General features: G+C 60.9%; 60 protein-coding genes and 2 tRNA genes (2 of these 62 only partly in view). 21 read left to right on the top strand and 41 right to left on the bottom strand.

Features of this window, described 5'->3' with window-relative positions; all coding sequences use genetic code 11:
* Both PST29_RS06555 and PST29_RS06550 read left to right on the top strand, forming a co-directional pair.
* Positions 1–144: the 3' end of a succinylglutamate desuccinylase/aspartoacylase family protein gene (locus PST29_RS06555; RefSeq protein ID WP_060837833.1), read on the top strand. It extends 975 nt beyond the left edge of the window; only the last 144 of its 1,119 coding nucleotides appear in the window; the start codon falls outside the window, past its left edge; its stop codon occupies positions 142–144.
* 13 nt (positions 145–157) lie between these two features.
* The gene (locus tag PST29_RS06550; RefSeq protein ID WP_060842652.1) at positions 158–922 is read left to right on the top strand and encodes an ABC transporter ATP-binding protein; all 765 of its coding nucleotides are present in this window, start codon (positions 158–160) and stop codon (positions 920–922) included.
* A 69-nt stretch (positions 923–991) separates the two neighbouring features.
* Here the strand turns inward: PST29_RS06550 and PST29_RS06545 are convergent, their stop codons facing one another.
* Both PST29_RS06545 and dcd read right to left on the bottom strand, forming a co-directional pair.
* Positions 992–1,204, bottom strand: a complete 213-nt coding sequence (locus PST29_RS06545) for a hypothetical protein (RefSeq protein WP_060837831.1) — start codon at positions 1,202–1,204, stop codon at positions 992–994.
* 105 nt (positions 1,205–1,309) lie between these two features.
* A complete protein-coding gene (gene dcd / locus PST29_RS06540) occupies positions 1,310–1,876 on the bottom strand; it encodes a dCTP deaminase (protein WP_016965530.1) in 567 nt (188 codons plus the stop codon).
* Positions 1,877–2,228: 352 nt separating this feature from the next.
* Here dcd and PST29_RS06535 point away from each other — a divergent pair, with 352 nt between their 5' ends.
* Positions 2,229–2,438 carry a cold-shock protein gene (locus tag PST29_RS06535; protein ID WP_002554837.1) on the top strand — a complete coding sequence of 70 codons (210 nt, stop codon included), beginning with the start codon at positions 2,229–2,231 and terminating at the stop codon, positions 2,436–2,438.
* Positions 2,439–2,544: 106 nt separating this feature from the next.
* Here the strand turns inward: PST29_RS06535 and PST29_RS06530 are convergent, their stop codons facing one another.
* Positions 2,545–3,552 carry a DUF481 domain-containing protein gene (locus PST29_RS06530; RefSeq protein WP_060842651.1) on the bottom strand — a complete coding sequence of 336 codons (1,008 nt, stop codon included), beginning with the start codon at positions 3,550–3,552 and terminating at the stop codon, positions 2,545–2,547.
* Between the two features lie 159 nt (positions 3,553–3,711).
* Between PST29_RS06530 and PST29_RS06525 the strand changes: the two genes are divergently transcribed.
* The 4 genes from PST29_RS06525 to PST29_RS06510 all read left to right on the top strand — a co-directional run bounded on the left by PST29_RS06525 (position 3,712) and on the right by PST29_RS06510 (position 8,489).
* The gene (locus PST29_RS06525) at positions 3,712–4,065 is read left to right on the top strand and encodes an MGMT family protein (protein ID WP_060837829.1); all 354 of its coding nucleotides are present in this window, start codon (positions 3,712–3,714) and stop codon (positions 4,063–4,065) included.
* Positions 4,066–4,107: 42 nt separating this feature from the next.
* Positions 4,108–5,673, top strand: coding sequence for an AmpG family muropeptide MFS transporter (locus PST29_RS06520; protein ID WP_060842650.1), 1,566 nt, complete (start codon positions 4,108–4,110; stop codon positions 5,671–5,673).
* A gap of 129 nt (positions 5,674–5,802) precedes the next feature.
* A complete protein-coding gene (locus PST29_RS06515; RefSeq protein ID WP_060837827.1) occupies positions 5,803–7,518 on the top strand; it encodes a proline--tRNA ligase in 1,716 nt (571 codons plus the stop codon).
* Between the two features lie 17 nt (positions 7,519–7,535).
* Positions 7,536–8,489 carry a hypothetical protein gene (locus PST29_RS06510; protein WP_060837826.1) on the top strand — a complete coding sequence of 318 codons (954 nt, stop codon included), beginning with the start codon at positions 7,536–7,538 and terminating at the stop codon, positions 8,487–8,489.
* Between the two features lie 80 nt (positions 8,490–8,569).
* On the opposite strand, the gene dinB is transcribed toward PST29_RS06510, so the two are convergent.
* Positions 8,570–9,637, bottom strand: coding sequence for a DNA polymerase IV (gene dinB, locus PST29_RS06505; protein WP_060842649.1), 1,068 nt, complete (start codon positions 9,635–9,637; stop codon positions 8,570–8,572).
* 294 nt (positions 9,638–9,931) lie between these two features.
* On the opposite strand from dinB, the gene PST29_RS06500 reads away from it, so the two are divergent.
* The 5 genes from PST29_RS06500 to PST29_RS06480 all read left to right on the top strand — a co-directional run bounded on the left by PST29_RS06500 (position 9,932) and on the right by PST29_RS06480 (position 15,222).
* Positions 9,932–10,008 (top strand) — tRNA-Met (locus PST29_RS06500).
* A gap of 201 nt (positions 10,009–10,209) precedes the next feature.
* A tRNA-Met gene (locus PST29_RS06495) sits at positions 10,210–10,286 on the top strand.
* 277 nt (positions 10,287–10,563) lie between these two features.
* Positions 10,564–13,215 carry a bifunctional lysylphosphatidylglycerol flippase/synthetase MprF gene (mprF, locus tag PST29_RS06490; protein ID WP_060842648.1) on the top strand — a complete coding sequence of 884 codons (2,652 nt, stop codon included), beginning with the start codon at positions 10,564–10,566 and terminating at the stop codon, positions 13,213–13,215.
* Positions 13,215–14,513, top strand: a complete 1,299-nt coding sequence (locus PST29_RS06485; protein ID WP_060842647.1) for a virulence factor family protein — start codon at positions 13,215–13,217, stop codon at positions 14,511–14,513. Before mprF ends, PST29_RS06485 begins: the two co-directional genes overlap by 1 nt.
* 433 nt (positions 14,514–14,946) lie before the next feature.
* A complete protein-coding gene (locus PST29_RS06480) occupies positions 14,947–15,222 on the top strand; it encodes a DUF3077 domain-containing protein (RefSeq protein ID WP_060842646.1) in 276 nt (91 codons plus the stop codon).
* Between the two features lie 151 nt (positions 15,223–15,373).
* Here the strand turns inward: PST29_RS06480 and PST29_RS06475 are convergent, their stop codons facing one another.
* Entirely contained in the window at positions 15,374–17,215 is a 1,842-nt protein-coding gene (locus PST29_RS06475; protein ID WP_375136254.1) for a potassium transporter Kup, read from the bottom strand.
* Between the two features lie 380 nt (positions 17,216–17,595).
* Between PST29_RS06475 and rimO the strand changes: the two genes are divergently transcribed.
* From rimO to tsaA, 5 genes are all read left to right on the top strand, one after another.
* A complete protein-coding gene (gene rimO, locus PST29_RS06470; protein ID WP_060842645.1) occupies positions 17,596–18,933 on the top strand; it encodes a 30S ribosomal protein S12 methylthiotransferase RimO in 1,338 nt (445 codons plus the stop codon).
* A gap of 97 nt (positions 18,934–19,030) precedes the next feature.
* Entirely contained in the window at positions 19,031–19,504 is a 474-nt protein-coding gene (locus tag PST29_RS06465; protein WP_060842644.1) for a GNAT family N-acetyltransferase, read from the top strand.
* A gap of 82 nt (positions 19,505–19,586) precedes the next feature.
* Entirely contained in the window at positions 19,587–20,297 is a 711-nt protein-coding gene (locus PST29_RS06460; protein ID WP_060842643.1) for an rRNA pseudouridine synthase, read from the top strand.
* A 66-nt stretch (positions 20,298–20,363) separates the two neighbouring features.
* The gene (locus PST29_RS06455) at positions 20,364–20,825 is read left to right on the top strand and encodes a DUF1456 family protein (protein WP_016966060.1); all 462 of its coding nucleotides are present in this window, start codon (positions 20,364–20,366) and stop codon (positions 20,823–20,825) included.
* A 76-nt stretch (positions 20,826–20,901) separates the two neighbouring features.
* A complete protein-coding gene (tsaA, locus tag PST29_RS06450; RefSeq protein ID WP_060842642.1) occupies positions 20,902–21,597 on the top strand; it encodes a tRNA (N6-threonylcarbamoyladenosine(37)-N6)-methyltransferase TrmO in 696 nt (231 codons plus the stop codon).
* A 122-nt stretch (positions 21,598–21,719) separates the two neighbouring features.
* On the opposite strand, the gene fpr is transcribed toward tsaA, so the two are convergent.
* Positions 21,720–22,499 carry a ferredoxin-NADP reductase gene (gene fpr, locus PST29_RS06445; RefSeq protein WP_016966062.1) on the bottom strand — a complete coding sequence of 260 codons (780 nt, stop codon included), beginning with the start codon at positions 22,497–22,499 and terminating at the stop codon, positions 21,720–21,722.
* A 119-nt stretch (positions 22,500–22,618) separates the two neighbouring features.
* Here fpr and PST29_RS06440 point away from each other — a divergent pair, with 119 nt between their 5' ends.
* Entirely contained in the window at positions 22,619–23,545 is a 927-nt protein-coding gene (locus PST29_RS06440; protein WP_060842641.1) for a LysR family transcriptional regulator, read from the top strand.
* On the opposite strand, the gene PST29_RS06435 is transcribed toward PST29_RS06440, so the two are convergent.
* Positions 23,542–23,910, bottom strand: coding sequence for a diacylglycerol kinase (locus PST29_RS06435; protein ID WP_173655929.1), 369 nt, complete (start codon positions 23,908–23,910; stop codon positions 23,542–23,544). The genes PST29_RS06440 and PST29_RS06435 overlap by 4 nt on opposite strands.
* A gap of 69 nt (positions 23,911–23,979) precedes the next feature.
* A complete protein-coding gene (gene erdR, locus PST29_RS06430) occupies positions 23,980–24,630 on the bottom strand; it encodes a response regulator transcription factor ErdR (protein WP_060837817.1) in 651 nt (216 codons plus the stop codon).
* Between the two features lie 238 nt (positions 24,631–24,868).
* On the opposite strand from erdR, the gene PST29_RS06425 reads away from it, so the two are divergent.
* Positions 24,869–25,777 (top strand): DMT family transporter, encoded by a 909-nt coding sequence (locus PST29_RS06425; protein ID WP_060842640.1) that lies wholly within the window; start codon positions 24,869–24,871, stop codon positions 25,775–25,777.
* Here the strand turns inward: PST29_RS06425 and PST29_RS06420 are convergent.
* The gene (locus PST29_RS06420; protein ID WP_060837815.1) at positions 25,761–26,471 is read right to left on the bottom strand and encodes a tRNA-uridine aminocarboxypropyltransferase; all 711 of its coding nucleotides are present in this window, start codon (positions 26,469–26,471) and stop codon (positions 25,761–25,763) included. The genes PST29_RS06425 and PST29_RS06420 overlap by 17 nt on opposite strands.
* A 191-nt stretch (positions 26,472–26,662) precedes the next feature.
* Between PST29_RS06420 and PST29_RS06415 the strand changes: the two genes are divergently transcribed.
* Positions 26,663–27,088, top strand: a complete 426-nt coding sequence (locus PST29_RS06415) for a quorum-sensing-regulated virulence factor family protein (protein ID WP_060837814.1) — start codon at positions 26,663–26,665, stop codon at positions 27,086–27,088.
* On the opposite strand, the gene PST29_RS06410 is transcribed toward PST29_RS06415, so the two are convergent.
* Positions 27,089–27,283, bottom strand: coding sequence for a hypothetical protein (locus PST29_RS06410; protein ID WP_060837813.1), 195 nt, complete (start codon positions 27,281–27,283; stop codon positions 27,089–27,091). It lies immediately after the preceding gene.
* 440 nt (positions 27,284–27,723) lie between these two features.
* Between PST29_RS06410 and PST29_RS06405 the strand changes: the two genes are divergently transcribed.
* The gene (locus tag PST29_RS06405) at positions 27,724–28,842 is read left to right on the top strand and encodes a TIGR00730 family Rossman fold protein (protein ID WP_060837812.1); all 1,119 of its coding nucleotides are present in this window, start codon (positions 27,724–27,726) and stop codon (positions 28,840–28,842) included.
* 39 nt (positions 28,843–28,881) lie between these two features.
* Here PST29_RS06405 and recX read toward each other — a convergent pair whose 3' ends face one another.
* The 31 genes from recX to PST29_RS06270 all read right to left on the bottom strand — a co-directional run.
* Positions 28,882–29,349, bottom strand: coding sequence for a recombination regulator RecX (gene recX / locus PST29_RS06400; RefSeq protein WP_060837811.1), 468 nt, complete (start codon positions 29,347–29,349; stop codon positions 28,882–28,884).
* Positions 29,350–29,357: 8 nt separating this feature from the next.
* Positions 29,358–30,410, bottom strand: a complete 1,053-nt coding sequence (recA, locus tag PST29_RS06395) for a recombinase RecA (protein ID WP_011059579.1) — start codon at positions 30,408–30,410, stop codon at positions 29,358–29,360.
* 83 nt (positions 30,411–30,493) lie between these two features.
* Positions 30,494–30,994 carry a CinA family protein gene (locus PST29_RS06390; RefSeq protein WP_060842639.1) on the bottom strand — a complete coding sequence of 167 codons (501 nt, stop codon included), beginning with the start codon at positions 30,992–30,994 and terminating at the stop codon, positions 30,494–30,496.
* 166 nt (positions 30,995–31,160) lie between these two features.
* Positions 31,161–31,493: a hypothetical protein gene (locus PST29_RS06385; RefSeq protein ID WP_020372545.1), complete on the bottom strand. Its 333-nt coding sequence runs from the start codon at positions 31,491–31,493 to the stop codon at positions 31,161–31,163.
* A gap of 177 nt (positions 31,494–31,670) precedes the next feature.
* A complete protein-coding gene (locus tag PST29_RS06375; RefSeq protein WP_060837808.1) occupies positions 31,671–32,513 on the bottom strand; it encodes a putidacin L1 family lectin-like bacteriocin in 843 nt (280 codons plus the stop codon).
* An 8-nt stretch (positions 32,514–32,521) separates the two neighbouring features.
* Complete coding sequence (locus PST29_RS30760; protein WP_082729320.1) at positions 32,522–32,707, bottom strand: Com family DNA-binding transcriptional regulator; 186 nt, start codon at positions 32,705–32,707, stop codon at positions 32,522–32,524.
* Between the two features lie 70 nt (positions 32,708–32,777).
* Complete coding sequence (locus PST29_RS06370; RefSeq protein ID WP_060842638.1) at positions 32,778–33,284, bottom strand: hypothetical protein; 507 nt, start codon at positions 33,282–33,284, stop codon at positions 32,778–32,780.
* A gap of 156 nt (positions 33,285–33,440) precedes the next feature.
* Positions 33,441–34,004 (bottom strand): glycoside hydrolase family 19 protein, encoded by a 564-nt coding sequence (locus PST29_RS06365; RefSeq protein WP_016966077.1) that lies wholly within the window; start codon positions 34,002–34,004, stop codon positions 33,441–33,443.
* A 50-nt stretch (positions 34,005–34,054) separates the two neighbouring features.
* Positions 34,055–34,483 (bottom strand): phage tail assembly chaperone, encoded by a 429-nt coding sequence (locus tag PST29_RS30755; protein ID WP_082729184.1) that lies wholly within the window; start codon positions 34,481–34,483, stop codon positions 34,055–34,057.
* A 12-nt stretch (positions 34,484–34,495) separates the two neighbouring features.
* Positions 34,496–35,725 carry a phage tail protein gene (locus PST29_RS06360; protein WP_232513206.1) on the bottom strand — a complete coding sequence of 410 codons (1,230 nt, stop codon included), beginning with the start codon at positions 35,723–35,725 and terminating at the stop codon, positions 34,496–34,498.
* 98 nt (positions 35,726–35,823) lie between these two features.
* Positions 35,824–36,186: a tail fiber assembly protein gene (locus PST29_RS30750; RefSeq protein ID WP_082729183.1), complete on the bottom strand. Its 363-nt coding sequence runs from the start codon at positions 36,184–36,186 to the stop codon at positions 35,824–35,826.
* Complete coding sequence (locus PST29_RS06355; protein ID WP_060842637.1) at positions 36,183–37,970, bottom strand: phage tail protein; 1,788 nt, start codon at positions 37,968–37,970, stop codon at positions 36,183–36,185. Before PST29_RS06355 ends, PST29_RS30750 begins: the two co-directional genes overlap by 4 nt.
* Before the next feature lie 15 nt (positions 37,971–37,985).
* Positions 37,986–38,585: a YmfQ family protein gene (locus PST29_RS06350; protein WP_060842636.1), complete on the bottom strand. Its 600-nt coding sequence runs from the start codon at positions 38,583–38,585 to the stop codon at positions 37,986–37,988.
* Entirely contained in the window at positions 38,573–39,613 is a 1,041-nt protein-coding gene (locus PST29_RS06345; RefSeq protein ID WP_060842635.1) for a baseplate J/gp47 family protein, read from the bottom strand. The genes PST29_RS06350 and PST29_RS06345 overlap by 13 nt, the downstream gene beginning before the upstream one ends.
* On the bottom strand, positions 39,603–40,001 hold the full coding sequence (locus tag PST29_RS06340) for a phage GP46 family protein (RefSeq protein ID WP_060837801.1): 399 nt from the start codon (positions 39,999–40,001) through the stop codon (positions 39,603–39,605). Before PST29_RS06340 ends, PST29_RS06345 begins: the two co-directional genes overlap by 11 nt.
* Positions 40,002–40,003: 2 nt before the next feature.
* Positions 40,004–40,510, bottom strand: coding sequence for a phage baseplate assembly protein V (locus PST29_RS06335; protein ID WP_060837800.1), 507 nt, complete (start codon positions 40,508–40,510; stop codon positions 40,004–40,006).
* Positions 40,511–40,618: 108 nt separating this feature from the next.
* Entirely contained in the window at positions 40,619–41,659 is a 1,041-nt protein-coding gene (locus tag PST29_RS06330) for a phage baseplate assembly protein (protein ID WP_060842634.1), read from the bottom strand.
* A 3-nt stretch (positions 41,660–41,662) separates the two neighbouring features.
* Positions 41,663–42,907 carry a DNA circularization protein gene (locus tag PST29_RS06325; protein ID WP_060842633.1) on the bottom strand — a complete coding sequence of 415 codons (1,245 nt, stop codon included), beginning with the start codon at positions 42,905–42,907 and terminating at the stop codon, positions 41,663–41,665.
* On the bottom strand, positions 42,897–44,618 hold the full coding sequence (locus PST29_RS06320; protein ID WP_060842632.1) for a phage tail protein: 1,722 nt from the start codon (positions 44,616–44,618) through the stop codon (positions 42,897–42,899). The genes PST29_RS06325 and PST29_RS06320 overlap by 11 nt, the downstream gene beginning before the upstream one ends.
* Before the next feature lie 130 nt (positions 44,619–44,748).
* Positions 44,749–45,045 (bottom strand): phage tail assembly protein, encoded by a 297-nt coding sequence (locus PST29_RS06315; RefSeq protein ID WP_060842631.1) that lies wholly within the window; start codon positions 45,043–45,045, stop codon positions 44,749–44,751.
* Entirely contained in the window at positions 45,042–45,389 is a 348-nt protein-coding gene (locus tag PST29_RS06310) for a phage tail tube protein (RefSeq protein ID WP_016965085.1), read from the bottom strand. The genes PST29_RS06315 and PST29_RS06310 overlap by 4 nt, the downstream gene beginning before the upstream one ends.
* A 66-nt stretch (positions 45,390–45,455) precedes the next feature.
* Positions 45,456–46,952, bottom strand: coding sequence for a phage tail sheath subtilisin-like domain-containing protein (locus PST29_RS06305; RefSeq protein ID WP_060842630.1), 1,497 nt, complete (start codon positions 46,950–46,952; stop codon positions 45,456–45,458).
* On the bottom strand, positions 46,952–47,134 hold the full coding sequence (locus PST29_RS06300) for a DUF2635 domain-containing protein (protein WP_047302105.1): 183 nt from the start codon (positions 47,132–47,134) through the stop codon (positions 46,952–46,954). The genes PST29_RS06305 and PST29_RS06300 overlap by 1 nt, the downstream gene beginning before the upstream one ends.
* A complete protein-coding gene (locus PST29_RS06295) occupies positions 47,131–47,715 on the bottom strand; it encodes a phage tail terminator protein (protein ID WP_060842629.1) in 585 nt (194 codons plus the stop codon). The genes PST29_RS06300 and PST29_RS06295 overlap by 4 nt, the downstream gene beginning before the upstream one ends.
* A gap of 419 nt (positions 47,716–48,134) precedes the next feature.
* Positions 48,135–48,854 (bottom strand): hypothetical protein, encoded by a 720-nt coding sequence (locus PST29_RS31570; RefSeq protein ID WP_148659598.1) that lies wholly within the window; start codon positions 48,852–48,854, stop codon positions 48,135–48,137.
* Complete coding sequence (locus PST29_RS31565) at positions 48,851–49,132, bottom strand: hypothetical protein (RefSeq protein WP_148659597.1); 282 nt, start codon at positions 49,130–49,132, stop codon at positions 48,851–48,853. The genes PST29_RS31570 and PST29_RS31565 overlap by 4 nt, the downstream gene beginning before the upstream one ends.
* A gap of 8 nt (positions 49,133–49,140) precedes the next feature.
* The gene (locus tag PST29_RS06290) at positions 49,141–52,233 is read right to left on the bottom strand and encodes a host specificity protein J (RefSeq protein WP_060842628.1); all 3,093 of its coding nucleotides are present in this window, start codon (positions 52,231–52,233) and stop codon (positions 49,141–49,143) included.
* A 60-nt stretch (positions 52,234–52,293) separates the two neighbouring features.
* Complete coding sequence (locus PST29_RS06285; RefSeq protein WP_060842627.1) at positions 52,294–52,902, bottom strand: tail assembly protein; 609 nt, start codon at positions 52,900–52,902, stop codon at positions 52,294–52,296.
* 66 nt (positions 52,903–52,968) lie between these two features.
* On the bottom strand, positions 52,969–53,601 hold the full coding sequence (locus PST29_RS06280) for a tail assembly protein (RefSeq protein WP_060842626.1): 633 nt from the start codon (positions 53,599–53,601) through the stop codon (positions 52,969–52,971).
* A 55-nt stretch (positions 53,602–53,656) separates the two neighbouring features.
* The gene (locus PST29_RS06275) at positions 53,657–54,433 is read right to left on the bottom strand and encodes a C40 family peptidase (protein WP_060842625.1); all 777 of its coding nucleotides are present in this window, start codon (positions 54,431–54,433) and stop codon (positions 53,657–53,659) included.
* A gap of 2 nt (positions 54,434–54,435) precedes the next feature.
* Positions 54,436–54,705: the end of a phage minor tail protein L gene (locus tag PST29_RS06270; RefSeq protein ID WP_019093175.1), read on the bottom strand. The gene runs 414 nt beyond the window's last position; only the last 270 of its 684 coding nucleotides appear in the window; the start codon falls outside the window, past its right edge — the gene reads right to left on this strand; it ends in the stop codon at positions 54,436–54,438.

Here is a 54,705-nt window from a genome sequence, read left to right as displayed (position 1 = left end):
CACGACCGGGTCACCCCTATCCATTGCAACAACGCCGGGCTCCTGTATGCCCGCTCGCTGCGGCGCATGGCCACCGCCGGCATGGTGATCGCCCATGTCGCCGGCCGCGAAGCCTATCGCAGCGGCTATCTACTTTCGCCTTGAGGATGCAAGCCCCATGTACAAATTGACCGTTGAAGGCCTGCATAAATGCTATGGCGACAATGAAGTGCTCAAAGGTGTGTCTCTCAAGGCCAAGACCGGCGACGTGATCAGCCTAATCGGCGCCAGTGGCTCGGGCAAAAGCACCTTTCTACGTTGCATCAACTTTCTCGAAACCCCGGACGACGGCGCCATGAGCCTGGATGGCCAGCAGATCCGCATGGTCAGCGATCGTCACGGCATGCACGTGGCCGATCCTGCCGAGTTGCAGCGGATCCGCACGCGCCTGGCGATGGTGTTCCAGCATTTCAACCTGTGGAGCCACATGACCGTGCTGGAAAACATCACCATGGCTCCGCGCCGGGTGCTGGGGGTCAGCACCAAGGACGCCGAAGAGCGGGCCCGGCGCTACCTGGACAAGGTCGGTCTGCCGGCCCGCGTCGCCGGCCAGTACCCGGCGTTCCTGTCCGGCGGCCAGCAGCAGCGGGTGGCCATCGCCCGGGCATTGGCCATGGAGCCGGAAGTCATGCTGTTCGACGAACCGACCTCGGCCCTGGACCCGGAACTGGTGGGCGAGGTGCTCAAGGTGATCCAGGGCCTGGCCGAAGAAGGCCGGACCATGATCATGGTCACCCACGAAATGAGCTTTGCACGCAAGGTGTCGAGCCAGGTGCTGTTTCTGCACAAGGGCCTGGTGGAAGAGGAAGGCGCCCCGGAGGACGTGCTGGGCAATCCGAAAAGCGAGCGCCTGCAGCAGTTCCTCAGTGGCAATCTGAAGTAGCGACCCGCTACGACGCTCCCGTCCGCACCGGTTTGCCGCGGGCGGGGCGTCAAGCGGCGACGGGCCGGCTCAGGCCACGGGTGCGGGTGGCGGCTCGTCGGGCAAGGTGGGCTCGCCTGGTTCCTGGGGGTCAAGGGGTTGCGGGGTATCCGGGTCAGGCTGACCGGGAATGCCACCCGCCATCTCGGCGGACGGATGGGCCAGCAGGGTCCAGGCCAAGAGCCCGACCTGATTGGGTTCCAGCTGGGCCAAGGTGGCGCTGATTCGCGGATCTATCTTCATGGGGCACTCCTGAGCTGGGCCCGGCATGCCTTGCGCATACCGGAAATACACCCAATAGAGTGTGGGTCCGCTCAGGAATTCCCGCTGTCTGTCAGACGGACGTACTCAGGTGCGCGGCAGGGTGACGCCACGTTGGCCCTGGTATTTGCCGCCCCGGTCCTTGTAGGACACTTCGCACTCTTCATCGGACTCCAGGAACAGCATCTGCGCCACGCCTTCGTTGGCGTAGATCTTCGCCGGCAAGGTGGTGGTGTTGGAGAACTCCAGGGTCACGTGGCCTTCCCACTCCGGTTCCAGCGGGGTCACGTTGACGATGATGCCGCAACGGGCATAGGTGCTCTTGCCCAGGCAGATGGTCAGCACGTTGCGCGGAATGCGGAAGTACTCGACGGTACGCGCCAGGGCAAAGGAGTTCGGCGGGATGATGCAGACGTCGCTCTTGATGTCGACGAAGCTCTTTTCATCGAAGTTCTTCGGATCGACGGTGGCCGAATTGATGTTGGTGAACACCTTGAATTCATCGGCGCAGCGCACGTCGTAGCCGTAGCTCGACACCCCGAAGGAGATCAGCCGATCCGGGCCTTCGCCACGCATCTGGCGCTCTACGAAGGGCTCGATCATGCCGTGCTCTTGCGCCATGCGGCGAATCCACTTGTCCGATTTGATGCTCATGGCGGGTGTCCTGAAATAGCGAGGTGAAAAAAAACGGTCAGGCATCTTACCGGGGCGCGGGGTCGGGTTCAAAGTCCGGGGCGTTTTTCTCGCCCGACACCACGATTTTCAAGGGCTCGGCGACGAACGACGGGCCGTCAGTCACGAAAACCGAGAAACCTTGGCCCTAGCCATTGGCACGTTCAGGAAAAAGGGTTAAGGTGGCGCCACTGTGCTGCTTGTGTCACTGAGAATCTCTACACGATGTTGAATTTCGATCCAACCATCTCCAAGAATTTTTCCTGCTCTTTGCACTCAGTCTCGGCCAGGGCTTTTCCTGAGTCGCAGTTAACTTTGTCCAAGGAGATACACCATGTCTAATCGCCAAACCGGTACCGTTAAGTGGTTCAACGATGAAAAAGGCTTCGGCTTCATCACTCCACAATCCGGTGACGACCTGTTCGTACACTTCAAAGCTATCCAATCCGACGGCTTCAAAAGCCTGAAAGAAGGCCAACAGGTTTCTTTCATCGCTACCCGCGGTCAGAAAGGCATGCAAGCTGAAGAAGTTCAAGTTATCTAACTTGTACTGATCCAGTAAAAAAGCCCCGCCCTCAACAGCGGGGCTTTTTTGTGCCCGGTGCTTTTGTCGGCGCCTTTTACTGAAAAGGCGCCCGGGCCGCTCCGGTTTACCAGGCCACGCCAAAGCCCACGGTGTAGCGGGTCTTGTCCAGATCGCTGTCTTTGGTGCCGCGAATCAGGTCCTTTTCCGCCTTCAGGTTCAGCGACGCCCAGTCGGTGACCTTGTAGCGCAACCCCATCTCGGCATCCAGCGCATAGTCGGCCACCCCGGAAAGCGGTCGCCCGACTTCGCCATTGGTGAAGAACTCCACCCGTTTACCGATCAGATAGCGGTTGTAGTCCCACTTCATTGCCAGGGAATAGAAGTTGTCCCTGCCGCCTTCGGCGTACTCGTAATCTGTACGGTTGAGCAGCGACCCCAGGGAGAACGCCCCCAATTCATCGTCCCAGAACTGGTAGCCAGGGCCGGTACCCACGACCCGCTGCCGCTCCAGCTCCTCGACCTTGTCACGCTTGTAGGTCAGGCGCCCTTCCCAGAACCATTTTTCAGTGATGAAACGGTCCAGGGCATATTCGGCACTCCAGTTGTCCGTGGTCACCACATGATCCTGGAACTCACGGTTGTACTCACCCTGCGCATTGTGGCGCCAAGCCCCATGGCGCGCCGACGTCTTGAAGTCGATGTCGTAGTCATCGGTATCCTTCTCCGCACGCTTGTAGTCCATGGCGACATCGACATTGCCCTTCCAGACCATGTCCTCCACCAGCGGCCTGGGCTTCATGATCTGCTGGATACTCGCCAGCTCCACCGTCTTGGGCGCTTCACCGTTGGCAAGAATGACCTTGCCCTCCTCCGCCGCCTGCAACGACTTGGTCTTCTCCCCGATGTAGGCATCCTGCTTGACCAACAGCTCCTGGTCGCTTTCCAGGGTCTTGACCTGTTTCCAGTCGATGGAAATAGCGCCGCCATAGTCGGTCTGGAGCAACAGCTTGCCGCCGTCGAAAACCTTGATTTTGCCGCTCAGGCGATCACCGTTCTTCAACCAGACGGTATCGGCCAGGACAGGCGTGGAGGCGCTGAGCACCGCGAAACACAACAACGTTCTAGGCAACATAGGTAATACAGGGCTCGATCTTGCGAAAAAAAACGGCATTATTCCTGCTGAACACGCCTTAGTCAGGACTGACCCGGGTATTGAGAGTGAGTTCAATATGCATCCACCCCTCATCCCCTGAACCGACCAACGCCTCTTCATTGATCTGGAACCGCGAATGTGACCGAACACGGCGACGCCCCACAGGACCCGGCGCAAATCCGACGCACGGCGCTGTACCTGACCCTGGCCCAGGTTCCCGCAGGCAAGGTGGTGAGCTACGGCCAACTGGCAGAAATGGCCGGCCTGGGCCGCGCCGCGCGCTGGGTTGGCCGCACCCTCAGCCAGTTGCCGGCCGACACCCGCCTGCCGTGGCACCGGGTACTGGCCGCCGGCGGCCGCATCAGCCTGCCGGCCGGCAGCCCGTCAGGTGATGAGCAGCGCGCCAGACTGCGCGGCGAAGGCATCACTATCCGGAATAATCGCGTGGATATTCAGCGCCATGGCTGGCGCCCGGTAGAGCACAGCGGTTAGAGTGCGCGCTTTGTTTCCGCAATCTGAGGCAGACTTCAGCCCATGCCCCGTAAAACCTGGCGCGCCGCACTTGCCGCCTATGCCAGCCCCTCGACGCTCGTGCTGTTGCTGCTTGGTTTCGCTGCCGGCATGCCTTACATGCTGGTGTTCTCGACTCTCTCGGTGTGGTTGCGCGAGGCCGGTGTGGCCCGCGAAACCATCGGTTACGCCAGCCTGATCGGTTTGGCCTATGCCTTTAAATGGGTATGGTCCCCGCTGCTTGACCAATGGCGCCTGCCAATACTGGGCAAGCTAGGCCGACGCCGCTCCTGGCTGGTACTGGCCCAGACCCTGGTGATTCTCGGCCTGATCGGCATGGGCTTCTGTGACCCGCAAAAACATCTGTCCTGGCTGATCGCCATTGCCGTGATCGTGGCCTTTGCCTCGGCGACCCAGGACATCGCCATCGACGCCTACCGCCTGGAAATCGCCGACGACAGCCGCCAGGCCGCCCTGGCCGCCAGCTACATGTCCGGCTATCGGGTAGCGGTGCTGCTGGCGACCGCCGGCGCCCTGTTCTTTGCCGAAGGCTTCGGCTCCACCGGCTTCAGCTACAAGCATTCAGCCTGGACCGGCACCTACGTGCTGTTCGGCGTGCTGATGATTCCCGCGCTGATCACCACCCTGCTGATGCGTGAGCCCGCCGTGCCACTGCGCACCCAACTCTCCGCGGGACGCTACAGCTTCGCTCACCAGCTGATCTCGGTATTCGTCCTGATCGTGCTGCTGGTTTCGGTGCCCGCCACCTTCACCCAGCTCTACAACACCGACTTCGCCAGCGTGATCTTCGATGGCATGAGCCTTTTGGACCTGCTGCTGGAAGACCGGGCGTTCCTGCGGGCCATCCTCTATGTCACCCTCACCGCCCTGTGCCTGTCGGCCATGGGCCGCCGGGGCCTGGCGCCGGTGCTGACGCCGGTCAACGACTTCATCCTGCGCTATCGCTGGCAAGCCTTCCTGCTGCTGGGGCTCATCGCCACCTATCGCATGTCGGACACGGTCATGGGCGTCATGGCCAACGTGTTCTATATCGACCAGGGCTTCACCAAGGACCAGATCGCCGGGGTCAGCAAGATCTTCGGCCTGATCATGACCCTGCTCGGGGCCGGCATGGGCGGCCTGCTGATCGTGCGCTTCGGCATCCTGCCGATCCTGTTCATCGGTGGCGCCGCGTCCGCCGCGACCAACCTGCTGTTCCTCATGCTCGCCGACATGGGCCCGAACCTGGAAATGCTGGTTGTCACCATTTCCCTGGACAACTTCAGTTCGGGCATGGCCACTTCGGCCTTCGTCGCCTACCTGTCGAGCCTGACCAACCTCAAGTTCTCCGCCACCCAGTACGCCCTGCTCAGCTCGATCATGCTGTTGCTGCCGCGCCTGATCGGCGGCTATTCCGGGGTCATGGTGGAGAAGTTCGGCTACCACGACTTCTTCCTCATCACCGCGATACTCGGGGTCCCGACGCTGATCCTGATCGCCCTGCACTGGTTCCAGGAGAGCCGCCGCGCCGGGCCCAAACCCGAGCCGGAGCACCCCGCCAATGGCACCGCCGTGAGCGAAGAATCCTAGAAAATCCCGGGAGTTACGGGCCGTTCCCCGTCGCTCCCCGCCCTTCCAAGCGCAATCCTGTACGCCAGCGGAACTCGCCCGTACAATGCTCCGTCACTTCCAGTCTTCAGCAACCGACAACGGCCTACCATGCGTACCAGTCAATATTTGCTCGCCACACAGAAAGAAACGCCTTCCGACGCGGTCGTGATCAGCCATCAGCTGATGCTGCGCGCCGGCATGATCCGTAAACTGGCTTCCGGCCTGTACACCTGGCTGCCGATGGGCTTGCGGGTGATGCGCAAGGTTGAAGCCATCGTTCGCGAAGAAATGAACGCCGCGGGCGCGCTTGAAGTGTTGATGCCGAGCACTCAGCCGGCTGAGCTGTGGCAGGAATCCGGTCGCTGGGAAGAATACGGCCCTGAGCTGCTGCGCTTCAAAGACCGGCACGGTCGCGATTTCTGCGCCGGTCCGACCCACGAAGAAGTGATCACCGATCTGGCGCGCAACGAGCTGAGCAGCTACAAGCAGCTGCCGCTGAACCTGTACCAGATCCAGACCAAATTCCGCGATGAGATCCGCCCGCGCTTCGGCCTGATGCGCGGTCGCGAGTTCATCATGAAGGACGCCTACTCCTTCCACGCCGACCAGGCGTCCTTGCAGGTCACCTACGACCGCATGCACCAGGCTTATTGCAACGTCTTCACCCGCCTGGGCCTGAAGTTCCGTCCGGTTGAAGCGGACAACGGCTCCATCGGCGGCGCCGGCTCCCACGAATTCCACGTACTGGCCGAGTCCGGCGAAGACGATATCGTCTTCAGCAACGGTTCCGACTACGCCGCGAACATCGAGAAGGCCGAAGCCGTGCCGCGCGAAACCTCGCGCCCGGCGCCGACCGAAGAGATGCGCCTGGTGGACACCCCTGACGCGAAAACCATCGCCCAGCTGGTGGAAGGCTACAACCTGCCGATCGAGAAGACCGTCAAGACCCTGGTGGTGCATGCCGAAGAAGCCGGCAAGCTGATCGCCCTGATCATCCGTGGCGACCACGAACTGAACGAAATCAAGGCCGCCAACCAGCCTGGCGTTGCCAGCCCGCTGGTCATGGCTTCCGAAGCCGAACTGCGTGCCGCCATCGGTGCCGGCGCCGGCTCCCTGGGCCCGGTGAACCTGCCACTGCCCATCATCATCGACCGTTCGGTGGAGCTGATGAGCGACTTCGGCGTCGGCGCCAACATCGACGACAAGCACTACTTCGGCGTCAACTGGGAGCGTGACCTGCCCGTTCCGACCGTGGCCGACCTGCGTAACGTGGTCGCTGGCGACCCGAGCCCGGACGGCAAGGGCACCCTGGAAATCAAGCGCGGCATCGAAGTCGGGCACATCTTCCAGCTGGGCAACAAGTACAGCAAGGCGATGAAGTGCGAAGTGCTGGGCGAGAACGGCAAGCCGGTGACCCTGGAAATGGGCTGCTACGGCATTGGCGTGTCCCGCGTGGTGGCCGCCGCCATCGAACAGAACAACGACGAAAACGGCATCATCTGGAGCGACACCCTGGCGCCGTTCCAGATCGCCCTGGTACCGCTGCGCTACGAAACCGAGCAAGTTCGCGAAGCCACCGACAAACTCTACGCAGAACTGACTGCCGCCGGTTTCGAAGTGCTGCTGGACGATCGCGACAAGAAAACCAGCCCGGGCATCAAGTTCGCGGACATGGAGCTGATCGGCATTCCTCACCGCATCGTGGTCAGCGATCGCGGCCTCGCCGAAGGCAACCTGGAATACAAGAGCCGTACCGAAGCCGAGGCGCAAGCGCTGCCCGTGGCCGACGTTCTGTCCTTCCTCCAAGCCCGTATCCGTCGCTGAAACCAGATAGAGAAGTCATGTTCAAGCGAAACACCTTAAGCCTCGGGGGCGCCGCCTTGTGCGGCGCCCTGCTGGTCAGCGGCTGCGCCAATCAGATGTCGCAACGCAGCGAACACGAGGAACGGATCGAGCGCAAATTGCTCGATCACAGCCTGCAGATCGATGTCGGTGAGCCTAAGGTGCTTGAGCTGCCGCAACGCCGGGTACGTATCCACGAGCAAAAGACCTTCGAAGTCACCGAGTTCGAGGTCACCCGCCGCTACGATCGCTATACGCCCTACCAACCCTGGCGGGAGATCTACGAGATCCCACTGGGTGCGGTAGCGCTGGTGGCCGGCGTCGGTGCCAACGTGGTCAATGTGTTCGCCCTGGGCAACCTGCCGGACAGCGTCACCAAGGACTGGGTCAGCTATGGCGTGTCGGGGCTCAACCCGTTCATGAACATGCCGTCCCACGGTCGGGCCCAGCAGAACCTGGCAGCCATCGATGAAGTCCAGCGTGACAAGCGCCTGGAGTATTCGAGCCTGCCCTGGAGCGAGCGCCCGGTGCAGGTCAAGGCCGGCAAGCAGACCTACGACATGAGCACCGATCGCAATGGCGTGCTGCGCTTGAACCTGCTGGACGCGCCGTTCTCCGAACAGGACCTGAACCACATCGGCAAGTTGCAGATCAGTGTCGAAGACGCCCAGGACGAAGTGCATTCCGACTCGTCCCTGAGCCTGAGCAGCAGCCTGCGCGGCAAGCTGGTGGAAGCTCACGCCCTGATCTACGACGACCTGGAAGATGACGAAGTGAGCCAATGGGTGCACCGAGTCAAGCGCCTGTCGGAACTGGGCCTGGAAGAAGAAGCCAGCGAACTGGAGCAGAGCCTGATCGAGCTGACCCGCAACGATCCGGAACTGCAGAGCGAGTTTCTCAAGTCCCTGACCAAGAACGCCGGCCGCCTGGTCGCCGACCCCGGCAGCAACTGACATCCCCTGTAGGAGCCGGCTTACCGGCGAAAAGCGCTACCGCGGCTGAATAACAGCCCGGTTCGCTGGCAAGCCAGCGCCTACACTCCGCCCTGGAACAGCTCCAGCTGTTCATGAGCGCCGCGCAGATCCTGCAAACGCACACCAATGCCCAACAGGCGCACCGGCTTGCCGCCCCGCTTGAAGGCCTGGGTCAGCAGTTGCCGATAACTCTCCAGGTCCCGCCCCGCCCCCGCCTGTTCCAGGGTGGTCTGGGTAAAGTCATGGAACTTCACTTTGACGAACGGCTTGCCCGGTCGGTAGCTGGCGTCGATACGGGTCATGCGCCCGGCCAGCGTCTCCATCAGCTCCGGCAACTTCTGCAAGCAACTGTCCAGATCCGGCAGATCCACGTCATAGGTGTTTTCCACGCTGATGGACTGGCGCCGACTGTCATTCTGCACCGGCCGCTCGTCGATCCCCCTGGCCAGGCTCCACAGGCGCTCACCGAAACTGCCGAACTCGCGCACCAGCGCCAGCTTGCTCCAGTCGCGCAACTGCAGGCAGTCGACAATCCCCAGGCGACCCAGTTTGTCCGCCGTGACCTTGCCCACCCCATGCAACTTGCTCACTGGCAATTCGGAGACAAAATCCTCCACCTGATCCGGAGTGATGACGAACAGGCCGTTGGGCTTTTTCCAGTCGCTGGAGATCTTGGCCAGAAACTTGTTGGGCGCGACCCCGGCCGAGACGGTGATATGCAACTGATTGGACACCCGCCGCCGAATGTCCTGGGCGATGCGCGTTGCGCTGCCGGCGAAGTTCGGGCTGTCGGAAACATCCAGGTAGGCCTCGTCCAGGGACAAGGGTTCGATCAGATCGGTGTAATCCCGAAAGATCGCATGAATCTCTTTCGACGCCTCGCGGTAGGCATCCATGCGCGGTCGGACGATCACCAGGTCCGGACACAGGGTCAACGCGTGCCGCGACGACATGGCCGAACGCACACCATAGGCCCGCGCCTCATAGTTGCAGGTCGCAATCACCCCCCGCCGATCCGCGGAGCCGCCCACTGCCAGCGGCTTGCTGGCCAGCTGCGGGTCATCGCGCATTTCGATGGCGGCATAGAAGCAATCACAGTCAATGTGGATGATTTTGCGCTGCATCATATAAAGGCAGGGATCATTGAAAGCTGAAGTCGGAATCAAAGCGGGCGATCAGTATCTACCGGCCCCTGTATATAGCACCAGTACCTTGCATCTCGGATCAATCGGCAAAGCGCCATGAGACATTTATTCTCTCAATGAGCGCCAAGCCTTCCATAGAGCTGCAAGCCACGTTCTACCTGGGCCCAAGCCTCGCCAAACGCTCCTGCGAGCACGCTAAGCGATTGAACAGGAAGCCTTTTTTAAAAATTAATGATTGACAGGCGCCCGCGACGCTGTAGAATCCGCCCACACAGACGCGGGATGGAGCAGTCTGGTAGCTCGTCGGGCTCATAACCCGAAGGTCGTCGGTTCAAATCCGGCTCCCGCAACCAAACATCAAAAAAGGCTACTCGAAAGAGTGGCCTTTTTTGTGCGCGTCTGTTTTTCCCTGCCCGTACTCACCAGCAGCGCGGCAAAACTCTTTAGCTGCCGCTGACTTAAGCGGCAGAGTCGGCCATTCGACGTTTATTTGACCTGTCGGACCATTAATGGTTGACACTCTGTCGTTCGCCTGTAGAATGCCGCCACACAGACGCGGGATGGAGCAGTCTGGTAGCTCGTCGGGCTCATAACCCGAAGGTCGTCGGTTCAAATCCGGCTCCCGCAACCAAACATCAAAAAAGGCTACTCGAAAGAGTGGCCTTTTTTGTATCTGTTGAAAAAGTTCTTTCGCAACAATGACCTGAGAAAGTATTGCGAACCGTTAGCGGTGCTTCGACCCTTCAAGACGCGAGCTATGCTCTGTCTCGAGCAACCACCCGGCGGCAAGCGCCCAGGGTCGCCGGGCCACGGTGAGACGCGTTAATATCTGAAACTATTTTTTCTACAGGGATTGGTAACTTGGCTGGATACCCCCATCCTGTCGCGCACAATCCAAGAGGTGATTGATGCGCGCCAACACGTCTGACTCACAAGACAGCGATACCACCGCTACCGCCACTCAACCTGTGACAGCCACTCGCTTGCGCTGGCTGGACCTGTTGAGCAAATACCGCCAGCCCCTGGGCTTGGCCGTAACCCTGTTGCTGTTCGCCATTGCCCTGGTCGCTTGCCGGCATTTGCTCAGCGAGCTGGACTTCTACGCGCTGCACGACTCGATCCTTGAAGTGCCCAAGCCGGCCCTGCTCGGCGCCCTGGGCGCGACCATCGTCGGCTTTATCATTCTGCTGGGCTACGAGTGGTCCGCCAGTCGCTATGCCGGAGTCAACCTGCCCGGTCGCACCCTGGCCCTGGGCGGCTTCACCGCCTTCGCCATCGGCAACGCCATCGGCCTGTCGCTGCTGTCCGGCGGCTCGGTGCGTTATCGCCTGTATGCACGCCACGGGCTGGGGGCCTCAGACGTCGCCCACATGACCCTGTTCGCCAGCCTCTCCCTGGGCTGCGCCTTGCCACCGCTGGCGGCCCTGGCCACCCTGAGCAACCTGCCGGCCGCTTCGGCGGCCCTGCGCCTGCCAGAGAGCCTGTTGGCCGGCATCGCCCTGGCCATCCTGCTGCTGGGCGCAGTACTGGCCGTCGGCATCTATCGCCGGCGCCTGCCGGAGCAACCCCTGCGCGACAACCTGCTGGTCCGGGTCGGACGCCGCACCCTGCGCCTGCCAGGTCGCCGCCTGACCTTCCTGCAACTGATCATCACCGCCCTGGACGTCGCCGCAGCCGCCACCGTGCTCTACCTGCTGCTGCCCGAAGCACCGCCCTTCGGCGCCTTCCTGCTGGTCTACCTGCTGGCCCTGGCAGCCGGCGTACTGAGCCATGTGCCCGGCGGCGTCGGGGTGTTCGAAGCCATCCTGCTGGCAGCCTTCGCCGACAAGCTCGGCGCCGCGCCCCTGGCCGCCGCACTGCTGCTGTACCGCCTGATCTACGTGGTGCTGCCGATGCTGGCGGCCTGTGTCCTGCTGCTGATCAACGAAGCCCAGCGCCTGTTCCAGACCCGGCAATCGCTGCGGGTGGCTTCCGGCCTGGCGGCACCGATCCTGGCGGTGCTGGTGTTTCTCTCCGGCGTGGTGCTGCTGTTCTCCGGCGCCACCCCGGAAATCGACACCCGCCTGCAACACATCGGTTTTCTCATTCCCCATCGCCTGGTGGACGCCTCGCACTTCGGCGCCAGCCTGATCGGCGTGCTCTGCCTGCTACTGGCCCAGGGCCTGCGCCGGCGCCTGTCGGCGGCCTGGATGCTCACCACCATTCTGCTGCTGGTGGGCGCCCTGCTCTCGCTGCTCAAAGGCTTCGACTGGGAAGAAGCCTGCCTGATGACCCTCACGGCCAGCCTGCTGGCGGTGTTCCGGCGCTCGTTCTACCGCCCCAGCCGCCTGACCGAACTGCCCTTCTCGCCGCTGTACCTGGTGGCCAGCGTCTGTGTGCTCGGTGCCTCCATCTGGCTGCTGCTGTTCGCCTATCAGGACGTGCCCTACAGCCATCAGCTGTGGTGGCAGTTCACCCTCGACGCCGATGCTCCCCGGGGCCTGCGCTCGCTGCTGGGCGCCGCGGTGCTGTTGCTGGTGGTGTCCCTGACCTGGCTGCTGCGCACCGCGCGTCCGGTGATCCACCTGCCCACCAGCGAAGAGCTGGACAAGGCGGCGCAGATCCTCATGGCCTCCTCCCAACCCGATGGCGGCCTGGCCCTGACCGGTGACAAGGCGCTGCTGTTCCACCCCAACGACGACGCCTTCCTCATGTACGCCCGCCGTGGCCGCAGCCTGGTGGCGCTGTACGACCCCGTCGGCCCGACCCAGCAACGCGCGGAAATGATCTGGCAGTTCCGCGACCTGTGCGACGTGCACCATGCACGCCCGGTGTTCTACCAAGTACGGGCGGAAAACCTGCCCTACTACATGGACATCGGCCTGACCGCGATCAAGCTCGGCGAAGAAGCCCGGGTCGATCTCAAGCGCTTTGATCTCGAAGCCAAGGGCAAGGAGATGAAGGACCTGCGCTACACCTGGAACCGCGGCACCCGCGACGGCCTGTCGCTGGAGATCCACGAACCCGGGCAAGCGCCAATGGATGAGCTGAAGGTCATCTCCGATGCCTGGCTGACCGGCAAGAACGTCCGCGAGAAAGGCTTCTCCCTGGGCCGCTTCAGCGACGACTACCTCAAGCACTTCCGTATCGCGATCATCCGTTTTGAAGGGCGCCCGGTGGCCTTCGCCAACCTGCTCGAGACCTACAGCCACGACCTGGCCAGCCTCGACCTGATGCGGGCGCACCCGGACGCGCCGAAGCTGACCATGGAGTTCATGATGGTCGGCCTGATCCAGCACTATAAAAATCATGGATACGCCCGCTTCAGCCTGGGCATGGTGCCGCTGTCCGGCCTGCAACCCCGGCGTGGCGCGCCGCTGACCCAACGCCTGGGCTCGATGGTGTTCCGCCGTGGCGAGCAGCTGTACAACTTCCAGGGCCTGCGCCGCTTCAAAGACAAATTCCAGCCTGACTGGGAACCTCGTTACATGGCCGTGCCGGCAGGTCTGGACCCGCTGGTCGCATTGGCCGACACTGCCGCCCTGATTGCAGGCGGCTTGACTGGATTGGTGAAACGCTAATGATTCGACGCTCTTGGCGGTACCTGCTGGCAACCCTGGTGGTGCTGGCTCTGATTGCAGGTGGCGGCTACTGGTGGTGGAACCGCCCAGCTCCCGAACCCACCCTGGAACAACTGACCCAGGCCGACGGTTCGACCCTGACCCGAGTGACCCCAGGCACCAAGGCCAAGGCCCGGGTGGTGGTGGCGGTGCTGCCTGACGCCACCCTGGCCGACAAGCAACTGCTGGCCCTGAGCCGCAGCGGTGCGGCGCAGATCGTCCAGGTGATCCTGCCCAAGGACGACTGCAAGCTGCAGGAACAAGCCCTGCAAGACGCCCTGCCCCAGCTCAACGGCCCGGCCACCCTGGTCAGCGGCATCGGCCCGGGCGCCGCCCTGGCCTGGCGCTGGATCGCCTCCCAGAACGACGACAAGGCCCAGGCCGTGTCGGTAGGCTTCACCATCAACCCGGCGCCCGGCTGCACCGATCCACTGCCCAAGACCCTGGCCCACGGCCACTGGCTGGTGGCCTGGAACGACAATCCGGACGACGAAAGTGCCGGGTTCGTGCGTGACACCCCCAACGCCACCACCAGCATCAGCGACTACGACATCCACCTGCCCCAGGTGCTGAACAACGAGCTGCGCAAGCTGCTGGTGGGTTCGGAGAACGGCGGCCTGAGCATCCCCGTGGTGGAAGTCCCGGCCGGCCAGGCCAAGGACACCGTGACCCTGTTTCTCTCCGGCGACGGCGGCTGGCGCGACCTGGACCGCGACGTGGCCGGCGAGATGGCCAAGATCGGCTACCCGGTGGTGGGCATCGACACCCTGCGCTACTACTGGCAGCACAAGACCCCGGAACAGAGCGCCATCGACCTCACCGAGCTGATGCAGCACTACCGGCAGAAGTGGGGCACCAAGCGTTTCGTGCTGACCGGCTACTCCTTCGGCGCCGACGTGCTGCCGGCGATCTACAACCGCCTGCCGGAAGCCGAGCAACAGCGCATTGACGCGATTATCCTGCTGGCCTTCGCCCGCACCGGCAGCTTCGAGATCGAAGTCGAAGGCTGGCTGGGCAACGCCGGCAAGGAAGCCGCCACCGGCCCGGAAATGGCCAAGCTGCCAGCGGCCAAGGTGGTGTGCATCTATGGCGTGGAAGAAGTCGATGAAAGCGGTTGCACCGACAAGACTGCCGTCGGTGAAGCCATGAAGCTGCCAGGGGGCCATCACTTCGATGAGAACTACCCGGCACTGGCCAAGCGCCTGGTGGATGCCATCGAGAAGCGCCAGGTCAAGGATCAGGCCACCGCTCAAGAGTGAGCTGAGCCTCGCCCCATAAAAGCCCCCGCAGCTTCTGGTTGCGGGGGCTTTTTTACATCAGCGGCCTCAGCTACCCCGCTGAAGACTGCTTAATTGCGGATGACTCCCGCGCAGCTTGTAGGCAAACTCCGATAGTTGTGTAAGGGGTGTGTTTTGCGCACTTTGCCGCCTTGTTGGCCTGCGCTTCGACGGGCTAGGCTCCGGGTGTCGCTGATCCTTCGGCGGCCGGGCTTGGAAACCCGAAGAGTTAAGCGCAACAGCACCCCATCACCACTGCAGCGGCTTACCGCTGCAGTCTTGTGTTATGGCGGCTGTGCGTGGGACGCCTTTGGGCGTGCCGGTTCTTAACTCCCGGTTTTCCAACCCGCGCATAGCTGCCACCCATTCGCTTGGAAACGAACGTGGCAACTTCTTTGAGTTAAGGAGTATGACCATGAGCCAAACAAGTCCACCTGCACCCCGTGAACTGAAAACAGTCGGCCTCACCCCTTTCATCTACCGTTCCGACCTGCCGCTGTTCCAGGTCAGCCCCGGCCTCCCCATCGGCGACGCCCTGGCCCAAGCCTCCGACCTGCTGTCCCTGGCCAAGGCCTTTGCCGAGGACGCCGCCTACAGCCAGGACAGCGATCGTCACGCCTGGGCCGCGCACTACCTGACCGCCATGGGCAAGGCGGTGGTGGACGATGTGGTGCAGGCGCTCGCCGCTTAACACGCGAGGGGCGATCTCGCGAACGCGTTCTGTTATCGGCATTGATGCTGGCTGTCGGGCCGTTATCGCGAGCAAGCTCGCTCCTACAGGGTCGTGGAAACGAAAAAGCCCCCGCTGCCGCAAGGCAACGGGGGCTTTTATGGGCTCGGGTTTATATCTCGACCTGGGTGCCCAGTTCGATCACCCGGTTCACCGGCAGCTTGAAGAAGCGCAGGTTGCCGTTGGCGTTCTTCAACATGAAGGCGAACAGCGCTTCGCGCCAGCGGGCCATGCCTTCGAGCTTGGAGGCGATCACCGTCTCGCGGCTGAGGAAGTAGGTGGTGCGCATCGGGCTGAAGTCCAGTTCATCCAGGTGGCACAGCTTCAGGGCTTCCGGCACGTCCGGCTCGTCGGTGAACCCAAAATGCAGGATCACCCGGAAGAAGCCTTCGCCGTAGGCATCCACCTCGAAACGCCGCTGGGCGGGCACCCGGGGAATGTCCTCATAGACCACGGTCAACAGCACCACTTGCTCATGCAACACCTGGTTGTGCAGCAGGTTGTGCAACAGTGCGTGGGGCACGGCGTCCGGCCGCGCAGTGAGGAACACCGCGGTGCCCTGGACCCGATGCGGCGGCTGCACGCGGATGCTGCCGATGAAGATCGGCAGCGGCAGGCCGCCTTCGTCCAGGCGATCCACCAGCAGTTCCTTGCCGCGCTTCCAGGTGGTCATGAGGACGAACAGCACGATCCCCGCCAGCACCGGGAAGGCACCGCCCTGGACGATCTTCGGTACGTTGGCGGCGAAGAACAGCCCGTCCACCAGCAAGAAACCCACCAGGATCGGCACGGTCAGCACCGGTGGCCATTTCCACAGCAGCAGCATCACCGCGGACACCAGGATGCTGGTGATCAGCATGGTCCCGGTCACCGCCACGCCGTAGGCCGAGGCCAGGGCACCGGAGGACTCGAAGCCCAGTACCAGCAGGATCACGCCCACCATCAGCGACCAGTTCACCGCGCCGATGTAGATCTGCCCTTGCTCGGCACTGGAGGTGTGCTGGATGTACATGCGCGGGATGTAGCCCAGTTGGATCGCCTGACGGGTCAGGGAGAAGGCGCCGGAAATCACCGCCTGGGAGGCGATCACCGTGGCCAGGGTCGCCAGCACCACCAGCGGGATCAGGGCCCAGCCCGGCGCCAGCAGGTAGAACGGGTTGCGCGCGGCGTCGGGGTTTTCCAGCAGCAACGCGCCCTGGCCGAAGTAGTTCAGCACCAGGGCCGGCAGCACCAGGGCGAACCAGGCACGGGCAATCGGCTTGCGGCCGAAGTGGCCCATGTCGGCGTACAGGGCCTCGGCGCCGGTCAGCGCCAGCACCACGGCGCCAAGAATGGCCACGCCCATGCCGGGATGGACGATGAAGAAGCGCACGCCCCACACCGGGTTGAGCGCCTGCAGCACTTCCGGGTGCTGGAGAATGCCGTTGACCCCCAAACCTCCCAGCACCAGGAACCAGGCCACCATCACCGGGCCGAACAGCTTGCCGATGCGATCGGTGCCGTGTTTCTGGATCAGAAACAGCCCCACCAGCACCACCAAGGCCATGGGCACCACCCAGTGCTCCAGGCCGCTGAACGCCAGCTCCAGCCCTTCCACCGCCGACAATACCGAGATCGCCGGGGTGATCATGCTGTCGCCATAGAACAAGGCAGCGCCGATCAAGCCGAGGATCACCAGCACCGAACGCAGACGTGGGTAGGAGCCGGCCGCCCGCCGGGCCAGTGCCGTCAGGGCCATGATGCCGCCCTCGCCCTGGTTGTCGGCCCGCAGGATGAACAGCACGTATTTGATCGAAACGACCCAGACCAACGACCAGAAAATCAGCGCCAGGATGCCAAACACCCCATCGTGGTTGACCTGGACGCCATAACTGCCGGAAAACACCTCTTTGAGGGTATAGAGCGGGCTGGTGCCGATATCGCCATACACCACCCCGACCGCTGCCACCAGCATCCCCAGAGGCTTAGCCCCGGAGTGCTCGCCACTCACCGCCTGACCACTTGCCTGACCCATCAATGACTCCTACTACCAAGACCGGGGCTTCTTATATAGAAAGCGCAAGGTTATACAAGGGCTATTCTCTAAACTTGTGCAGTTTCCCATGTAACTTGCAGGTTTTTATTACCACTGGGTACTTAACTAAAGCCGCATGAAAACCACCGGGCATAACGCGAAGAAGCATAGTCCAGCGCTCGTCGTATTTCCCCTGCATAAAGCTGGTCAAGCGCCTCGACCATCGCTAGAATTGCGCACTTTTTGATCAGAGGCGCAGCCAGCGCCCAACTGTCGCACTTGCCCCCCAAGTGGCTCGACACCCAATACCGAGGTTAGACATGTCCACCCCCTCCGCGCCGGCCAACCCGAAAGTCGGCTTCGTATCCCTGGGTTGCCCAAAAGCTCTGGTCGACTCCGAGCGCATCCTCACTCAACTGCGCATGGAAGGCTATGACGTGGTGTCCACCTACCAGGACGCCGATGTCGTGGTGGTCAACACCTGCGGTTTCATCGACTCGGCCAAGGCCGAATCCCTGGAAGTGATCGGCGAAGCCATCAAGGAAAACGGCAAGGTCATCGTCACCGGCTGCATGGGCGTCGAAGAAGGCAATATCCGTGACGTGCACCCAAGCGTGCTGGCCGTGACCGGCCCGCAACAGTACGAGCAGGTGGTCAACGCCGTGCACGAAGTGGTGCCGCCGAAACAGGACCACAACCCGCTGATCGACCTGGTGCCGCCGCAAGGCATCAAGCTGACGCCACGGCACTACGCCTACCTGAAGATTTCCGAAGGCTGCAACCACAGCTGCAGCTTCTGCATCATTCCGTCGATGCGCGGCAAGCTGGTCAGCCGCCCGGTGGGCGATGTGCTCGACGAGGCTCAGCGCCTGGTCAAGTCCGGGGTCAAGGAACTGCTGGTGATCTCCCAGGACACCAGCGCCTACGGCGTCGACGTCAAGTACCGCACCGGCTTCTGGAACGGCGCGCCGGTGAAGACCCGCATGACCGAGCTCTGCGAGGCCCTGAGCACCCTGGGTGTGTGGGTGCGCCTGCACTACGTGTACCCGTACCCGCACGTTGACGAGCTGATTCCGCTGATGGCCGCCGGCAAGATCCTGCCGTACCTGGACATCCCGTTCCAGCACGCCAGCCCGAAAGTGCTCAAGGCCATGAAGCGTCCGGCCTTCGAAGACAAGACCCTGGCGCGGATCAAGGCCTGGCGCGAGATCTGCCCGGATCTGATCATCCGCTCGACCTTCATCGTCGGCTTCCCCGGCGAAACCGAAGAAGACTTCCAGTACCTGCTCAACTGGCTGACCGAAGCCCAGCTGGACCGCGTCGGCTGCTTCCAGTACTCGCCGGTGGAAGGCGCTCCGGCCAACGACCTGGACCTGGAAGTGGTCCCGGACGAGGTCAAGCAGGACCGCTGGGAACGCTTCATGGCGCACCAGCAGGAAATCAGCTCGGCACGCCTGCAACAGCGCATCGGCAAGGAGATCGAAGTGCTGATCGACGAAGTTGATGAGAATGGCGCGGTGGGCCGCTGCTTCTTCGATGCACCGGAGATCGACGGCAACGTGTTCATCGATGGCGCCGGCGATCTGAAGCCGGGTGACAAGGTCTGGTGCCGGGTCACCGACGCCGACGAATACGACCTCTGGGCCGAAACCCTGTAAGGCGTAAAAAAACTGCCAAGCCCCGCTCTCACCACGAGATGCGGGGCTTTTTTCGGTCTATCGTTAGCCCTTGCCAATCACCTCAGGGACAAGCGGCATGCGCCACCACTCGGTCATCCACACACCGAAAGTCAGCGACTACCCGGAACTGGTCCGCGTCTGGGAAGCCTCGGTTCGCGCCACCCACGACTTTCTCCCAGACAGCTACATAGCGCTGCTGCGCAACCTGGTGCTGACCCGCTACCTGGATGCGGTGATGCTGATCTGTACCCGCGACCCACGCCAGCGCATCACCGGTTTCGCTGGCGTGGCAGCGGGCAAGATCGAGATGCTGTTCATCGACCCGGCCCATCGCCGCCAGGGCCTAGGCCGGCAACTGCTGCACTACGCGGTGGAGCACTTGAACGCCTATCAGCTGGACGTCAACGAGCAGAATCCCCAGGCCTTGGGTTTCTACTTCAAGCAGGGTTTCGAAGTGGTCGGCCGCTCGGAACAGGACGGCCTGGGCCAGCCCTACCCACTGCTGCACATGCGCCTGAAGCAGCCACAGCTGCAAGCCCTGCGCGGCTAAAAGCCACAGCCGGCAAATGGACCCGCGATTAACCAGCGCCAGGCAGGTACAATAGCTGCCCTCTTTTGTTACGGCCCCTGACATGACTGACCCGATTCGTCTCTCCAAACGCCTCATCGAACTGGTCGGCTGCTCCCGCCGGGAGGCTGAGCTGTTCATCGAGGGCGGCTGGGTCACCGTAGACGGCGAAGTCATCGACGAGCCGCAGTTCAAGGTCGGCGCGCAAACCGTCGTGCTCGACCCCGAAGCCAAGGCCACCGCACCGGAGCCGGTGACCATCCTGCTCAACGTGCCCGCCGGCCAGGGCCTGGACAGCGCCATGCAGTCCATCAGCGCCGACAGCCTGTCGCAGGAGCACCGCTACGGCAAACGTCCGCTGCGTGGGCATTTCCTGCGCCTGAGCGCCAGTGACGACCTGCAACCCAATGCCAGCGGCCTGCTGGTGTTCACCCAGGACTGGAAGGTGCTGCGCAAGCTGACCGCGGACGCGGCCAAGATCGAGCAGGAATACGTGGTCGAGGTCGAAGGCGAGATGATCGATCACGGCCTCAACCGCCTGAACCACGGCCTGACCTACAAGGGCCGCGAGCTGCCGCCGGTCAAGGCCAGCTGGCAGAACGAAAACCGCCTGCGCTTCGCCATGAAGAATCCGCAGCCGGGTGTGATCGCGCAGTTTTGCCAAGCCGTCGGCCTCAAGGTCGTCGCCATTCGCCGCATCCGTGTCGGCGGCGTGTCCATCGGCAAGGTGCCGCTGGGCCAGTGGCGCTACCTGTCGGCCAAAGAGAAGTTCTAAAGCCGCCCCCATTCAGACGCCGTGCCCTGGCGCGGCGCTCCACGCGCATTGATCAGGACTGTAACCATGATTCATAACGATGTACTGCGCAGCGTGCGCTACATGCTCGACATCAGCGACAAGAAGGTCGTGGACATCATCAAGCTGACCGGCTTCAAGGTCAGCCTCAACGACATCGTCAGCTACCTGAAGAAGGATGAGGAAGAAGGCTTCGTGCACTGCCCTGACGAAGTCATGGCGCACTTCCTCGACGGCCTGGTGATCTTCAAGCGCGGCAAGGACGAAAGCCGTCCGCCGCTGCCGATCGAGCTGCCGGTGACCAACAACATCATCCTGAAGAAGCTGCGGGTGGCCTTCGAGCTCAAGGAAGAAGACATGCACGCCGTGCTCAAGGCCGCCGACTTCCCGGTGTCCAAGCCGGAGCTGAGCGCGCTGTTTCGCAAGTTTGGCCACACCAACTACCGCCCCTGCGGTGACCAGCTGCTGCGCAACTTCCTCAAGGGCCTGACCCTGCGTGTTAGAGCGTAAGACAGCTGCAAGCTTCAAGCTGCAAGTTCAAGGCTTGTAGCTGGCGGCTTGTAGCGCAAGGCTTGAGGCTTGCCAAATGACCTACAGCGTTTCCCCCATCGGCTTCGTGCGCTCCTGCTTCAAGGAGAAGTTCGCCATCCCGCGCCAGCCGCAACTGGCACCCGCCGCCCGTGGGGTACTGGAATTGGTGGCGCCCTTCGATCAGGGCGACGCGGTGCAAGGGCTGGAGCAGGTCAGCCACGTCTGGCTGCTGTTCCTGTTTCACCAGGCCCTGGAGGACAAGCCACGGCTCAAGGTCCGCCCGCCGCGCCTAGGGGGCAACAAGTCCATGGGGGTCTTCGCTACCCGCGCCACCCACAGACCCAACGGCATCGGCCAATCGGTGGTCAAGCTGGACAAGGTCGAGGCCAACCGCCTGTGGATCTCCGGCATCGACCTGCTGGACGGCACGCCGATCCTCGATATCAAGCCCTACGTGCCTTACGCCGACATCATTTCCACGGCGAGCAATGACATCGCCAGCGCCGCGCCGCAGATTATTCCGGTGCAGTGGCAGGATAATGCCCTGCAACAGGCTCAGATCCACGCTCAGCGCCTTCAGGAGCCCCTGGTGGAGTTGATCGAGCAGTGCCTGGCCCAGGATCCGCGCCCGGCCTATCAGGTGCCCACTGCCGAGCGGGAATACGGCGCGCAGTTCTGGGACCTGGATGTGCGCTGGCATTACCCCGAGCCGGGGCTGATCCGGGTGCTGGAAGTGGTCCCGGCGGGCTGAACCCCGGAAACGAAAAAGCCCGCGTTGCCTTGACAGGCAACGCGGGCTTTTTTGCGTTCGGGAGATCGTGCCCAATCAGCACGAATGCGCTGCTTGGGCGATCTTCGCGAGCAAGCTCGCTCCTACTTTTCGACGAAGGCGCGTTCGATCAGGTAGTCACCCGGTTCGCGCATGCGCGGCGAAACGGTCAGGCCGAAGCTGTTGAGCACTTCGCTGGTTTCTTCCAGCATGCTCGGGCTGCCGCACAGCATGGCGCGGTCGTCCTGCGGGTTGATCGGTGGCAGACCGATGTCGCGGAACAGCTTGCCGCTGCGCATCAGGTCGGTGAGACGGCCTTCGTTCTCGAACGGCTCGCGGGTCACGGTGGGGTAGTAGATCAACTTTTCACGCAGCGCTTCGCCGAAGAACTCGTTCTGCGGCAGGTGCTCGGTGATGAACTCGCGGTAGGCGACTTCGTTGACGTAGCGTACGCCGTGGCACAGGATCACTTTTTCGAAACGCTCATAGGTTTCCGGATCCTGGATCACGCTCATGAACGGCGCCAGACCGGTGCCGGTGCTGAGCAGGTACAGGTGCTTGCCCGGCTTCAAGTCATCCAGTACCAGGGTACCGGTTGGCTTCTTGCTGATGATGATCTCGTCGCCTTCCTTAAGATGCTGCAGCTGGGAAGTCAGCGGACCGTCCGGAACCTTGATGCTGAAGAATTCGAGATGCTCTTCCCAGTTCGGGCTGGCAATGGAGTAAGCACGCATAAGCGGACGGCCATTGGGCTGTTGCAGGCCGATCATCACGAACTGACCGTTCTCGAAGCGCAGACCCGGGTCGCGGGTGCACTTGAAGCTGAACAGAGTGTCATTCCAGTGATGAACACTGAGGACACGCTCGTGGTTCATGTTGCTCATGTACGGGGGCTCCTAGAAATTGCCTGCGCTGACCATGAGCGCAATTGCACAGCATTCTAATGGCGGCGACAATATCTGTTAACTGGATTATTAAGATAAGGGTTATCGGTTATATCGATATGCGATTTACTCTCCGTCAACTGCAAGTCTTCGTCGCCGTCGCCCAGCAAGAGAGCGTTTCTCGCGCTGCCGGGCTCCTGGCCCTGTCGCAATCCGCGGCGAGCACCTCGATCACCGAACTCGAGCGCCAATCCAGCTGCCAGCTGTTCGACCGTGCCGGCAAGCGCTTGAGTCTCAATGCCCTGGGCAAACAGTTGTTGCCCCAGGCGGTGGCCCTGCTCGATCAGGCCAAGGAAATCGAGGACCTGCTCAACGGCAAGTCCGGCTTCGGCTCGCTGTCGGTGGGTGCGACCCTGACCATCGGCAACTACCTGGCGACCCTGCTGATCGGCAGCTTCATGCAGGTACACCCGGAAAGCCAGGTGAAGCTCCATGTGCAGAACACTGCGCATATCGTGCAACAGGTGGCTCACTACGAAATTGATCTGGGTCTAATCGAAGGCGACTGCAGCCACCCGGATATCGAGGTGCAGACCTGGGTCGAGGATGAGCTGGTGGTGTTCTGCGCGCCCCAGCATCCGCTGGCCAAACGCGGCCACGCCAGCATGGAGGAGTTGACCCACGAAGCCTGGATTCTTCGCGAACAGGGTTCCGGCACGCGCCTGACCTTCGACCAGGCCATGCGTCATCATCGCAGCGCACTGAACATTCGCCTGGAGCTGGAACATACCGAAGCCATCAAGCGCGCAGTGGAGTCGGGATTGGGTATTGGCTGCATCTCCCGCCTGGCGCTGCGGGACGCCTTTCGCCGGGGCAGCCTGGTGCCGGTGGAAACGCCGGGGCTGGATTTGGCCCGGCAGTTCTATTTCATCTGGCACAAACAGAAGTACCAGACCTCGGCGATGCGCGAATTTCTCGAACTGTGCCGTTCGTTCACCGCCGGGGTGCAGCGCAGCGACGAGATCGTCCTGCCGAGCATTCCTTAGATCAGGATCACCGCCCAGACGATAGTGATCATGCTCAGGGCAACAAACTGCGCGGCACTGCCCATGTCCTTGGCGTTTTTCGACAACGGGTGGCGATCCAGGGAAATGCGATCGATGGCCGCCTCCACCGCCGAGTTGAGCAGCTCGACGATCAGCGCCAGCAGGCACACGGCAATCAGCAGCGCGCGCTCGACCCGGCTGACATGGAGCAAAAAGCTCAAGGGAATCAGGATCACATTGAGCAGCACCAGTTGACGAAAGGCTGCCTCGCCGGTGAAGGCGGCGCGCAAGCCATCGAACGAATAGCCGGCGGCGTTAAGGATGCGTTTAAGACCGGTTTGACCTTTGAAAGGCGACATAGGCAGGGCAACTGAAGAAAAAGAAGTGGGGAAGCTAGTTCAACCAAAGTCAAAAAAGCGTGAACCAGCAGCCGGTTAATGGCTGGAAATTGACTCAAGTTGTTGCAGAAGCAAGGCCGCCTGGGTGCGTGTGCGAACCCCAAGCTTGCGGAAGATCGCCGTCACGTGGGCCTTGATCGTCGCTTCCGACACACTCAGTTCATACGCGATCTGCTTGTTCAGCAAACCTTCACAGACCATGGTCAAGACCCGGAACTGCTGGGGCGTCAGGCTGGCCAGGCCTTCGCTGGCGGCCTTGGCTTCCGCCGAAACACTGACTTCTTCAAACGCCTGGGGCGGCCACCAGACATCACCGTCCAGCACACTGCGCACCGCTTGTTGAATGACTTCCAGGGAGCTGGACTTGGGAATGAAACCGCTGGCCCCGAACTCTCGGGAACGGACCATGACGGAGGCTTCTTCCTGGGCCGACACCATCACCACTGGAATCTGCGGGTATTGCCCGCGCAACAGCACCAGACCGGAAAAGCCGTAGGCGCCGGGCATGTTCAGGTCCAGCAGGACCAGGTCCCAGTCGGCTTTTTCGGTCAGGCGGGTTTCCAGTTCAGCGATGCTCGCCACTTCCACCAGACGCACATCAGGCCCCAGGCCCAGGGTGACGGCTTGATGCAGCGCACTGCGAAACAGCGGGTGGTCATCGGCAATCAGGATTTCGTATGTGGCCATTTTTCAAATGATCCTGTTTTTCATGGCAGGACTGATGCATTCAGCCCTCATCCAGGCAACACGAGTGCTCGCCAGAGTGCGACACCCAAAGAGCACGAACACCGCGAAAAGCCTGAGCAAAACGGTGGTTCAAACAGCGCTGGCGCCCTAATCGGCGCCAAGCATGCCCAGCGCAGCCGGGGTGGTCAAGCGTGAAGCTTTGCGGCATCTTAGCCGGCTAACTAATAAGAGTGCCATCATGCGAAGCCAAGCCTTGCGTGCCGATGTCCTGATGTTGATCACCGCCGTGATCTGGGGATCGGCGTTTGTCGCCCAAACCTCCGGCATGGATCATATCGGGCCCTTCCTTTATTCCGGACTGCGCTTCGCTCTGGGTTCACTCTGCCTGCTACCGCTGGTCCTGCGCAGGGCGGCGGCCGATCGCCCTGCCGCACCGCTGCTCAATCGCGGCCTGTTGCTGGGCGGCGTGCTGATGGGGCTGGCCCTTGCTCTGGGGATCAATCTGCAACAGGTCGGGCTGTTGTTTACCAGTGTCACCAATGCCGGGTTCATCACCGGGCTTTACGTCATTGTAGTGCCGCTGCTGGGATTGCTGATTGGCCACAAGACCGGCCTGGGCACCTGGATCGGCGCGGTGCTGGCCGTGGTGGGGATGTTCCTGCTGAGCGTCGGCGACGGCTTTCAGGTGGCCTCCGGCGACTGGCTGCAACTGATCGGCGCCTTTGTCTGGGGTGGGCACGTGATTCTGGTGGGCGTATTCGCCAGCCGCCATGACCCGATTCGCCTGGCCTTCCTGCAATTTGCCACCTGCTCGGTGGTGAGCCTGATCCTGGCGCTGTGCCTGGAGCCGATTCGCTGGAGCGCGATCGTCGCTGCCGGGCCAGCCATTCTTTATGGCGGCGTGATAGCGGTCGGCGTCGGTTACACCTTGCAGGTGATCGCTCAAAAGAACGCAATTGCCTCCCACGCCGCGATCATCCTCTCCCTCGAAGCCGTGTTCGCCGCCGTCGCCGGGGCCTGGCTACTGGATGAGTCGCTGCAGATGCGCGGCTATTTCGGCTGCGCCCTGATGCTCGGCGGCATGCTGGTTGCCCAGCTATGGCCGCAAAAAAAACAGGCAAACGCCACCACTACACAAAGGGCTTGAGCCGGGAGTGCACTTCATCCTGGGGATCGATGGCTTTCTGGAACTTCGCCGACAGGTAATGGGTGCTGAACACATCAAGGTAGGCATCCAGGACCTGGCTGACCTGCTCGTCCCCCGCCAGCTCCAGGCATAACGCGGCAACCTCGGCGGTACAAAAATGGTCGTCGCGCTTGGAGCGGCGCAGTTTGTAGCGCGACAGCTTCTCGGACGACAGGCTCAGGACCGGCAAGTGCTCAAGATACGGGCTCTTGCGAAACATTTTGCGGGCTTCGCTCCAGGTGGCATCCAACAGAATGAACAACGGGCGCTTGCCTTCTTGCCGCCGGACCTCGCTGACCACCCGCTCGGGGGCCACGAACTCGCCGGGGAACACGATGTAAGGCTGCCACTGCGGATCCGCCAGCAAGGCCAGCAATTGTGGATCGACCTCGGTGCGGGACCAGTGAAACGCCCAGGTGTCGGCAATCACATCGGCGATCAACCACCCGGTATTGCTCGGTTTGAGCGGCTCCACATCGTGCATCACCAGGCACATGGCCGATTCGGCGCTGACCTTTGGCCGCCAGGCACACAGGCAATGACTGGGAATCACGCGGCAGCGCGGGCAACGCTCGGCTCGCGAGCCCCGGGCGAAAAAGGGTTTGACCACACGAGCCATACGCAAATCACGTAGGCGGGATACCGCGTGGCTCATCGCAGGCCACACCGGCAAAGGGCAGGAATCAACACGTCAAAAACTCGAGGCGGGAAAAAGTCGGACAAGTTTATCAGAGCTATCTGTTCAAACCTGTACCGCCTTCCTGGCTCTCCCCCTATAATTCGTCGCCACTGAACGCACAGTCGAGTGACTGGTCGAAGCTTCAGTCATTGCACCAGGAGAGTTTCATGTTGCGCTTTACCATCCCTACCGTCGCCCTTCTGCTGGCCTTGCCTCTGGGAGTCCAGGCTGCGTCTTTGCAAGAGTTCGAACTGAGCAAAATGCTGGAGAAGGTCGCTGCGGAAAGCAACGTCGGCACTCCCCGGGAAATCAACGAAAACATCCTCGATCAGGGTTATACCGTTGAAGGCAAAGAGCTGATCAACCACCTCAGCGTCCAGTCAGCTCACGCCGCCCAGATGCGCGCCAATCCCAAGGCGGTCTACCTGCAACTGGGTGCCAGCGTCTGCCGCAACCCCAACTACCGCAAGCTGATGGCCAAAGGCGCAATCATGCGCTACGAATTTACCGAGAACCGTACCAATCGCCCGGTCGCCTCGGCACGCTTCCAGGAATCGGACTGCCCCTCCCAGAACACCCCCAAGAAGAAGTAATCAAGAGCGAGCCGCGCGTCGCTGCAGATCCTCGGCGCGCAACTCCGCCACCAGGGCCTGCAGGTAACGCGAGTGCGGCTCCTCGCCCGCCAGGCGCCGCCGGCACTCTTCCTCAAGGCTCAAATCATGGGCCGCCGCAGCGGCTTGCAACAGCTGGTACAACTGCGGATCGATTTCCAGCACAACAGTGGTCATCCCTTGCCTCCTTGCCCTTCGCTTTCACGAATGAGCGCCCGCGGCCCCTTCCCGGGCCCAGCGCTGTAACTTAGTAAATCAGGGGTACAGCCCCCTGCCGCCGCGCCCGACCAATGGTGCACAAGCCGATAAGTTCATCAAGAAGCGATTGCCAGCCAAGACTTTCTGGGCACATGATCAAGTCATGTCCGAAGGTTTCCATTAATGCTTTGAGGACGGTTCAGGAGGCCGCCCTGATGCGCCTTGCAGTGCAATTGTTTTCTCAATAAAGGAAAGCAGGACCTCTGTGGATACCTCGATTGCCGCCCAGCGACGGTCAGCAGCAATCGGCGAGGAGCATTGCTCGCACGCTGGGCCGAGCAGGCAGCGACACAGGCTGTGTCGTGGCACATTCGAATACCTCGAGCGTGCACAAGGTTCTGTGCAGAAGGAGAAGCTGAATGCCTTACCAATCGAATGACCTGTTAACCCGTCATTTTCAGAGCAAGGGCGCCGACCTCACGAGCCAGGTCGAAGCGCAACTCAACCAGATTGCCCCCAACAGCCCAAATATCCCTCTTTATCGCGACATGGTTCTCACTGTCCTGCGCATGGCCGAGGATGACCTCAATCGCTGGAACGCCAAGATCACCCTGCAAGCCCTGCGTGAACTGGAACATGCCTTCAGAGTCCTGGAACAGTTCAAGGGTCGGCGCAAAGTGACGGTATTCGGCTCGGCGCGAACCCCCAGCGAGCACCCGCTGTATGCCATGGCCAAGGAGCTGGGCGCTGCCCTGGCGCGCTCGGACCTGATGGTCATCACCGGTGCCGGAGGCGGCATCATGGCCGCAGCCCATGACGGCGCGGGCCTGGAGCACAGCCTGGGATTCAACATCACCCTGCCCTTCGAACAACATGCCAACCCGACTGTCGGCGGTACGGAGAACCTGCTGTCATTCCACTTTTTCTTCACTCGCAAGCTGTTCTTCGTCAAGGAAGCGGATGCTCTGGTGCTCTGCCCCGGTGGATTCGGCACCCTGGATGAAGCACTGGAAGTCCTGACCCTGATCCAGACCGGCAAAAGCCCCCTGGTACCGGTGGTGCTACTGGACGTACCTGGCGGGCAATTCTGGCAGGGCGCCCTGGACTTCATCCGCAACCAGCTGGAAGCCAATCGCTACATCCTGCCCAGCGACCTGAAACTGGTGCGTCTGGTGCATAGCACCGAAGACGCCGTCAAGGAAATCCAGCAGTTCTACGCCAACTTCCACTCCAGCCGCTGGCTGAAGCAAGAGTTCGTCATTCGCATGCACCACAATCTCACCGAACAGGCGCTGGCACAGATGCAGACGGAGTTCTCCGACCTGTGCCTCAGTGGTCGGTTTCAGCAACATGCCTACCGTGGAGAGGAGCACGATGAAGCGCAATTCAGCCATTTGACACGGCTGTCGTTCACTTTCAACGCTCGCGACAATGGCCGCCTGCGGGAACTGATCGACTTCATCAACCTGCCGCAGAACTGGGCCAGACAGCCCCCCAAGGCCCACCAAAGCGTGAGAGAAACCAGCGACGCCAACTGATCCGCCTCTCGCCCGCGGCATCACGCAGCGGGTACAGCCTCAGTCATCCAGCCCTCGGCCGCTCAACAGGCGGCCGATCATGTCCATGGAATAGCCGCGATAACTCAGAAAGCGCCCTTGCTTGGCCCGCTCCCGGGCATCCGCAGGAAAGTGCCCGGCAAACTTGCGCTGCCAGACGTCTCGCAACTGCTCTTGCCAGTCGATACCGCACTCACGCAGGGCAAGATCGATGTCACTTCGCTGCAAGCCGCGCTGACTGAGTTCTTCGCGAATACGCATTGGCCCGTAACCTGAACGGGCACGGTAGGAAACAAAACTTTCGAGATAACGGGATTCGGACAGCAATCCCTCTTCCGTCAAACGGTCAAGGGCAGCTTCGATCATTTCAGGAGGGGCGCCGCGCTGACGCAGTTTACGCGTCAGCTCGACTCGACCGTGCTCGCGTCGCGCGAGCAGGTCCATTGCAGTTCGCCGCACCGCGACGAGGGTATCGAGTACGGCGGTCATTGGATCAATCAGATATCAGCGTCGGCCATATCGTCTTCGGTCTCTTTGACCGGATTGGCTTTGACGTCTGGCGAGGCTGTCAGCAGCTTCTCGCGAATCTGCTTCTCCAACGCGTTGCCGATTTCCGGGTTGTCCTGCAGGAACTTGGCCGAGTTGGCCTTGCCCTGACCGATCTTGTTGCCCTGGTAGCTGTACCAGGCACCGGATTTTTCCAGGAAACCGTGCAGCACGCCAAGATCGATGATCTCGCCGTTGAGGTAGATACCCTTGCCGTAAAGAATCTGGAACTCGGCCTGACGGAACGGCGGAGCCACCTTGTTCTTGACGATCTTGACTCGGGTTTCGCTACCGACCACCTCATCGCCTTCCTTCACCGCGCCGGTACGACGGATGTCCAGACGAACCGAAGCGTAGAACTTCAGGGCGTTACCACCGGTGGTGGTTTCCGGACTGCCGAACATCACGCCGATCTTCATGCGGATCTGGTTGATGAAGATCACCAGGCAGTTGGCGTTCTTGATGTTACCGGTGATTTTACGCAGCGCCTGGGACATCAGGCGGGCTTGCAGGCCCACGTGCATGTCGCCCATTTCGCCTTCGATTTCAGCCTTGGGCACCAGAGCCGCCACGGAGTCGACGATGATCACGTCAACCGCGTTGGAACGCACCAGCATGTCGGTGATTTCCAGGGCCTGCTCGCCGGTATCCGGCTGAGAAACCAGCAGATCGTCGACATTGACCCCCAGCTTGCCGGCGTATTCCGGGTCCAGCGCGTGCTCGGCATCGACGAAGGCACAAGTGGCACCGGCTTTCTGCGCCTGAGCGATGACCGACAGGGTCAGGGTGGTCTTACCGGACGATTCAGGACCGTAGATTTCAACGATACGGCCTTTTGGCAGACCGCCAATGCCCAGAGCGATGTCCAGACCCAGAGAGCCGGTGGAAATGGCCGGGATCGCCTGACGGTCATGATCGCCCATACGCATTACGGCACCCTTGCCGAATTGACGTTCGATCTGACCCAGGGCCGCAGCCAAGGCTTTCTTCTTGTTGTCGTCCATTAAAGTCCTCACGTAATCAATAAGGCCTGACGGCCAACACCTGTATAAGTAGCCAGTATTATTCCACAGCGCTCAAGGATCGCCTACCCCTGATTTGCGATTTCTGCTGCGGCGTGTTGCAGCAGCCCCTCTAGCGCGGCCTTCACCGTTTGTCGGCGAACCTCATCGCGATTCCCGGGGAAGTGCCGGCACTCGGCAGTCAGCGTCTCTCCCGCGCCCCAGGCCAGCCACACGGTACCCACCGGCTTCTGCGCGGAACCGCCATCCGGCCCGGCGATGCCACTGACCGCCACGGCAAAATGTGCATGGCTCTTGGCCTGCGCTCCGCGAACCATGGCCTCTACCACCTCACGACTGACCGCACCGACCGAGTTGAACAACCCGGCCGGTACATTCAGTTGCAAAGTCTTCTGGCGATTGGAATAAGTGACATAACCGGCCTCGAACCAGGCCGAACTGCCCGGAATCCGCGTGATCGCCTCGGCAATACCGCCGCCGGTGCAGGACTCCGCGGTGGTGACATGGGCATTCAGAACCTGCAGACGCCGGCCAAGTTCAGCGGCAAGCTGGGTAATTTCTTTCACAATCCTCTCCTGATGGGGCTGGCGTGTGCTTACCGTACACCAGCAAAGACGGCTTGCAAGTGACAAGCCGTCAGGAAAACCAACGGCTCTGGAACGCGGCTTCAGACAACGAAGCCCCAAAGAACAGGAAAGCGCTCGCGCAAGCTCGCGAAGCTCGACACACAACTCAGGCCAGCAAGTCCCAAGTCAACGCGATTGCACCACCCGGAGTGGATGCATAGGCCCACAATGCCTGGCCTGCGGGAATACGGATCGGGTACGGCATGACAATCTCGGAGTCACTGCCGGAAATGCTGGAGCCGTTGCCCGAGAAGATGATGGCCGCATTGGAGATGGAAGACCCGGTCGGTCCCACATACAGATCGACCACACCGGTCGAGGTCTTGATCAACCCCGTCTGGATGATCAGCCCACCCGTGTTTTGGGCCGCCGAAACGATCTCCACAATGCCTTTTGGGAATACGGTAATGAAGTGCTTGCCCATGGTTACTGCGTTCATTTTTTTCACCTTTGAATGGAAGGGGCGGTCACGGAAAGTGCCGTTTTCATGTCGCTCAAAGGCGATGGGGTCGAAGCTCTTGGGCTTCTCGATGGACGAGCTGCAACAGCACACCCACCGATATCTTGAAGACGCCAGGCAAAGGCCCCGCACGATCGCGGGGCTTCTTGCGGCCTTTTAGAACACGTTGTCCCAGGTGTAGCTAGCGGTTTGCCACTTGTGATCCGGGTAAAAGACACGCGGCGGCTTGATGGTCGGGGTGTACCCGAAACGGGCCCAGATCGGCCGCTCGGTCACGATGCTCAAGCTGCCGTTGGCCTGCAGGCGAATGGTTGCGCCCGGATGGCCAGCAGTCCCACTTTGCCAAACGACGGCATTGTTCGCTGCGTAGATCACCAGGTTACCGTCTGCCTGCATGACGCATCGCGCACCGCCCCTGTTCTGGGTGTACGTCGCCCAGACAACGCTCCAGTTCGGACCGTAGACCACCAGGTTGCCATCGCCCTGGAAGACCAGGGAATGATCACCGGCACGGTAGAACTGGCCCGGTACCAACTCCGCAGGGCCACCGATGATCATGGCCGCCCCGACTGCCGGAGTGAACACGCGACCGTTGGGCGCATACCAGTGAGGGATCGTGTCGATGGTCACGATGTTCCCGTCATCCTGAACCTGGGTGAACGCACGCAAGGACGCATCCTCGCGAGAGCCCATGGTGGGATCGCTCGGTGTCGTCGACCAGATACGGCCGCGCAATGGGTCATCCAGAACGAAGCCGTAATTCATAAAGACCATCATCGGGTCTTTCTTGTTGCCCTTGCTCACATTGGTAAAGGGCGTGTTCTGGTCGGCGACCCACGCCAACTGGGCGCCGTCATAAAGTGCAAGGTTGCCATCAGGCTGAAAGAGCAACTTGAAGCGTTTGTTCGGGGACTGCAGGTACTGGTTCGGCGCCATGTAATAGCGAGCCGGCAGCACCGAAGAACCGTTGTCGGTGAAGTCGTAGCGAATCCAAGCCATGTTGATACCTATTGAGTCGAATGATCAGTCGCGGAAAAGTCCGCTCTCATGTCGCTCACAGGCGATTGCCCAAGGCTCGAGGCCTTCACGTGATTCAAGGTTCCACAGCGGGAACATTTGATCTGGAGCTCGGTAAACTCACCCACGCGGGCGAGAAGTCGTTTGCAATGACCGCATCTGCATTCTTTTAACATCGACAAGTCCATTTGATTTCAACTGCCCCACACTGCGGCAGCGATCCATTTCATAAAGGTCTCAAGGCCGTCAGTGCATCGCCGGAGCACCTTGCAACAGCGACTGAGACTCCCGCACCCACTGCTGCAACGCCCTCAATTGCTCGGCATTGGCATGGCATTGGCTGTAGTTGTCGACGACGCTGGCGGCGACGGTAGAGAGTGCAAGGCCCGAGGCGGCGTCATCAGCGACGCCGGGGCCTGGGGCCACGGGCAGGTTGGTGGCGCCGGCGTCGTGCACCCGGACAAAACCACCAGGCACAACACAGGCGTTATCAGCTGCTTTCGAAACATAGATCGGAACCTCCTTGGTGACAGTGGCGCCCGCCTGATAGACCTTGACGACGCGATCGACGTACTCGACCACCACCTTCTCCTTGACCCTGCCCAACGCCTGGCCCTGCTCGAAGGATTGCTGCAGTCGGGCCTCGTCCAGGCGCTGCTGCTGACTGCGTTCGCTGCCGGCACCGCTGACGAAGCCAAGGGCATAAAGCAACCCCGCTACGACGGCGAGAGCCAGCCAACTGCGGATATTCATCACGTCCTCCTCGGACCGATATGAAATGCATCAAACGGCCGGCAAAAATCCCTGTAGCCGCTGCCACAGGCTGCGAAAAGGTCCGCAGGACCTTCCCTCCAGGTCCAATCGCAGCCTACGGCAGCGACTACAGAAGGTGCCCGCCTCCGCATGAACTCAGACCACGGGCAGGCACAGCACCGCCCGCGCCCTGGCCCAGAGTTGCAGGCGATCCTGCAAGCCGTTCAAACCGCCATTGATGCGACGGGTGATGCTGTTGAACTCATCGCGATCGGCCAGGGCATTGAGCCCGCCGCGCTCCCAGAACCAGGCCGCCGACTCGGCGGCCCATTGCGGCTGCTCCAGCAGCTCCGGCAACTCCAGCAGGCGCTCATCGCCAAACAGCCCGAGGCTGCACTGGCGATAGTTGCTGCGCCCAGTGATCTGGATCAGCCCACGCCCGCGATAACGCTGACCGTCGCCATCGGCCTCGGGGGTGTTGCCCAGGCGTGCCGCGAGCGTGCCGGTGTCGTACTTGCTCAGGTATTGATCACTGCCCAGCTCGCGCACGTATTGCAGTTGCCCGGATTCGTGGCCGATCTGGGCAAGAAAGGCCGCCTGGCGCTTCGGCGTATCGATCTGCCGATGAGCCATGGCGGTGTTGAGTGGAGAAACAAAAACGCCCGCTTGGCGGCGGGCGTTAGGCATGATTTGTTGCAGTTGTTGTTCGGTAATAAGCATGTTCTGTGTTTGTAAGTCGGATAAGAAAACGCCCCGGCGGTGCGGGGCGTTTATTGGGTCTGTTCAGTTATCCACGATGGTGCAACAGGGCGATATTGGCTATCGGGAAAGTTCGGAGATTGCGGCCAGTCGCGCAGCAACTGGATATAGCTAATCAACTCCTTAAATTCCTGATTATTGAGAGTTGCTACCACACCGGCTTCGGCTTGATCGCGATGCCGTTCCCGAAGCCACATGACAGCCGATAGCTGAGCATTACGCCAACTCCGCTCCTGTGAAGGGAGATCAATGCTTGGTTCGGGTGCATCTACTAAATAAGGCAACCCGCTATCGTTGTGAACTCGAATTTTTCCAGGTTCGGGATTACCGATCACGGAGAGATACAACTCTTCTGATATTTCAACTACATCTGCAGGGAGCACCGAGTGCACCCCAACCAGATAGGTTGTCCCGGTACTAGGACTGTATAAACGTTTCACTTACACCTCCTGTCAGAAACCGACTGCAATATAGTTTGCAGACTGATTCGCCGATACCCCGTTAAAAACCTTACAAACTGCTGTAAATGAGGATTGGTTTTTCGCGGTAACGGTCAACCCATACTCATTCATCGCGATGCCTGAAGTGACACTAGGGACAACGACAAAACATGCGTTGGGGAATGCAAGTGGATAAGTAGTTGTTTGCCCACCTGCACTCAAGGGAAGAGTATTGCCCCATTGGACAATTACACCTCCTAACCAAGATGGAAAAGCCACATAGCCATTTGCAGCAAGACTAATAGAGAATCCAAGACGCAATTGTCTCGGTGTTACAATTTTCGAGGTGCTGCTTCCAGCGTTTACGTCCGTTTGACTGGCTATCAATGCTGTACCTCGATTGGTTTCAGTGGCTTGGGCAGCCAACGGAACCAGCGAAGCAACATCGATATTTCCCTGATTGGTCGGCGCGTTCCAGGCCTTGATGCACCACATGACCGCCAGGTTGCGAGGACGGGTTTCAACGCCACCTGATGGATTTGTCCTTAGATTTTCATCATCAGTAACTCCGTTACCAGTATCACCATAAACCCAAGAATCAAACACACTTCCAGCACTTGAACTGTCCTTCACTGAGTGTGCATGACTCTTGAACTCATCGGCCTGCCAACTGCCGACAGTCCGCCCAGCATCCACCCCACGACCATGATCCCAACCCCGCAGGAACTCCCCCCGAGACTCCGGCAACCGGAAGTTACCCGCGCCCTCGCCCCCGGTGTTGAAGGTCGTGCCCAAATAGGCCGCCAGATCCGGATAAGTCGCAGCACTCTGCACACTGCCGTCCACCTCCAGGAATCCCGGCGGCACCGTCCCCTTGGGAAACGGCACCATGGCTCCAACCGGCAAGGCCGACATGTTCTTCAGCAACGCTTCGATCTCGGCCTTGGTGTAGGTCACCGACTTGGTGTACGCATCGGTGATCCCATACTCGGCCAAAGTCGTGCGGATCTTTTCCGGCGGAATCGAATCGCGCACGATCGCCTTGATCGCCGCCAGCAACTGGTCATGCTCGGCCTCCGCCGGCTCCTTCCCACCCGCACGAATCACATTGAGCAATTCATCGGTCACCGCATTTCCCCATTCGGAAGAAATCAGTGAGCCGACTTGCCCCGTGACCGGGTTCTCGTCGACAAACTTCCCATTAACCAACCCAACACTTGGCACACTCTTTGGATAATCCACTCGTCTGTCCTCTCGTTGTCATTCATCCACGCCGACACAGTTCGGCGTGGACATAGTTAGAAAACTGGAAAAGAAAACGCCCCGGCGAGACAGGGCGTTTATTTATTCAAAATTTCATCTGGAGATAGAGGCCACTGAAAATCACGCGAAAATAAATCCTGTTCCTCAATCCTATTAAGACTGATCCGATAGTTTTTCCACAGTAAAAGCTGCTTTGCTTCTACGTCTGTAATACAACCGATATCCATTGCATCCTGTAATGGGCCCATCCTGTATGCAGCTAACGTCAGCAACTCACTTCGTCGTGCCTTCGCTAGAACAGAAAGCTCTTCAATACTAGGTAGGGAAGGCATCACCTGTACGGGCTCAAATTCTGAATAAACTTCATTCGGAAAAAGCTCATCCGCACCCTCTATCGCACGCCACCCCTGAACACCATCATTTCGTACCGCCCAACTCATACATCATCCTCCCAGCCATAACACATCAGCCCTGCGGCGCCTGCTCCCCAGTAGTAAACTCTTGGCTCCTCAAGCACAAACCGCCCCTGGGTATTGTGCTGCGTATTAGTAGAGCCGGTGCTATTGAGCGGTGGACTATTGGGTCCAATGTAACCACCAATGTAACTTGCGTTTGGCGCAGCTGAAGAGTTGCTGTTGGTTGCCCCAAGTAGTTGAAGGCAGATACCTGTGGCCGTTGGCGGAACAAACTGAAAAATGCTGACAGCAACAAGAGCTGTGGCGGTCCCCATGGCCCCCGACGCCATCATTGGAAGTGATGCCAGGTTCGAACCTGACGCAACTTTGTAACGACTGCTCCGACCGGCCTGCACATATGACAGTGGGTATCGGTTTGCCGTAGCGTCCGTGAAAAATGCGCTCACGCGTGTTGCAATAAAACCTGCTGGAATAATCGGTTCAAACACAAACCTCAGCGTTGTATCTACAGCGGTCATGAGCGCAGGTACGCTCGCCGTGATCTGACTCGAAGAGTCAACAGACTTGATGAAAGTTCCTTGCGGAAAGCTTGCTCCACCGAACGGCATTCCAACACGCATTGAAGAAGTGCTGGCAATGCCGGACACGACTGCCGAACCGACGATGGTCGAACACTGGACTAGCGGCATCAACGCAGCAATACCGGCGACTTGAGTGCCATTGGATACAACCCAGACGCTGTACCAACTGGAAGCTGCGAGCGCCCCGCTATCGAGACCATTTAGACCTGTGGTTTGCAGGTTGATGTTCAGGTCGACTGCGCTCAATGCCTGTGCCGCACTACCTTTACCGACAATCAGGCTGCGAGCCTTCACCGAGATCAGTGCATTGGTTCCAGAGGCAGAAACGTAGAGTCCCTGACAACTGCTACCCGATAAAGCTTTGAGCTTCTGAACTTCGACAGTTAGAGCAGCAACATCGATGTTTCCCTGATTAATCGGCGCGTTCCAGGCTTTGATGCACCACATGACTGCCAGGTTGCGTGGCCGAGTCTCTGAAGCTGTTCTCGGCGTACCATCGACGCCGTTATTGATTGCGTCTCGTACTCCGTTTGTTGTTGGATTCCCCGTCCCGAAGCGGGCGAGGTAGTCACCAATAGTTCCACCAGTCGAATACGGTTTAGCTGTATCGGCAGCACTAGCGTGGTAGTGCCCCTGAAACGCATCCGCCTGCCAACTGCCAGGAGAGCGCCCCCCATCCACCCCCCGCCCATGATCCCAACCCCGCAGAAACTCCCCCCGCGACTCCGGCAAACGGAAATTCCCCTCCCCTTCACCACCGGTGTTGAAGGTCGTCCCCAAATAAGCCGCCAGATCCGGATAAGTCGCAGCGCTCTGCACACTACCATCCACCTCCAGGAACCCCGCCGGCACCGTGCCTTTGGGAAACGGCACCATGGCGCCCACCGGCAGGGCCGACATGTTCTTCAGCAGCGCCTCGATCTCGGCCTTGGTGTAGGTCACCGACTTGGTATAGGCGTCGGTGATGCCGTACTCGGCCAAGGTGCTGCGAATCTTCTCTGGCGGTATCGAATCCCGGACGATCGCCTTGATCGCCGCCAGCAACTGGTCGTGCTCGGCCTCGGCCGGCACCTTCCCACCCGCACGAATCACATTGAGCAATTCGTCGGTAACCGCGTTTCCCCATTGCGAGGAAATCAGTGAGCCGACTTGCCCCGTGACCGGGTTCTCGTCGACAAACTTGCCGTTCACCAGCCCTACGCTGGGAACACTTTTCGGATAATCCACTTGTTCTTGTCTTCTCTAGTCATAGTTGATGTACACCTGTGTATGCGCCGGTGTACTGCGATGGATAAGGCACTCCAGGGCGTTCCCCGGATTCATGCCAAAACGTTCACCCCAATAGCTCGCGCCGAAACGCCGGCCCAGTTGCAGGCGGCCGCCGGTATTGAGGGTCCACATGAAGTTCGCCCGCCAGGTGCCGAAATGTGCATGACCAAAACGTGAGCGGCCCATGCGCGGGGTACTCAGCTCAGTGACGCTGGCATTGGGGTAGCCCTGGCTGCGGGCGATTTCGACGAAGTAGGCAGCGCGCTGGCTGCCCACCGCCAACAGACGGCGGCGCACGGCCAGCCGTCGGTCTTCGAACAGCGGGGTCAGGCCCAGGCAGGGATCGGGCAGGTTCATGACCTTTTCCCAATCGGTCACCAGTTCGCTGACGCTGGCCGGGTCCATTTCGTTTTGCAGGTCCACGGCCCGGGCGTCGATGCGCGCCAGCTCCTGGGAGATGCCCTGCAACACTCGTTCAAGCTCCGGCACCCGCTCCGGGTCCCAGGCCGGGCCGCTGGGCAGCAGGCTGCGCAGCTGATCCTGGTACTGGGCGGCGCTTCTTATTGCTGCCATTGGCAACCTCCGAAAACCAGCAACTGATTGTTCGCCGCCGGAACATCGGCCAGGGGCGCCAGCAGCCGGTGATCCTGCTCGCCGGTGGCGCTGCTGATGGCTTCGCGGATATGGCTGAGCAACAGGGTCTGGCCCAGGCCGGCCTCGCGGCTGTGCAGATCGCGCAGCTGGTCCTCGACCGCGGCGCGCACCGCGCTGGTGTCGGGGGTCAGGCGCAACGTGTAGGTCACCGGCAGCATCACCGGGGCCAGCACATGCACCTCGGCAGTGACCGGGCGCAGTGGCTCGATATAGGCCTGGACCTGCGCCAGTTGCTCGGCATTGGGGATCGGCTGCGGGTCATCGTCACGCATGACGAACAGGCCCACCGTGCCTGGCCCCAGGTAATTGCGCCGGCACCAGGCACGGGTAATGCCCGGGCATTCCAGGGCCCAGGTTTCGTAGTCGTCTGCCGAGCCGCCGTGGGGAATGATCCGATAGGAGCGGATCACCCGGGAGCGCAGGGATTCGAGGCTTTCTTCAGCCACGCCACCGCTCAGCCCCGGGGCCAGCACGGTGAACGCGTTGCCAATGCCTTGCACCGGCTGCACCGCGGTCAACTCCAGGCCGGCGCCGGCATTGCCCAGGGCGCCAGCATCGACGGCCTGGATCGTGGTGCTGTTGAGCCCGGCGCTGGTGGTGCGCGCGGCGGTCACTTTGTAACTGCGACCGTCGCTGCTCTGCAGCAGGGTATCGACATCCAGCACGGCTCCGGCCGCGGCCGTGAAGCTGACGCTGCCACGGGCCGCCTGGGCGGCCTTGCGCGGCTGGTTCAGGCGCAGGGCAGCGATGCGCTCCAGAGTCGACTCATCGGCCTTGTCCGGAAGGATCTGCTCGGCGATCCAATCCAGGTAGCCGTACAGGCCAAAGGCGGCTCCACTCAGGGTTCGGGCCAGCACTTGGGCATCGGACTGGCGCAGCGAATCGCTGGCCAGGTCGCTTTGGGTGCGTTGAATCAGCACCGGCAGCGAAGGGGTTTCAAACGGCATAGGTCACCTGCCAACTGTGAATGGGGTTGAGGTCCAGGCGTTCGCCGTCGGCCAGGATCAGCACCGTGCGCAGGTTCAGGCGCTGGGCATCGAGGCGTTCGCTGAGAATCTCGACGGCGTTGCAATGACCATCGTCGATCAGCCACTGCAAGGCCTCGCGGGCATAGAACTCGGCGTCGAGCTGGGTCTGCCGGGTCAGCTTGACCCGGCGCAGCAGCCACAGGCGCGAGCCGATGCGGTCGTCGGCCACTGTGGGAAAGCTGTCGCCCCACCAGCCATAGCGCTGATCGTCGTCCAGGGCATCGTCATCGGCGGCGCGGCGCCAGGTGAACAGGCTGATTTCCACAGCCCGGGTCAGGGCGTTCTTCAGGTCATAGGTGGCGAACATGCTTAACCTCCCACCGGCGCGCCGGTCTGGCCCGGACCGGGTTGCACGCCGCTGTGGACGTGGTTGATCTGGCTGATGCCGGCGGCAAGCTGATCGCCCTGGGAGACGATCTTGCCGCTCATGCTCAGGGTCGGGCTGTCGATGTTGACGCCGCTGCTGGCGCGGATGTTCAGGGTCGCGGTGTCGATGTCGATGACGCGCCCACGCTTGAAGTGGATCTTGTCGCCCTCGTCGGTGTAGATCGCCACCTCACCGGCGGCCAGGGCCTTGAGGCGGTAACGCCGGTCGGCCACCACCAGCACCACCGCGTGGGACCGGTCGCCGCCGAGGAAGGTGGCGATGCCCTCGGCGCCGGCCAGGGGATTGCTGGTGAAACCGTAAGGCTCGAAATGCTCCATGTCGTCGTTGACCTCGCCGGCGGTAAGGCGCATTTGCAGCGATTGCAGTTTGTTGGCCGAGTTGGCGAGCACCACGGTGCCCCGCGCCAACAGGCGTGTCAGTAGGCTCATGCTGAGTTCCTTGGAGGGTAGGAGCCGGCTTGCCGGCGAACAGGGGTTGCGCGGTTTCGGGCCGGATGCCTTCGCCGGCCAGCCGGCGCCTACGGATGGGCGCGGGTTTCAGGTGTTGCCGGGTGTCGGGTTGGCGTCGAAGGTCTGCGGCGGCGCCACCTGCAGGGTGGTGATCGAGCCCTGCTCGGACAGCGACCAGGTGACCTTGGAGATCAGCATGTCCCGGTCGAACCCCAGCACCGGGTCGATCACTCGCACCAGGGTGTTGTGGCGCCACAAATCGCCATTGCTCTGGCGCCAGCCCTGCACCTGGTAGGTGGTGGTCAGGGCCTTGCCGGTGCGGGTGCCGCACTCCCAGTCAGCGCGCTGCTGAGCCAGCTCGGCACTCAGTTGCGCGGCTTCGTTGATCACCGTGACCCGCTTGCGCGAAACCCTTGCATCGCTGGCCCGGCCAGACACCTCGCTGACCGCCGCCCCGCTGCTCTGATCGCTGCCCTTGTGCTGGCCAATCACCCGGTACTCGGAAAACACCGCGGAAAAATCCATCGGTGCATTGGCCGAGAGAATGTTCTTGCCCAGCTCCAGGGCATCGCTGGCGCGCCCACCGCTGCCCGGCGCCGCCAGCAGCAGGTAACCGTCGGCGTCGTCGGTGGAGAACACCCGGTACAGGGTCAGCAAACGGTCGATGGAGGCGAACACCGTCTCCCCCGGCACGATGCTGTGGGTGTGCAGCTTGCCGGTCGGGGCGATCTCGCTGCGCACCCCGACCCCGTAGGAGCCGGCCAGGGCGCGGACGATGCTCAGCACGTCCTGCTGGCGCCACTGACTCGGCCGGTTGATGGCCGCGCAATCCACCAGGTCCTGGGTCAGCGAACCGCCCTGGATGCTCAGGCTGATCTGCTTGCCGTCGTAACTGATCGGCGCCTTGTAGACATGCCCGGTGAGCACCAGGTCGCAACCGATGCGCACCTGACAGCGAGCGCCCGGGCGGATCCGCACCTGCGAGTCCTGCCCCGGCCATTGCCAGGTGATGTTGAGGCTGAAGGTGCGGAACTGCCGCTCCAGATCGGCGCTGATCTCCACGCTCTTCCAGCCGCTGTAGTCCAGCCCGTCCACCGTCAGGGTGACGATATTTGCCAGTTCGTCCATGGGTCACTCCCGAGCGATTTGCAGGTCGGCGGGCGGCAGAAAACCCGGGTGAGGCACCCGATTGCGCTGCACCACTTCGCCGACCCGGGTCGCATCGGCAAACCGCTGATAGGCCAGCACCAGCGCCGGCAGACTGCTCTTGGGGCTGAGGCTGACCAGCCGCACCCCCGAGGACGCCACCGCATTGAGGTGCCCCTGCACCTGCTGACGCAGAGTGTTGAGCGCCTGGTAATGCACCGCGTCGGCCTTGAGCGAGGCTTGCCAGATCAGCTCATTGAACTGATCGCGCAGCGCCAGCACATCGTCGGCCACCGGCACCTCCAGGCGCTGCACCGGCCGGCTGGCCTGCTGCGCCAGGGGCGGGGTGTTCTTGAGCTTCACCACGGGCGTGGCCACCGGCAACGCCGACACCAGGCGGGCGATCTGCACCAGCAGCGCATCCTGCACCAGGTTGGCCACTGCCTCGGCCGCCGCCGTGGTGTCCTTGCCGGTGGTCAGCTTCGGCGCATCGATGCGCCGGGCCGCCTCCACCTGCTGGGCAATATCGGCGAGCATCTGCCGATAGCCGCTGCGGGCAAAATCCTTGAGCCCGCGCACATCCTCCAGCAACCCCTTGAACTCCGTGCTCAGCTCCTTGGGTATGTCCTTGACCGCCTTGACCAGGGTGTTGAGGTCGCCATAGAACTCGATCAGCGGCTTGAACTCGTGCTCGATGACCGCATACACCTCGGTCAGCCCCTTGCGCAGCGCGTCCACGCCGATCCGCGCCTGCTTGATCAGATTGGTGGCGAACTCGAAACGCAGCACCGCCGAGCCCAGCAAGGTATCGCTGGCCACCAGCACCTGCTGCTGGGTGTTGACCACCGCCGTGGGAAAGCGCAGCGGCTGATCCGGATAGAACTTCAGGCTGAAGGTCACCAGGCCGCCGTCCTGGCGGCTCTGGGTCATCTCGCATTCGCCGACCTTGACCTGCATCCGCCCAAGCCAGGGGTGCACCAGCTCGCCGCTGCCCTCCTCCAGGGCCTTGAGCAGCCTGTCGCGCTGCTCCAGGCAATCGGCGCCGACGATAAAGGCCGTCAGGTCATGGATTTTCGCCTGCTGGCCAAGGCCCTCGAAAAACGGCTGGTCACGCTGCGGGTACTCGTGCAACTGGCCTTTCTGGCCCACCGGGGTTTTCGCCTGATCGACCCAGAACGGCACACCGCGAAAGGACGCGGGCAACAAACGATCACGCCAGTTATCCGCCATTGGAACCTCCTAGGGAAAGTGAGCGATAGCCCAGGGTCGAAGCCACGTTCAGGCCTGGTTGATTGGTCTTGGCCTGTTCGGCACGCAGGCCCGCCGGGGCGTTTTCGAAACGCACGGTCAACCCGCCTTCGAGTTGCGTGCGATTGTTGGCAGCGTTCTGCTGGATCAGGGCACTGGAGTTCTGGGTCAGCGAGCTGCCCTGGGTGGCGGCAAAGGGTGATGCCAGCCCGCCTTTACCCTCGGCGTTGATTTGCCTTTGCGTCTCGGTAAAGCCTTCGACCTTGCCGGTGACCGTGGCAATCAGCCCTCCGAAACCGCCCTCGAACAGTTCCCTGATCGGCACCATCAGCTCTTGAAGCTTGCTCCACAGCCCGGAAAACCAATCGGCGATGGGGGCCCAATTGGTCATGATCAGTTCCATCGGCGACCAGTCGAACAGGACCTCAATGGCCTTTCTGATCGAGTCGATACCCGGTTGCAATTCGGCCCAGATCGAACTGAAAAAGCCCGTAACCGCGCCCCAGTTGTTGTAAAGAATCACCAGCGGAGAGAAGTCGAACAGGGTTTGCAGGACCTTCTTGATCGCATCGATACCCGGTTGCAGCGCCGCCCAGATCGAGCTGAAGAAACTGCTGACAGCGCCCCAGTTGTTGTAAAGCACCACGGACGGAGAAAAGTCGAACAGCGTCTGGAACACCGTTTTGATCGCCTGGATGCCCGTTTGCAACACTCCCCAGATCGACGCGAAGAAACCGGTGACCGCGCCCCAGCTCTTGGTGATCATGTCCATCGGCACCCAGTCGAACAGGCCTTTCAGAAAGGCCATGGCCGGTACCGTCAAGGCCTTGAGCGACTCCCAGATGGATGCGAACAGGCCCGTCAATCCAGCCCAGTTATCGATGATCAGTCCCAGAGGCGACCAGGAAAACACCTCCTTGAGGAAGCCGACGACCGCAGCCGTCATCGCCTTGATGCTGTCCCAGAGCCCGGCAAAGAACGCCGTGACGGCTCCCCAGTTACCGATCAGCATGCCCAGGGGCGTCCAGCTGAACAGGGTACTCAGCACCTCCATCGCCTGCGCCGCGAAGCTCTTCACGCCTTCCCAAAGGCTGACGAAAAAGGCCGAGATCGGTGTCCAGTTGGCAATGATCACTCCGGCTGCCAGAGCAATGCCCATGGCAATCAGCATCACCGGATTGGCCTTGGCCACGGTGCCCATCAGGTCGAGCACCTGGGTCGCGCCCGTCACGGCGGTTTGCATCGCCGAGAAGGCAATGGCGCCCATCGCCAGCCCCTCGACCAGCTTCGGGTTGTCGTCGAGCAGTGTCCCCACGCTGTTGAGCATGGGCTCCAGACCGACCACCAGCGCCCCCACCGCCGGCGCCAGCGCGGCATCAATGGCCGAGGACACCTTGGCCATGGACTGACTGAATACATTCATGCCTTTGGCCGCGTCGGCCGACGCACTGGAGTCACCGACCTCGGCCAGTTTGCCCTTGAACGCGTCGCAGGCCTTGATCCCGTCGAGAAACGGGGTGATCAGGCTGCCGCCCTTGAACAGACCACTGATATCCAGCTTGCCCAGCCCGGTCTGCTCAAGGTTTTTCTTGAAAGAGTCGACCTTGCCTTGAAGGGCGACGAGTTTGGGTGACAGTTCGTCGATGCCGGTCAACAGCACCGACTTCTTCTCTACGGTTTGTGTATCTGCCATCACTGCACCTGCTGCATCGCATTGATCCGTTGCGCGTGCTCCAGGGATTCCCGGAGCACATCCAGTGGCCTGGCCATCATCTGTTCGGGGTCGACCTTCCAGAACCAGGCCAGGTCATAGGCGACAGCGATCAGGTCGGCGATGGCTGCGATGCCGCACTCATGAAAAAACTCGCCACCGCCCAGCTCAGGGCGTTGAGGTCCACCAGGTCCAGCTGGTTCACCGAGGACGGTGGAATACCGGCGCAGACCGCGATGTATTTGGCCGCGACGTCCATGTCGAGGCTGACTTCTTCGCTCTTGTCGATCTTGTACGGCAGCGCCTTGATCGCCCGCACTTCCTGCACCGTCGGACGGCGCAGGGTGAGTTCGGCCAGAGGCTCGCCGTGGGCCTCGATCGGCACCTGCAGCTTGACCAGGTTGCTCATTGCCAGGTCCCCTTCTGCCCTTCGAAGTTCAGCTCGATGCTGGCGTCGTCGCCCTTGGCAATAGGCTCGTCCACCAGGTAGGCGCCGGCCAGCACGTAGACCTTGCCGTTGGCGAACTCGCAGGTGACGGTCATGTCGGAGCCGGCAATCAGTTGCTTGAGCGGAAAGTCCGGGGTGTGCAGCGCGGTGACTTTGAACGACGGGGTGAGGTCGGTTTCCTTGTAGAAACCCGGAACCACGGTTTCCCGCTTGACGGCCATCAGCGGTGCTTCGCAGCCGCCGCTGATGGTCAGTTGAGCGCCGTCCACTTTGACGTAGCAGGTGCCCGCAATCAGTTGACCCATGATGTTTCTCCCAAAAAATAAGCCCGCTCAAGGCGGGCTGAAAAAGCGCAGTGATGCAGGTCCGGCTCAGGCCGCGGCGTCGTACTGCAGGCGGAATTGGTTGAGCAGCGCGAACACCCGCAGGCCGTTGATGTAGTCCGGCGGGAACAGCACGTTGACCCGGCTCGGGTCCTGCACGTCGCGCTCGACGATCAGGTGCTCGGCGAACAGGTCGGCGTTCTCCACATGGCCTTCCAGCTCCAGCTTGGCGTACTGGGCGATCAGCTCACCGCGAATGGTGCTCGGGGTGACGATCGGCTGGCCGGCGCCGAAACGGGTGCCGTCGGCGGCCAGCTTGTGGCGCCCGTACTTGCTGGTGATCACGCTTTGCAGGCGACGCACGATGAACGCCGACTGGTGCATGGTTTCGCTGTCCAGGTAGGAGTTGTCGGCCTGGCCGTAGGCGTTTTTCTGGTAGGTGGTGATCGCCCGCTGAATGCGCATGTAGCCGCCTTCGTAGTAGGCGGTGGCGATGCCGTAGCTGAGCAGCGACTGACGCTCGGTGAGGGTGAAGCGTTCGCTGGCCGGCGCCGGGTCGATCCCCGGCAGGCTGCCGCTCTGGGTCGGACGGCTGGCGTCGGCGGAGATGAACACCGAGGTCCGCGCTGCCAGGGCTGCGGCCTGAACCCACACGGGCTGGGGCACGCCGGTTTCCAGGGCCTGGATGGTGATGTGCTGGTCGTTGCGCGCCTGACCGGCCGCCACCAGGGTGCCGACGGTGCCGCGCTTGGCGCTGTAGACATGGCCGAACAGCTGCTTGGCCCAGGACCAGCGGCCGGTGTTGTCGTCCATCACCGCTTGCCAGGCATTGAGGCTGGCGGTGTCGGTCCAGGGCATGCAGATGAACTCGAACGGCTCGTCGCCCAGGGCCGCCAGGGCCGCGACCTGATCCGGCACGCCGGTGCCGCCGGCCATCTTGCCCAGCACCAGGGTCAGGCCGGCCGGGGTTTCTTCGCCATTGCTCTTGCCCAGGCGATTGAGTTGCAGGCTGATGTCGTTGCCGCTGTCGCCGGTCCACTTGGCGCTCAGGGTCACCGTGCCGTCGACGGCTGCTGCGGTCACCGGCAGGTCCACCGCCGCGTTGACCTTCAGCGCCAGGGCGCTGGCCGCCTGGGCAGCGCTGGCGCCACTGACGATCGAGGCCTGCACCCGCACCCCGCCGACGTACAGATTGAGCAGGCCGGCGGCGCTGGCGCTACCGGTGAGCTTCAACTCGGCCTTGGCCACGCTGCCTTCGGTGCTGTGCAGCGGCAGGCACCAGATCTCGCCCACCGGGTCGGTCTTGCGCCAGGTTTCATACATCGAAGCGAGCATCGAACCTTGCCCGCCGATGCTCTTGGCCAGGGCCACGCTGGACACCAGCACCAGCTTGCCGAGATCGTCGCCGGTCTGGTTGTCATTGACCTGGGCGACGATCAGCCGGCGCATGGCCGACGACGCGCTATTGGCTGCCGAGTTGTCCATCTCGGCGTAGAACAGCGGAACACGGATGTCCGCCGGGATATTGCTGAAACCGATCGCCATTATTTGGCTCCTTGAGATTTCGCCGCTTTCACGGCCTTGCTAGTGATATCGCCATCGGCCAGACGCCGGCGCCACCAGGCGTTGTCCGGCACTTCACGGCCGGAGGCGGGCAGCAGATCGCCTGCTTCCGGGTCCGGTACGGCACGGCCAGCGACCGGCAGCACGGTGATGCGTTTGCTCATTGCTTCAGCTCTCCTGAAAAAGTCAGCTCCAGGCGCCCGTCGGGCCCTGGACGTTGCAGATTGGGGTCCGCCGGATCGATGGCATCGACCCGCACCGTGACCCCGGTAAAGGACGGCAGGCCGTCGAGTTCACGCTCATGCCAGGTTTCCGCCGGCTGGCTGGGCAAGTTGCGCCCCAGCTGGAACTCGGCGAAGAAGCGCAGGCGGTAGAGCAAGCGGGTGGCGTCGAGCGACACCAACTCGCCGCCGTCGTACTGGATCGGGTTGTACTCGGCGCCGGGTTTGAAACCGACCAGGGCGCGCCAGAGTTCGGCGCGCAGGTCGTGGAGTTGGTCGAGGGTTTGTTGTGGGTTTGTGGCGTCGAGGAGCAGGACGACTTCGAAGCGGTCGCGGATGGTTGAAGAAGTGGCATTTTGAGTGGTGCTCCGACTTGCAATATCGGCCAAGGACACGACATGAGCAGCAGGAGTTTGCGAAGCATCAGCTGTGTCCAAAGAAGACATATCAGTACCAACCACTACACGATTGGAAAAACTGGGACAGTGAGTACGCACCTGGGCATAGACAGGAGTAATTTTCATGGTTTCTCCAAATGATCGTAGAGGGCTGGCGAAAGGATTTTGCGTAGCGTTTTGCACCTACCAGAAAGGCTCGGGGCACCAACTTTCGGCCCTGCGCGCCTACTAGCGCTTTCAGGTTGTCTCGCTGGCCTTAGCTTTAGCCAGTTCCGTATTGGCAATATCGAGCAGCCAGCCGAGGATCCAGGGCGACGACAAACAAAATCCGAACTACTTACCAGGCTCAGCGTTCACTTCAGCATGAGGTTGTAGTCGATGTTTCCAGGGTTGCGGTTGCGGACGCCGTGGGCGTTTTGAATGGTCATGGTCAAACTCCAGGCACAAAAAAACCCGCGACTTGGCGGGCTTGAGGGAGGATGTGAAGCAGTTGCTGCTCGGTGATTGACATATGCGCTCTCTCACTAATTAACACATGAAAAATGTCAAATATTTAAAATTGGCATTGAAGGAAGATCATAAAAAACAGCTCCCGGTATACCTCTAGGAAAGGTTCCAGTGGGTGCATCCATAAATGATTCAAGATATAGAAGCGGGGTCCCTTGAGACGCCCAGCCAAAACCAACCTCTGTAACTACTGACACTTGACCAAGACTGCTATTTGTAACACCAAAAAAAGCAAATGGTAAAACTCCTATTGCAACGTACTGACCAGATGCAACAGGAGAAGATGAATAATGATAAAGATCATCCCTTCCATTGACATAAGGCGACCCGCCAATTCTTTTCCATTTTGATACAACACCTGAAACCTCACCAGAAAACGTTAACACCCTCCTGCTTGAATCAAAAACTTTTCCGCCATTTGAGTTATTAACCAAAAACGCCCACTGCTCAGCAATAGGAAGATCTGTAGCGTACACCTGCCACTGCAAAGCAATTGGCGCGTCTCTTACTCTCACCGAAAAATAACTCCACGCCCCAGGAACTCCAGACGCAGTAACTCCATAAATCTTTCCTGACCCTGCCCATTGGGCGGCACAAATAATTGGCGGACTTGTAGAAGAAACAACAAATGGTAGTGGTATGTTAGTAACACCGACCTTACATGTCGCTGTTCCAGATGCAGCGAGTGAGTAGTTTAGAAACTTTGAGTCAATTAAAGTATCACCACCTGGATTTCTTACTACTATCCCAAAGCTCATAACTTAACCACCAACACAATTTCGCTCGGGCAAAGATAGGCAGGCCTATAGTACCATGCATAGCTCCAGACAATTTGATCTTGAAGCAGGTAAACAGAAACACCTACCTGCCCTGGATCACCTTTGGGAATTGAATATACATAAGCATTATTTGGGCCATACCCTGGCACAGGTTTAACCCCCGCTTCAATTTTCCCGACTGAAAACCTTTCTACCACCCTTAGTGATTGGCCAGTCATTGAATTTATTAAAATCCCGTTAGAGTCAAATGTCGACATGCCAAAACTCATGCGGTTAGATCCCCCACTTGAACTCGAACCACTCCAGCGCTATCCAATACCTTTATAGCTCGGTTAGTTATAATCAATCTTCCACCACCTGGCACAGAACCGTTAAATTCAATTCCGCCAGACTTACTCAATCTCCACCCGGTCTTGCCAGCGTCATAATCATCAGACTGAATGAAGCTGCCGATCTTCGCATTGGTGATGGTGCCGTTCTGTATGAATGCAGTGTCGAGATAAACGGTGTTGTTCTGAACAACAAACGGGTAGTGGATCTCCGCAGCGTTCGGATCGACAATCGCAAATCGACTGGCCGCGATCAGAACCTGGCTGGTACGGATTCCTTGATTGTTCTCGACCCCGACGCCGATGCCTGCCAGGTATGGCTTTCCATCGACCGTGAGCTGGGTCTTGATCGTGTACATGGCCGCCAGTTCGGTTTTCAGGGCATCTACCTCGACCTGAGCGCCGCCGCCCGAGTCGATCTTCTCCAACAGCTGCTGGCTCAACTGCGTCTCGGTGATCTGATCGCTGAGGTAGTCAAGAATCAGCCCGGCGTCCGACGATGACTGCCCGGTAACCGGGCCATAAAACGCCCCCACATTGCCAATGCGATCCACCAGCCGGGCCCAGAAGAAAAACCGCACTCCAGCAGCCAAGCCCATGATCGTCAGATCTGTCTGCGGATAGGCGTAATCGCCAAACTTGGTAGCCGTTCCGACATCATTGGTCTGGCTGTACCAGATCTCGGTTCGCTGCAGGTCAGCTGTACTAACATCCGTTGGGATGCTCCACTTCAACTTGATGCCAAACACAATCGACTCGGCGGTGAACGACGCCACCACCGGTGGTGGCGTGGTCTTGCCATTCAGTATCGTCTCGGTAGAAGTCGCGAACACCGAGCCAATATCCAGCGAGTTGATCGCTCTCACCTTGGCCACATAACGACCGGCATAGATCCCGCTCACTTCGATCGAAGTCGCACCGGTGCGCCCGGCGAACACCCACTCGCCATCGTTCTTGCGCCAGTACACCTCATAAGCAATTGCGCTTTCGGGGCGATCCCATTCGATGGTCATGACGCTGACTGCACTGCCCTGATCGACAAAGTGATCGTTGCTCACCCGAACGTTGCTCGGCGGCCGTTGCACACTCGGCGGTATCACCGTCACCGGCGGTCGTTCAATCCGCGCGCCGTTATCAATCGCGTCAAACTTGCTGGGTACATGCTTGACCGCGCTGATGCTGTATTTGATGGAGTCATCGCTGAAGTCTTCAGCCACCGACAGCACCCGAAACTGTTGGGCTGCCAAAGTCGGCGAATCGATCGCCCACATCGATTGCTCTGGCGGCAGTTCCTCCAGCTTCTTCTCCAGCACCACTCGCTGGACTTCGGCAGGAAAGCCGGTGGTATCGAGAGTGATGTCACCGTTGTCCCAGGTAATCCCCGTGCTGTCCCAGGTCAGTGGATAGCCCACTGACTTGATCACCCGCGAGACGGCCTTGCCGGTGGGCATGATCAGGGTGACGGTGTCCCCCGGATAGGCCTTAACGTCGGCGTCGAGCACCAGAGTATCCAGGGTCGCGGAACGCAGTCGGCCGCCAATCCGGCGCCCTGCCCTGTCGTTGTCCGCCACCCGGATGATCTGCCCAGGGCGTGCGAGGGTGCCATCCAGGCCCACGGCGAAACTCACGCTTTCGGTTTCCAGGCGGTTGGTCAGCAGCGCCCATTTACCGATGCGCTGGGCCTGGGCCTGGGAGGTGCAACCGGTGGCGGTGATTTCGGTCTGCTGCACGCCGTAGCGGGCAATGCCTTCGGGGTCATCGACGTACTGGACCTTCTGCCGGTAAAAATCCGCCGGATCGTTCCAGCTGACCAGGGCCACGCTGTAGCGGGTCTTTTTCGCCGAGCCGCCGTAGACGAACTTGCCGTCGACCACGTTGGCATTGCTGTAGGTGTACACCGGATCTTCCGGCATATCGGCCACGGCCATCACCGAACCAGCGCCCCAATAGGCCATGCCGCGGAAGGTGGTCGCCAGGTCCTGCAACACTTTCAAGGCGTCGGCGCGAACGGACAGGTAGAGATTGCAAGTAAAGCGTGGTTCGGTACCGCCCTTGCCATCGGATACCGGCTGGTCGCAGTACTGGCCGATGCGGTACAGCTCCCACTTGTCCACCTGGGCGGCGTTGAGCAGATGCCCCAGGCCATAGCGCTGGTGCAGCAGCAGGTCGTAGTAGATCCAGGCTGGGTTGTCGGTCCAGGCCGACTTGAAGGTGCCATCCCAGACGCCACTGTAGATCCGGGTCTGCGGGTCGTAGTTGCTGGGCACACGAATGATCCGCCCCTGCAGTTCGAAGGAACGGGTGGGGATCGACTGGAACTGTGAGGCATCGAATTGCAGGCCGATGATCGCCGACCCGGGGTAGCGCAACTTGGCGTCGATCACATCGGTGATGGACTCGACACTGGTGGTGTCGGCGATCGCTCCGCTGGTGGAGTTCGGCGTCAGGCGCCGTACACGAACCGTCCAGCCAGCAGTAGCGGCAGGCAGATCGACGCGATGGGAGCGCTCGTACTTGCTTGAGGTCTTGCCGCTGAAGGCTGCTTGCAGCACTTCCACGAAGGCACCGCCATCGGTGGAAAGGTCGATGGCATAGCGCACCGTATATCCGTTGGTGTCGCCATTGCTGGTGTTGGTCTGCGCCAGCCGCGAGACCGCCAGGCGAATGCGCACGGCCGACAGTTGCAGGTTGGTGATGGCCTTGCTCCAGGGCTGGTCACTGCGCAACTCCACCGCCACCGACGATTCGTTTTCCACCGCCGGGAATCCCGGGATGTAGGTCTGGTCCTGGCTGCCATTGCGGGTCTCGAGGGTGACCCCGGAGAAGTTCAGGCTGCCATCGGCGTTGGCCAGGGGTGTCTCGTTGAGAAACACCGAGCGCTTGCCATTCTTCAAGCCCACGATCTCGCCCTCGCTGACGAGATCGAGGATCCGAGCATAAGCCGTGCTTTGCAGGCTGTCTGGCGCCTCCACGGAGGGACGGGGCTTGGAGCCGCCGCCTTTGCTGCCAGCGAGAGTGAGGTCAGTCATGGCTTTCCTTCAGGCGAAATAAGGCCCACGCAACGGCAGGCAGGTTGAAGACAGGAGGAGTTAAAGTTGATCTTCGGCATAGATGCCGGAACTGATCACGGCGCTGCCAATGGTCAACTGACCGTAGAGCAGGCCTACCGGGTTGCCCTGGGCGCTGGTGTTGACTGGCCCGTTGAAGCTATAGCTGGAGCGGCTTTCCGGGCTGTCCTGGGCAGCAAGCCCCTTGGGCAAGGGAGCCAGCATTTGCATAACACCGCCCATGGCCATGCTGACTCCCGTCATCATCAGAAACGACGCAGCAGGCCCGGTCAGGAAGCCAAAGGGGTTGTAATAAGCCACGGCCATCAACACCGCGCCCAGAATGGTCTGCAATCCACCAGCACGCTTCGAACCGCTGAGGACCGGGGCGATCCGAATCACTTCTTTGCCCAAAGGCTGATGAATATCGGTCTCGGACAAATTTCGCCGTCCATTGAACACCGCAAATCGCAAGCCTTGGTCCGCGCTCTGCACCATATAACGCTCGAAGCCGGGGAATTGACGGAAGTACCCCATCACCTCCTTGAAGCCACCCGTAATGGCCACTCGATGCTCACGCCCGAACATCCTTGCCAGGGAGCCGGACAGCAGCACGGTTTGCATCTTTTGTCGTTCTACGGCCAAGCCCATGGGGTTCTCCTGGCAATAAAAAACCCGCCAAGGCGGGTTTCAAGTAAAGGGTGGGCCAAGGCGGATTCAGAGCTGGTCCTGAGCATAGATCCCGGCGCTGATCACCGAGCTGCCAACGGTCAACTGACCGTACAACAACCCCACCGGATTGCCCTGGGCACTGGTATTGACCGCGCCATTGAAACTGTAGCTGGCGCGATTGTCGGGACGGTCCATGGCCCCCAGTCCCTTGAGCTGCGGCGACATCATCTGCATGACCCCACCCATGGCGAGGGCGATGCCCATTTGCGCGGCCATGGTCCAGCCCGTGGTGCCGGTGGTGCCTATCAATGTCGAACTCCCCCCCGCAGCAAACATGCCCCCGGAGAAGTACGACGCAGTCACCACCAATGCGACCCCGATGATGGTTTGCAATCCACCTGAACGCTTGCTACCGATCAATACCGGAGCGATTCGGATATCACTGGCACCACAGGGGGCATTCAAGCGGTCGTGACCGATGTTGTCGCGGCCAAGAAACAGCGAGTAGGTCAGTCCGCGGTCCTTGGACTCCATCAGGAAAGCCTCGAACCCCGGAATCAGGATGCACAAGGCTCTAACCGCTTCCGAGGCATTACTGACCGCCAGCCTGTGCACTCGGCCAAAACGTGCGCCCAGAGTGCCGTAGAGACGGATGACGCGGATTTTTTGCTGATTCATCACATCACTCCCAGGAACAAGATCCCCGGTTGAATTCAAGGAAAGGCGATGCACTTCAATCCATCGCCATGAGTTGGCGATGTCGCCAGATGCTGACCGTTACCTCATCCCAGTAACCGCCATAGGTGTCGCGTTTGCTGTCGCGTCCATAGAGGTGATGCAGGATCGAGCCTGGCGCAGGGAAGTGCTCCGGCTCGCTCTTGAGCACGCCGTCGGCCAGATAGATTGCCGCATGATTGGGCACCGGCGAGCGGATCTGCATCAGCACCACGTCGCCTTGGCGCAGGTCATTGACTCGCTCGAATCCGGCCTGAGGCAGATGCTCTAAATAAAGGTTGCCGCCCTTGTCCCACCAACCGTCTTCACGCTGGTAGCTACCCAATTCGATACCCAGTTCACGACGGTAGTAGTCCAGGATGATGCTCAGGCAATCGTGAATGCCGTGGGCAAAAGCTCGGCCAATCAACGGCGATTGATAGCCCGTGGGCAGCTGACTCGCCCAGTCGCCCTTGCGCAAGGTGCCGTCATCGTCCTTGCGCACTTCCAGGATGTGCCAGGGCAAGCCCGACGCCTCGCAGGCCACCCGGTCCGCCTCGCTGGGAGCCGGTGGATAATCCGGGTGACTGTGGATCACCGCCAGCACCTCGCCGCGCTCTTCCGCCGCCGCGTAATCCTCGGGGGCCAGGCGAAAATGTTCGCTGGGCGTGACAGCGGTGTTGCGACAGGGCACATAGACCCGCTTGCGCCCCTCGCGGATCAGCAGCCCGCAACATTCCTTGGGGTACTCGGCCAGCGCGTGGCGCTCGATGGCGGCCCGATTTGCCTTGTTCATACTCAGCTCCGTAGCAGCCCAGCCGCGGGAAATGAACCGAAGGGCAGCGGGTTGTTTTCACCGAAACGCAGCTTGCAGCTGCTCAAACGACCACCGCATTTATCCTTGGCCGCATCGGTGACGATCACATCGTTGAGATCCGCCACCGGGCCACCGTTGTAGCCGCAATAAGGCCCGCGATAACCTCCACAACTGAGCCACCAGCAGACGTTGGCAACGATTTGCCGTCGTGGCAGTTGCACACCGTTGAAGTCCAGGGCGCTGGCCAGTTC

Source organism: Pseudomonas sp. St29, from assembly GCF_001547915.1.
In the GTDB taxonomy this organism is placed as follows: Bacteria; Pseudomonadota; Gammaproteobacteria; order Pseudomonadales; family Pseudomonadaceae; genus Aquipseudomonas.
The sequence above is the reverse complement of the archived record's forward strand: the minus strand, read 5'-3'. Positions and strand labels throughout refer to the sequence as shown.

Bases quoted from the DNA above. Each gene is read 5' to 3' on its own strand.
- PST29_RS06550 (WP_060842652.1), top strand. From the start codon at position 158: ATGTACAAATTGACCGTTGAAGGCCTGCATAAATGCTATGGCGACAAT.
- PST29_RS06545 (WP_060837831.1), bottom strand. From the start codon at position 1,204: ATGAAGATAGATCCGCGAATCAGCGCCACCTTGGCCCAGCTGGAACCC.
- dcd (WP_016965530.1), bottom strand. From the start codon at position 1,876: ATGAGCATCAAATCGGACAAGTGGATTCGCCGCATGGCGCAAGAGCAC.
- PST29_RS06535 (WP_002554837.1), top strand. From the start codon at position 2,229: ATGTCTAATCGCCAAACCGGTACCGTTAAGTGGTTCAACGATGAAAAA.
- PST29_RS06530 (WP_060842651.1), bottom strand. From the start codon at position 3,552: ATGTTGCCTAGAACGTTGTTGTGTTTCGCGGTGCTCAGCGCCTCCACG.
- PST29_RS06520 (WP_060842650.1), top strand. From the start codon at position 4,108: ATGCCCCGTAAAACCTGGCGCGCCGCACTTGCCGCCTATGCCAGCCCC.
- PST29_RS06515 (WP_060837827.1), top strand. From the start codon at position 5,803: ATGCGTACCAGTCAATATTTGCTCGCCACACAGAAAGAAACGCCTTCC.
- PST29_RS06510 (WP_060837826.1), top strand. From the start codon at position 7,536: ATGTTCAAGCGAAACACCTTAAGCCTCGGGGGCGCCGCCTTGTGCGGC.
- dinB (WP_060842649.1), bottom strand. From the start codon at position 9,637: ATGATGCAGCGCAAAATCATCCACATTGACTGTGATTGCTTCTATGCC.
- mprF (WP_060842648.1), top strand. From the start codon at position 10,564: ATGCGCGCCAACACGTCTGACTCACAAGACAGCGATACCACCGCTACC.
- PST29_RS06485 (WP_060842647.1), top strand. From the start codon at position 13,215: ATGATTCGACGCTCTTGGCGGTACCTGCTGGCAACCCTGGTGGTGCTG.
- PST29_RS06480 (WP_060842646.1), top strand. From the start codon at position 14,947: ATGAGCCAAACAAGTCCACCTGCACCCCGTGAACTGAAAACAGTCGGC.
- PST29_RS06475 (WP_375136254.1), bottom strand. From the start codon at position 17,215: ATGCTGGTGGCAGCGGTCGGGGTGGTGTATGGCGATATCGGCACCAGC.
- rimO (WP_060842645.1), top strand. From the start codon at position 17,596: ATGTCCACCCCCTCCGCGCCGGCCAACCCGAAAGTCGGCTTCGTATCC.
- PST29_RS06465 (WP_060842644.1), top strand. From the start codon at position 19,031: ATGCGCCACCACTCGGTCATCCACACACCGAAAGTCAGCGACTACCCG.
- PST29_RS06460 (WP_060842643.1), top strand. From the start codon at position 19,587: ATGACTGACCCGATTCGTCTCTCCAAACGCCTCATCGAACTGGTCGGC.
- PST29_RS06455 (WP_016966060.1), top strand. From the start codon at position 20,364: ATGATTCATAACGATGTACTGCGCAGCGTGCGCTACATGCTCGACATC.
- tsaA (WP_060842642.1), top strand. From the start codon at position 20,902: ATGACCTACAGCGTTTCCCCCATCGGCTTCGTGCGCTCCTGCTTCAAG.
- fpr (WP_016966062.1), bottom strand. From the start codon at position 22,499: ATGAGCAACATGAACCACGAGCGTGTCCTCAGTGTTCATCACTGGAAT.
- PST29_RS06440 (WP_060842641.1), top strand. From the start codon at position 22,619: ATGCGATTTACTCTCCGTCAACTGCAAGTCTTCGTCGCCGTCGCCCAG.
- erdR (WP_060837817.1), bottom strand. From the start codon at position 24,630: ATGGCCACATACGAAATCCTGATTGCCGATGACCACCCGCTGTTTCGC.
- PST29_RS06425 (WP_060842640.1), top strand. From the start codon at position 24,869: ATGCGAAGCCAAGCCTTGCGTGCCGATGTCCTGATGTTGATCACCGCC.
- PST29_RS06420 (WP_060837815.1), bottom strand. From the start codon at position 26,471: ATGAGCCACGCGGTATCCCGCCTACGTGATTTGCGTATGGCTCGTGTG.
- PST29_RS06415 (WP_060837814.1), top strand. From the start codon at position 26,663: ATGTTGCGCTTTACCATCCCTACCGTCGCCCTTCTGCTGGCCTTGCCT.
- PST29_RS06410 (WP_060837813.1), bottom strand. From the start codon at position 27,283: ATGACCACTGTTGTGCTGGAAATCGATCCGCAGTTGTACCAGCTGTTG.
- PST29_RS06405 (WP_060837812.1), top strand. From the start codon at position 27,724: ATGCCTTACCAATCGAATGACCTGTTAACCCGTCATTTTCAGAGCAAG.
- recX (WP_060837811.1), bottom strand. From the start codon at position 29,349: ATGACCGCCGTACTCGATACCCTCGTCGCGGTGCGGCGAACTGCAATG.
- recA (WP_011059579.1), bottom strand. From the start codon at position 30,410: ATGGACGACAACAAGAAGAAAGCCTTGGCTGCGGCCCTGGGTCAGATC.
- PST29_RS06385 (WP_020372545.1), bottom strand. From the start codon at position 31,493: ATGAACGCAGTAACCATGGGCAAGCACTTCATTACCGTATTCCCAAAA.
- PST29_RS06375 (WP_060837808.1), bottom strand. From the start codon at position 32,513: ATGGCTTGGATTCGCTACGACTTCACCGACAACGGTTCTTCGGTGCTG.
- PST29_RS30760 (WP_082729320.1), bottom strand. From the start codon at position 32,707: ATGTTAAAAGAATGCAGATGCGGTCATTGCAAACGACTTCTCGCCCGC.
- PST29_RS06370 (WP_060842638.1), bottom strand. From the start codon at position 33,284: ATGAATATCCGCAGTTGGCTGGCTCTCGCCGTCGTAGCGGGGTTGCTT.
- PST29_RS06365 (WP_016966077.1), bottom strand. From the start codon at position 34,004: ATGCTTATTACCGAACAACAACTGCAACAAATCATGCCTAACGCCCGC.
- PST29_RS30750 (WP_082729183.1), bottom strand. From the start codon at position 36,186: ATGAGTTGGGCGGTACGAAATGATGGTGTTCAGGGGTGGCGTGCGATA.
- PST29_RS06350 (WP_060842636.1), bottom strand. From the start codon at position 38,585: ATGGCAGCAATAAGAAGCGCCGCCCAGTACCAGGATCAGCTGCGCAGC.
- PST29_RS06345 (WP_060842635.1), bottom strand. From the start codon at position 39,613: ATGCCGTTTGAAACCCCTTCGCTGCCGGTGCTGATTCAACGCACCCAA.
- PST29_RS06340 (WP_060837801.1), bottom strand. From the start codon at position 40,001: ATGTTCGCCACCTATGACCTGAAGAACGCCCTGACCCGGGCTGTGGAA.
- PST29_RS06335 (WP_060837800.1), bottom strand. From the start codon at position 40,510: ATGAGCCTACTGACACGCCTGTTGGCGCGGGGCACCGTGGTGCTCGCC.
- PST29_RS06330 (WP_060842634.1), bottom strand. From the start codon at position 41,659: ATGGACGAACTGGCAAATATCGTCACCCTGACGGTGGACGGGCTGGAC.
- PST29_RS06325 (WP_060842633.1), bottom strand. From the start codon at position 42,907: ATGGCGGATAACTGGCGTGATCGTTTGTTGCCCGCGTCCTTTCGCGGT.
- PST29_RS06320 (WP_060842632.1), bottom strand. From the start codon at position 44,618: ATGGCAGATACACAAACCGTAGAGAAGAAGTCGGTGCTGTTGACCGGC.
- PST29_RS06315 (WP_060842631.1), bottom strand. From the start codon at position 45,045: ATGAGCAACCTGGTCAAGCTGCAGGTGCCGATCGAGGCCCACGGCGAG.
- PST29_RS06310 (WP_016965085.1), bottom strand. From the start codon at position 45,389: ATGGGTCAACTGATTGCGGGCACCTGCTACGTCAAAGTGGACGGCGCT.
- PST29_RS06305 (WP_060842630.1), bottom strand. From the start codon at position 46,952: ATGGCGATCGGTTTCAGCAATATCCCGGCGGACATCCGTGTTCCGCTG.
- PST29_RS06300 (WP_047302105.1), bottom strand. From the start codon at position 47,134: ATGAGCAAACGCATCACCGTGCTGCCGGTCGCTGGCCGTGCCGTACCG.
- PST29_RS06295 (WP_060842629.1), bottom strand. From the start codon at position 47,715: ATGAAAATTACTCCTGTCTATGCCCAGGTGCGTACTCACTGTCCCAGT.
- PST29_RS31570 (WP_148659598.1), bottom strand. From the start codon at position 48,854: ATGAGCTTTGGGATAGTAGTAAGAAATCCAGGTGGTGATACTTTAATT.
- PST29_RS31565 (WP_148659597.1), bottom strand. From the start codon at position 49,132: ATGTCGACATTTGACTCTAACGGGATTTTAATAAATTCAATGACTGGC.
- PST29_RS06290 (WP_060842628.1), bottom strand. From the start codon at position 52,233: ATGACTGACCTCACTCTCGCTGGCAGCAAAGGCGGCGGCTCCAAGCCC.
- PST29_RS06285 (WP_060842627.1), bottom strand. From the start codon at position 52,902: ATGGGCTTGGCCGTAGAACGACAAAAGATGCAAACCGTGCTGCTGTCC.
- PST29_RS06280 (WP_060842626.1), bottom strand. From the start codon at position 53,601: ATGAATCAGCAAAAAATCCGCGTCATCCGTCTCTACGGCACTCTGGGC.
- PST29_RS06275 (WP_060842625.1), bottom strand. From the start codon at position 54,433: ATGAACAAGGCAAATCGGGCCGCCATCGAGCGCCACGCGCTGGCCGAG.